This is a genomic window from Streptosporangium sp. NPDC000095, assembly GCF_042899335.1.
GTDB lineage: Bacteria > Actinomycetota > Actinomycetes > Streptosporangiales > Streptosporangiaceae > Streptosporangium.
This window is the reverse complement of sequence record NZ_JBIAZS010000007.1, coordinates 115,344-173,014: the sequence shown is the minus strand read 5'-3', so window position 1 is coordinate 173,014 and position 57,671 is coordinate 115,344. Positions and strand designations below refer to the sequence as shown.

The following is a 57,671-nucleotide window of genomic DNA, read 5'->3' as shown; positions in this document are numbered from 1 at the left end:
CGTCGTAGGTGGCACCCTGCTGCGGTTCAGTGAAGATCCTCAACTTCATGAGAGCCATTATCCGGGCACTCCGGACGGCATCCGTTGAAAGCCCGCGCCGTGGCGGGAACGCTTGCTAACGTTCTGGCCTCTGACGCAACGGGTAGCGGGCCGACGACTCACAGCGATCGTCCCCCTGGCCGTCGAGGAGGGGATCACATGTCTGTGGCGACCGAACGCCCCGGCACCCGCAGGACCCGCGAGCCCGGCACTCCACCCCGGCCCCTCGTGGTGCTCGCCTCGATCGCGCTCGCCGCGGGCACCGGGGCCGCGGTCTGGCTGCTGCCCTCCAGAGCGCACGGCGAGTGGGCCGTCGTCGGGCAGGCCGGGCCGAGTGCGACGTCCTCGGGGCCGGTCTCGCGGCCGACGGCCACGCCGTCGCCCGCACCTGCCGTCGTCCGCCCGTCGGGCTTCGTGACCTTCGTGGACGCGGCCCGCGGGCCGCGTTTCAACCTGTCGAGGGAGGTGCGGAGGGGCCACGTGCGCTGGTTCACGCTGGGCCACCTCACCGCCGGGCAGAAAGGCTGCGTGCCCAGGTGGGGAGGGCTCGGGGCGCGGGTCGGCGACCCGCTCGCCGATCGGCTCGCCCCGCTGCGCGCCGCGGGCGGGAACGCGGGAATCGCCTTCGGCGGCCCCGAGGGGCGCGAGCTCGCCGCGGCCTGCTCCGATCCGGCCAGGCTCACCGCCGCCTACCGCCGGGCGATCGGCGTCTTCGGTGCCACCTACATCGACTTCGAGGTCTCCGGCCCCGGGGATGACGCCGTCGTGCTGCGGCGGGCCAGGGCGATCGCGGCCCTGCAGCGCGAGGCCGCCCGCGAGGGCCGTTCCCTCACAGTGAGCTTCACCCTCCCGATCACGAGAGCGGGCCTGTCCCCTGGCGACCAGGAGATGCTCCGGGCCACCCGGTCGGCGGGCGCCGAGATCGCCGCCGTCAACCTCCTGGCACCCCTCGGCACCGCCCCGGTCACCGAGAGCCGCCTGCGCCCGATCGCCTCGGCCGTCCGTGCCGCGCATCCGCAGATAGCCCGTTCCCTGGGCGAGAGCACCGCCTGGCATCGGATCGCCCTCACGCCCGTGCTCGCCAGGTCCGGCGACCTCACCCGGCTGGAGGCCCGCAGGCTCGCCGCCTTCAGCAGCCGCAACCATCTGGCGTGGCTCTCCGCCAGGGGCGCGGCCCTCTCCCCCGGCATCGCCAGGTTCCTCATCGGCGCGACGCGCTAGACAGGCGCCCCCTTTGGGGTTATGAATGGGTTATAACCCTTCTCTAACCCCAAAGGGGCGACCTGATGCCGAAGATCAATGTCTACCTGCCGGACGAGCTGGCCGAGGCGGTGAAGAAGGCGGGGGTGCCGGTCTCCGCCGTCTGCCAGCGGGCTCTGGAACAGGCGGTACGGCGAGTGACCGCCATCCGCGAGACGGCGCTCGGCGCCTCCGGCCTCGACGACCTGACGGCGCGCCTCACCCACTTCACCCCGCGGGCCCGGGAGGTGGTGAAGCTCTCGGTGGAGCAGGCGAGGGCACTGGGCGCGACGGAGGTCGGCACCGAGCACCTGCTGGGCGGCATGCTCGCCGAAGGAGGCAATCTAGCGCTCCAGGTTCTCGGTGCCCTGGAGATCGACCCCGAGGAGGTGCGGCGGCGCCTGGACCGGCTCGGCCTCGACGCCCCGGCCCCTGTCGCCGAGACCACCTCCTCCGGCTCCTCCGAGACCCTCGCCTTCGGCGGGCCCGCGGCGGCGGCCCTGGAGATGACCGTCACCGAGGCCACCTCGCTCGGCCACAACTACGTCGGCTGCGAGCACCTGCTCCTCGGGCTGGTCGCGGAACCGGACGGTGCGGCCGGGCGCATCCTGCGGGAACTGGGCGCCGAGCACCGGCTGACCCGCCACGCGGTCTCGGCCGCACTCGCCGGATACGTCCACCTGAGAGCACAGACCCGGGCCACCACCGCTCCCCCGGTCACTCCCCCGGTCCTGCCCGCCGACGCGGCGAGCGCCCTGTCGGCGGCCGTACGCGAGGAGCTGCGCCCCGTCCTGCTCAGGCTCGAACGACTGGAGGAGCGCCTCGGCCCGGCGGACGAGGCGTAGTCGTGGACACGCCCACCCACGCGACCGCGTCTCCGTCCGTGTCTCCGTCCGCGGCCACCCCCCGTGCCGTGCACCCGGTCCTCTGCCTGGCCGCGGGCGTGATCGCACGGCTGGTCACGGGGGTGACCGTCGGCGTGCTCGTGGGGATGGGTTCCGGCGTGCTCGCCGGGGTGCCGGCGGGCATGATCGCGGGCATGCTCGTGCGCCTCCCGTACGCGGAGAGGGCACGGCACCGAAGATCCCTTCGATGACCGGCCGACCGACATCGCTCACACCTGCTCACACCTGGCGGGATGCTCGCAACTCCACACCCGTCCTCCCACGAGCCAACGGAGTGACACCGTCGAAGGGCCGTTGCCCGGAGCGGGGCGAAGGATCATCGGTGCCCCGGGATCGCTACCCGCTCTCCTCGGGGTCGCGGATGGGGATCCTGGCCACGAAGCGCGCGCCGCGTTCGGAGTCCTCGATGGTCAGCGTCCCGCCGTGGCGCTCGGCGATCCCTCTGGCGATCGCGAGGCCGAGTCCGGTGCCTCCCTGGTCCTTGGTGCGGGCGGCCTCCAGCCGCGCGAAGCGCTGGAACACGTACTCCCGCTGGTCGGGAGAGATCCCGGGCCCGTCGTCGCCGACCTCCAGCACGGCGTCGTCCCCCTCCCGGCGGACCGAGACCGTGACCGTGGAGGTGGCGTGCCGCTCGGCGTTGTCCAGGAGGTTGGCGATCAGCCGGGCGAGCTGGAGCCGGTCCGCGGTGACCACCACGTCCGGTTGGGGGTCGGTCACGACCCTCGCCCGGCGGACACGGCGAGCGAGTTCGGAATCGGCCAGTTCACTCAGGTCCACCCGTTCCCCCAAGTCGACGCCGCCGGCGTCGACCCGGGCGAGTTCGAGCAGGTTCGTGACGATCGCCTGCAGCCGGTGGAGGCTGTCCAGGAGGGCGTCCGCCGTGGCGGGCCAGTCGGCCTCCTCCGGATGCAGCAGCGCCTCCTCCACCTGGGCGCGCATCGCGGTGATGGGACTGCGCAGATCGTGGGAGGCGTCGTAGGCGAAACGCCGTTCCCGCTGAAGCGCCGCCTCCAGCCGATCCAGGGTCTGGTTCACGATCTCGGCCAGCTGCCGGATCTCGTCGTGGTGCTCGGGCACCGGCACTCGGCGGCCCAGGTCGGTCGAGGTGATCTCGGCCAGCTCGGTGCGCATCGCCTCGATGGGGACGAGGGTCTTGCCGACCGTGCGGTAGGTGCCGACCGCCGTGACTCCGACCAGCAGCGCGGATCCGCCCAGCAGCGCGGCCAGCAGGAAATGGTGAACGTACGGCGGGACGACGGGCTCGGCGCCGTAGATGATCCAGTGGCCTCCGTGCGCGTGGACCCGCAGGCCCACGACGATCACGCACGCGTCGGGGTTCGGCGTGCCACAGACGACCCCGCCCTTCGGCGAGAACTCCTCCGGGGGGACGAAGGAGGCCATCCGCGGCTTGCCGGTCATCCGGGAGTTCGCCGCCACGACCCGGCCGGTCGGTCCCACCACCTGGAGGGCCACGATGCCCAGGTCGGGGAGCACCGGGGGCAGCCGGTCGCGCAGGAGGAGAGGAAGCACGCGCAGCTTCACCCGAAGGATTCGGTCGGCACGGTCCTCCGTCGCGTCCTGGTGGGCGCCCACCAGGATCAACGCGCAGAAGGTCGCGCACATCAGTGCCATCACGACAGCGGCCAGCACCGTCATCCGGGCCCGCACGGACCAGTCGCGCCGCATGTTCACCGTCCTCCATCCCTGACGATCACGCTAAACGCGTGCCGCGTGAGGAAGCGGCGACCACCGGGCAAGGAGGCGCAAACTGTGAATCAAGAGAACGGAGCGGACGGGAAGACACGGTCGCCGTCCCCGAAAAACCCACGACGGCCACGCTCGGACCGAGGTCCGAGCGTGGCCGTCGTGGAGACGGACCGGGCGGTACGCCTAGGGTTTCGGCCCCGGCTGGGGTTCTCGTTCGGCAGGTGAGGGGACGGGCTTCGGGTCGCGGCGGTTGGCGTACATGCTCGTGATCGTGACGATGGCCAGGACCCCGATGATGACCCCCAGCGAGAGCGGGGTGGGAATCTCCGGGACCCACGACCAGACACCGTGCGCCCAGTGCAGGACGAGCTTGATCCCGATGAAGGCCAGGATGATGCTGAGCCCGTGGTTCAGGTGCCGCAGCTTCGCCAGGACGCCCTGGAGCACGAAGTAGAGCGCCCGCAGGCCCATCAGGGCGAAGGCGTTGGTGGCGAAGACGATGAACGGGTCCTCGGTCACGCCGTACACGGCGGGCACCGAGTCGACCGCGAAGACGATGTCGGTGGCGAAGACGGCCACGATGGCCAACGCCAGCGGAGTCAGGGCCCGGCGGCCGTCCTGGCGAACAACCAGGTGGGAGCCGTGGTAGTCGTTGGTGACCGGCATGAAGCGCCGCAGCAGCCGCACCGAGCGCATGGATGAGACGTCGACCTTGTGCTCCTCCCCGCTCAGCGCGTCCTTGAAGATCTTCCATGCGGTGAAGAGCAGGATCCCGCCGAAGAGCAGGAAAGCCCACGTGCCGCTCTGCAGGACGGCCGCCCCCAGCGCGATGAAGATCGCGCGCAGCACCAGCGCCCCGACGATGCCGTACAGCAGGACTCGCTGGGCCAGCGCGGGCGGGACCGCGAAGGCGGACAGCAGCAGCATGAACACGAACAGGTTGTCCACCGACAGCGACTTCTCCACCACGTATCCGGTGAAGAACTCCACCGCCACCCCGGACCCGAAGGCCCCCCACACGTAGAAGCCGAAGATCAGAGGCAACACCAGGTAGAAGACCGACCAGCCCACCGCCTCGCGCATCCGCACCTCGTGCGGGCGCCGGGTGATCATGAAGTCCACGGCCAGCAGCAATATCAGGGCGGCTACGGTGATCGCCCACAGTTGCGGCGAACCGATGGTTTCAAGACTGGCTACCGACAGGACTGTCTCAGCGGACATGACCCTCCTCGAACGCGCGCTCGGCTGTTCGAGGTCTCCTTCGCCTGTTTTCGCAGGCGGCCGCCCGGGGCCGTTATGAAACGTCCGTATTGACCGGGTCGGCTCTTGGGAAGTACTCCCCTCGTCGTCCTAGGTTAGACCGTTTCTCGAGCGGTGCTCTACCCCGGGGTTCGCGCGACCCCTGCGCCACCCGGATTTTCGGGCCGGCAGGAAACCCCACCCGCCGAGGGCGCGACGAGCCGCCTCGGAGGGCCGGGGGCCGTCGTCTCCCCGCTCCGCGCGGTCATCCGCGGCCTCGCCGGGTGACCGCGTCACCGGCCGCGCCCACCGCGAGGCCGAGGACGATCATGATGACGTAGCTGTAGATCTCGTAACCGCCGGGGGCGAGGAACCGGACGAATCCCATGAGATGAATCCAGCCGAACCACTCGTGCAGAAGGCCGCTCGCGCCGCCGACGACGAGGACGAAGCAGATCAGGCCGGACAGTGCCGCCAGGGGGGACTTCGGCGGGGTGGTGGAGGTCATGACCCCGACGGTAGGCGCGCGGTGCCCGGCTCGGGATCGGGCCGAGGATGGCCGGGCGGTGACCAAGGATGGCCGTCGGCGGGCCCTTCGGTGGTACTTAAGTATCCGGTCGCGGCGCGAACGCGAGGGCGCGGGCGAGGGCCGCGTAAATTCCTGGAGTATGCGCCGCATCCACCGCACCCGCCGCGACTGGGTCACCGACGTGGCGCTGTTCCTCTTCGCCGCCTGTTTCGCCGCCGTCAGCTCGCAGTCCATACCGGTCCCCGAGACCCTCGACCCCGTGTGGCGGGACGTCGACCAGGTGGTCGGCGGACTGGGGTGCGCCGCGACGCTGTTGCGGCGGAGATGGCCGGTACCGCTCGCGGTGGTGCTGCTGGTGGCGGGCACCTGGGCGCACTACCTGACCGGTCCGGCGATGGTGGCGGTGTTCACGGTGGCCGCGACCCGTCCGTGGCGGGTCACCGCGTGGGTGGCGGCGCTGGCCTTCGCACCGCTGCCCGTCTTCCTGTGGCAGATGGCGGAGCTGTCCGGGGAACGTACGGGATCGGCGCTGACGTACTTCGCGCTGATCGCCGGGGCGATCGGGTGGGGACTGTTCCGGCGCTCCCGGCAGCAGCTGATCGCCTCGCTGCGAGAGCGCGCGGAGCTGGCCGAGGCGGACGCGGAGTTGCGGGCCGAATGGGCACGGCGGGAGACGCGGGAGGAGATCGCCCGCGAGATGCACGACGTGCTCGGCCACCGGCTGTCACTGCTGAGCGTGCACGCCGGAGCGCTGGAGTTCAACCCGGGCGCGCCCCGGGAGGAGATCGCGCGGGCCGCCGGGGTGATCCGGGAGAGCGCCCACCTCGCCCTGCGCGACCTGCGCGAGGTGATCGGGATACTGCGGGCCGGGCCGGACGAGGGCGAGCGACCGCAGCCGGAACTCGCGGACCTGGCCCGGCTGGTGGCGGAGGCACGGGCGACGGGCGGCCGGATCGAGCTGACCGGGCCGCCGGACGGGCGGATACCGCCGCCCGTGGTGGGGCGCACGGCGTACCGGATCGTGCAGGAGGCGCTGACCAACGCGCGCAAGCACGCGCCCGGCGCGGCGGTGACGGTGGAGGTGAGCGGGTCCCCTGACGGCCGGCTCACGGTGGAGGTCCGCAACGCACCGCCACCGGGACCGGCTTCGGTCCGTGGCCTGGGTGAGGGCGGAGACGGGAGCAACAGGGGCGGGAGCGCGGGCGGGCAGGGGTTGATCGGACTCGCCGAACGGGCCAGGCTGGCGGGCGGCGAGCTGACGGCCGGCCCCGCCGACGGCGGGTTCCTGGTCCACGCCTGGCTGCCCTGGTCCACGACGGGCGTCGCGTCCCCCGCGTACCGGAGTTCCGCGAGCGGGAAGGGGGAATGAGGTGATCCGCGTCCTGCTCGTCGACGACGACGCGATCGTACGGGCCGGGCTGCGCCTGATGCTGGGTGGCGCCCCGGACATCGAGATCGTCGCGGAGGCCGCCGACGGGTCCGAGGTGCCCGCCCTGGTCGCCGCGCACGGTCCCGACCTGGTGCTGATGGACATCCGGATGCCGGGCGTCGACGGGCTGGCCGCCACCGAGAGGCTCCGGGCCGGGCCCGGCGCCCCGGAGGTGCTGGTCCTGACCACCTTCCACACCGACGCGCACGTGCTGCGGGCACTACGCGCCGGCGCGGCCGGGTTCCTCCTCAAGGACACCCCGCCGCAGGACATCGTGACGGCCATCCGGACGGTGTCCGCCGGAGATCCGGTGCTCTCCCCCGCCGTCACCCGCCGGCTCATCGAGCAGGTGGCGGACGGCTCGGGGCAGGGCGACCGGGCCGCCGCCGCCCGTGCCCGGCTGGCGCTGCTGGCCGAACGGGAGCGACAGGTGGCCCTCGCGGTCGGACGCGGCCGCTCCAACGCCGAGATCGCGCGGGAGCTGCGTCTGGCGCTGCCGACGGTGAAGACGCACGTGTCGCGGATCCTGACCCGGCTGGATCTCAACAACCGGGTCCAGATCGCCCTCCTGGTCCACGACGCGGGCGCGTCGGAGCACCTGTGAGACCGCCGCCGGTCAGAGCCTGGATCGACTCGCCGACCAGCAGCGCCACACACTCCACGTGGTGGATCATCGGGACCACATCGAATTCACGTCGCCCCGGCTCACCCGAAGGGCGAAACCCCACCTCGGCCGTGTTCGTTCGCCTGGGCCGATTCTCCGTCCAACGGTTCGCCCTCGCATGAACACAATGCCCGCACCGAAGGCCGGTCGACCTGCACGGCTCCGGCGAGTCACCGAAAAGCCGGCTCCGATGTCCCGCATGCGATGAGAACGGATTGCATAACGGGACGTCGGTTCAACGGTCGCCACACCCAAAGGACGCGCGGCTCGTTCACCGCGTGAAATGAATTCCCACGCCATCTCGGCATTCATTTCATCTGGCGACCGAAACGGTCTGGCCACACTCTTTCAACACACTGGAAACATGATCACCAAGTGCGATCGAACAGCGACTCGGCGCGAGATCACAGCCATTGGCGCTCTTTGTCACTCCCTAAAAAAATAAATTGTTCACCCGGCGTACATCAAATGGCATTTTTGTCACGGTTGTGTGTGGGTTCAAGAGAAATGGAGAGGCTGCGGAAGGAGGTCGTCTCCGCCCGTCCACCGCCGGCGGGGCCGCGGTCGTCGATGCGCCTCGTCCCGCACCCGCGACCAACGTGACCGGAAGCGGAGCCTCACATGCCCTGCGCCGGGCGCGGGCCCTGACCGCCCAGTATCCCGGCAAGCATCTTTGATCGACCCACCCGCTCGGCGAGCCGCCGGCGGATGAACAGGTGGAGGGACCGTGCCCGCATCCCGCGGCAGGATGTTCACCCGACCAAGAGGAAGAGGCAGGGTCCTGACGACCCTGCTGGTCACCCTGTCACTGCTGCTCCAGGTGGGTTTCCAGCCCACCGCGAAGGCCGCGACCACGGTGTCGATGGAATTCGACCTCCCCCAGGGGGCCGAGCGTACCGAGATCGACGAGTGGGTCGACACAATAAACGACCGCGACGGCCTGCTCAGCGACGCCATCAAAGAGGAATGGCTGAACAACAGGGGGTCCTTGCCGGTTACGGTACTGGGCGACTGGGTCGACTTCGACGGAACCATCGCGGTGAGGGGTTCCAAACTCGCGTTCACGCTGGAGAGTGACATCGCGCTCAGCGAGGTGTCCCCGTGGGGGGCCCTCGGCATCGCCATCGCCGGTGTGGCGGTCTACTTCTCCATCCTAATTACCTGCACGTTGTTCTTCCTTCCCGAATCGGGTCCGCTGGCGCCTCTCGCCAGCGCGGCATGCTCAGGGATAGCGACGTTCCTTTCGGTTTTCGCCAGAGGGGCGCTCACGATCGCCTTCGAGGACAACCCCGATCCGGACGCCTGGTGGAACCTCCTCATCACCTCTTTCGTCCTCGGCGCGGCCGCGGCTGTATGGGAGGGCTACTTCGCGCCCGCCCTCAACACCTCCGGAGCGCAGTGGTTCTCGAACATGGCGCGAAATGTGCGGGATGCCGGCAGGAACATAAAGTCCTGGTGGTGGGCGGGCAACCTCGGCCTGGCCATGGAAAACGTGGGCGGAACCATTCAACACAACGTCCCGCGGTACATGGATGCGATCGAGCGCGCCGCCCTGCGGCGCGGCGCGCCCCCCGAGCTCCTGCGGGTGATGCCGCTGGGCGACTCCATCACCCACGGTGTCGGCGGGACTCCTGGCGGCGTCGGTTATCGAGGCCGCCTGTGGGACCTGTTGCAGGACGACGCGAACGCGATCGACTTCGTCGGCTCCGTGGACTCCGGGCACGGCAACATCCCCGACACCGACCACGAAGGCCATCCCAGCTGGCGGATCAGCCGGCTCGACAGCCTCGCGTCCGAGTGCGTGATCGCCCGCTACCGGCCCAACGTCGTCGTGTTGCACATCGGGACCAACGACCTGGCGAACGACGAGGAGCCCGAAACGGCCCACATCCGCCTCAGCAGGCTGGTCGACAGGATCACGGACATCGCGCCGCTCACCACGGTCCTCGTCTCCAGCCTCGTGCCGGCGAAGGACGAGTGGGACAACACGCTGATCGCGAGGTACAACGTCAGGCTGCCGACCATCGTCAACAACCTCCGCGCCGAGGGCAAGCGAGTCCGTCTGGTCAACAACGGCGCTCTCGGGGTCACCACGGCCGACCTGGCCGACTCGCTGCACCCCAACAACGACGGCTACCGCAAGATGGCCAACGCCTACCACAACGCGATCAAGGCCGCGATGAACGAGGGTCTGATCATGCCCGCGCTTCCCGGCGACAACCGGCCGTGCACCCCGGCACCGGCCAACCCGCCGCCACCGCCCCCCACGGGCCCCGCTCCCGCAGGCTGGAACTACGTCGGCAAGATCGCCTCGGTTCCCGACGCGAGCCGTGCGCAGGTCCGTTTCGCCGACCTGAACGGCGACGGCCGCGACGACTACCTCCTGGTCGGCGAGCAGGGCCAGGTCAAGGCCTGGCTCAACAACCGCGCCGGTCAGGGCGGCGGCTGGAACTACATCGGCGAGATCGCCACCGGAGCGGCCCCCCGCCAGCAGGTGCGATTCGCGGACGTGAACGGCGACGGCCGCGACGACTACCTCTCGGTCGGCGACCGGGGCCAGGTCTCGATGTGGCGCAACGCCGGCACCGGAAACGCCGTCAGCTGGGTGGCTCAGGGCGTGGTCGCCACGGATGTCGGCGCGACGCGTGACCAGGTGCGGTTCGCCGACGTCGACGTCGACGGCCGCGACGACTACCTGGTGGTCGACGACCAGGGCCGGGTGCGCGCCTGGCTGAACCAGTTCACCGGCGGCGGCGTGGCGTGGTCGTACCAGGGCGAGATCGCCTCGGGCGTCGGCGCCACCCGTGACCAGGTACGATTCCACGACTTCGACGGTGACGGCCGCGACGACTACCTGGTGTTCGACGACACGGGCTATACCAAGGCCTGGCTGAACAACGTCGGCGGTAACCGGCCGTGGATCTACCAAGGCGCCGTTGTCGGTGGCGTGGGCGCCTCCCGCGACGATGTGGTCATAGCGGACATCGACGGGAACGGCCGCGACGACTACCTGACCGTCAACGCCGCAGGCGAGGTCGCGGCCTGGCTGAACGAACGCTGGGGCCGTGCCGACCCCTGGGACTACCAGGGTCAGATCGCCTCCACCGACGCGCCCCGCCAGGAGGTCAGGTTCGCCGACCTGAACGGCGACGGCCGCGACGACTACCTTCTGGTGAAGGACAACGGCAGGGTGGAGGCCTGGCTGAACGTCCGGGAGGCCGATCGCGTCGGCTGGAACTTCCGCGGCGTGGTCGCGTCCGGATCGGGTCCGCGCGACCACATCCGCTTCGCCGACCTGAACGGCGACAACCGCGACGACTACCTCGTGGTCGGCGACCAGGGCCAGGTCGACGCCTGGTTCAACAGCGGCACCGGTGATGCCGTCGCCTGGACGAGCAAGGGCCGGCTCGCCTCGGGCTCCGCCTCCCGCGACCAGATCAGGTTCGCCGACCTCGACGGCGACAACCGCGACGACTACCTCGTGGTCGACGACCAGGGCAGGGTCCGGCTCTGGCGCAACACCGGCACCCGCGATGCCGTCTCCTGGGTCAGTCAGGGCGAGGCCGCCTCCGGCGTCGGCGCGACCGGTCCCACGGTGACCTTCGCCGACGTCAACGGCGACCGCCGTGACGACTACCTGGTCCTCGGCGACCACGGCCAGATCCGCGCGTGGATCAACAACCGGGGCGGCTCCGGGTCGGCCTGGCTGTCGGCCGGCGAGGTCGCCTCCGGCGTCGGCGTGGCCCGCACGAACATCGGCCTGGCCGAGATCAACGGTGACCGCCGGGCCGACTACCTCGTCCACGACAGCCGGGGCGGTGTGAAGGCCTGGTTCAACAACGGCGCCGGCACGACCGGCACGACCGGCCCCATGCCGAACGACCCCCAACCGCCGCCGCCGGGGGGCCTGCCGCTCTGCGTGGCCAACCGATGCTGGTGATCTGAGACGCCCTGATCGATCCAGAGCGGAACCGGAACTCGCATCACGGGCTTCGCCGGAGACCGTTCCGGCGAAGCCCTGCGGCTGCCGGCCGTAACGCACGGCCGGCAGCCGCGACGGCCGGGGCGGAAGGGCCCCGACCGTTGGAAGGGAGCGGATGCCTTCGGCCCGGTCGCGCGGCGAGGGCGACTCTCCTACGCGACCGTACTGGGTCCCTATGTGATCAGAGGGTTACGGTCTACCTCTCGGTACGCATCGGTCCAGTCGAGGCGAGGGTTTGCAGCGACCGTGATCGTGCGCATCTCATGCGCGAAGATCTCGGAAAACGCCGGCTCACGCTGACACATGACATGTTGCATCACCGCGGGGCAGAGCCTAGATCGACTCGCTGACCAGCAGCGCCACGCACTCCACGTGGTGCGTCATCGGGAAGGCGTCGAAGGCCCGCAGGTCGGCGAGGCGGTAGCCTCGCTCGGCGAACCAGGCCAGGTCGCGGGCGAGGGTGGCCGGGTCGCAGGAGACGTACACGATCCGGGTCGCCTGGAGGGTGGTCACGTTCTCGACGACGTCGCGGCCCAGGCCCGCCCTGGGCGGGTCGACGACGACCAGGTCCGCGCGCTCGATGCCGAAGCGGTCGAGGGCGTTCTCCACGCGTCCCCTGGCGAAACGGGCCTGGGGCAGGTCGCGGAGGTTGCGTTCCGCGTCGCGGACCGCCACGGACTCGGACTCGACGCCGAACACGGCTCCCTCGGGACCGACCGCCTCGGCCAGCCCCGCGGCGAACAGGCCGACGCCGCAGTAGAGGTCGAGGGCCCACTCGCCGGGGCGCGGGGCGGCGAACTCCATGACGGCGTCGAGGAGGGTGGCCGCGGCACCGGGGTGCACCTGCCAGAAACCGCTGCCGGTGACCTGGAAGTCTCGGCCGGCGACCCGCTCGACGAGATGGTTGCGGCCGTGGACGACGCGGCTGCGGCCCTTGCCCTCGTCGACGAAGACGGCCACGCTCGTGTCGAGGTCGGGGATCGCCACCGTGCGCCTGGGCTTGGGGGCGACCACGACCGCCTGGTCACCGGCGCTGGAGGCGATGACCTCCACCGATGAGGCGTTGCGCCAGTTCATCACCTCGGCGCCGACGTTCTCCACCTCGGGGTGGGCGATCAGGCAGGCGTCCACCGGCTCGATGTCGTGGGAGCGGTGGCGGCGCAGGCCCAGGCTCCCGTCCCGCTCGACGGCGAACTGGACGCGGGTGCGCCAGCCGAGCCCGTCGGGGGCTCCGGGGACCTCCTCGACGATGCCCTTCCAGTCGATCGAGGCCAGCCGCTTGAGCTGCTCGGCCACCACATCGGCCTTCAGCCGGCGCTGGGCGTCGAGGGAGGCGTGCTGCCAGTCGCAGCCGCCACAGCGGCCGGGGCCCGCGAACGGGCACGGCGGGGTCACCCGGTCGGTGGAGGGCTCCAGGATCTCGACCGCGTCGGCCCGCAGGAACCGGGAGGTCTCCTCGGTGATCTCGGCGACGACGCGCTCGCCGGGCAGCGCGTGCCGCACGAAGACGACCCGTCCGTCATGGCGGGCGACGCACCAGCCACCGTGCGCAACCGGTCCAACCGTCAGTTCGATCGCCATGGCCGTCGCCCCCAAGAGTAAATCGTCGTCGGTCGAGCCTCCTCGCGTCAGGAGCACCTACGAAAGGTTATGCCTTGACGTCCTCGTCTCGCGCCGCCTCCTGGGGCGGACGGCGTACGGCGCCCGGCGCGAGGGGCTCGGGGCGGCCCTTGAGCCGGTCGGAGGAGTGCAGCTGCCAGGGCACGCTGATCACCATCACGCCTGGCTGGAACAGCAGGCGGCCCTTCAGACGCAGCGCGCTCTGGTTGTGCAGGAGGTGCTCCCACCAGTGGCCGACGACGTATTCGGGAATGTAGACGCTCACCACGTCCCGGGGGGAACGGCGGCGCAGCGACTTGACGTACTCCAGGATCGGCCGGGTGATCTCGCGGTAGGGCGAGTCGAGCATCTTCAGCGGCACCGGGATGCCGCGCCGCTCCCACTCCTCCTGCAGCGCCCTGGCCTCCGGCCCCTCCACGCCCACGGTGATCGCCTCCAGCGTGGAGGGACGGGTGGCGCGGGCGTAGGCGAGAGCACGCAGGGTCGGCTTGTGGATCTTGGAGACCAGGACGATGACGTGGTTGCGCGCGGGCAGCATCGTCTCGTCCACCTGGGAGTCCTCGGCGACGGCGAGTTCGGCCGCCACGTTCTCGTAGTGGCGGTGGATGCCCTTCATCATCAGGAAGAGCACCGGCATGGCCACGCAGACGATCCAGGCCCCGTGGGTGAACTTGGTGACCAGCACCACCACCAGCACCAGGCCGGTCATGACGCCGCCGAAGAAGTTGATCGTCCGCGAGCGGTGCATCTGGTGGCGGCCCCTGGGGTCGGTCTCGGTTCTCAGATGCCTGCTCCAGTGCCTGACCATGCCGATCTGGCTCAGCGTGAACGACACGAAGACGCCCACGATGTAGAGGTTGAGCAGGCGGCTGACATCGGCGTCGAAGCCCCACAGCAGCAGGCAGGCCCCGGCGGCGAGGATCACGATGCCGTTGGAGAAGGCGAGCCGGTCGCCCCTGGTGTGCAGCTGACGGGGCAGGTAGCGGTCCTGGGCCAGGATCGAGCCGAGCACCGGAAAACCGTTGAAGGCGGTGTTGGCGGCGAGGAACAGGATCAGCGCGGTGACGGCGGCGATGAAGAAGAAGGGGAGCGAGCCGTTCCCGAAGACCGCGTCCGCCACCTGGGCGATGATCGGCTGCTGGTAGTAGTCGGGCCCGGCGGGCCGGCCGTCGATGAGGATGTCGCGGTAGGCGACGGCGGGGTCGGCGACCTTGACGCCCGAGGCGAGCGCGAGGGTGATGATGCCGACGAACATCGTCACCGAGATCAGGCCCATCATCAGCAGGGTGTTCGCGGCGTTCTTGCTCTTGGGCTTGCGGAAGGCGGGCACGCCGTTACTGATCGCCTCGACGCCGGTGAGCGCGGCACAGCCGGAGGAGAACGCGCGCAGGATCAGGAAGGCCGCCGCGAAGGAGGTGAGGTTCGTCTGCTCGGCGATGATCTCGTACCCGGAGGTGGGCGCGTGCAGCTCGTCACCGAGGATCAGCACCCGGAATCCGCCCCACGCGATCAGGCCGAGGACCGCGAACATGAAGGTGTAGGTGGGGATCGCGAAGGCCGCGCCCGACTCGCGGATACCGCGCAGGTTGACCACGGTCAGCAGCACGACGATGACGATCGCGACCAGCGTCTTGTGCTCGGCGACGTACGGGATGGTGGCGCCCACGTAGTCGACGCCGTTGGCGACCGAGACCGCGACGGTGAGCACGTAGTCGACCATCAGGGCGCTGGCGACGGTGAGACCGGCGTTCGGGCCGAGGTTGACGGTGGCGACCTCGTAGTCGCCGCCCCCGCTGGGGTAGGCGTGCACGTTCTGCCGGTACGACGCCACGACGGTGAGCATCACCACGACGACGGCGACGGCCACCCAGGGGCTGAAGTGGTAGAAGGAGAGTCCCGCGAGGGAGAGGATGACCAGGATCTCCTGCGGGGCGTACGCGACGGAGGAGAGGGCGTCACTCGCGAAAACGGGTAGCGCGATGCGCTTGGGGAGCAGTTGCTCGTGTAGCTGCGTGCTGCGCAGCGCCCGCCCGATGAAAAGGCGTTTGACAAGGTCCGTCACCTTCGACACGTCTGCAGATGCTAGCCGTTATTCCTCGGCCCCACTCACGCGGCACTCCCGGGGCGGTCCATACTGGCTGAATACATCGGGAACAAGATCCGCCTCACAGCGACCGGCGGGGGAGCATGCATATCGTGATCATGGGGTGTGGGCGGGTCGGTTCGACCCTGGCGCACATTCTTGAGGACAGCGGCCACTCGGTCGCGATCATCGACCATGACCCGCAGGCGTTCCGCCGCCTGCGGGCGGGGTTCAGGGGTCGCCGGGTGACCGGGGTCGGCTTCGACAGGGACGTCCTGGAGGAGGCGGGCATCGAGGCCGCGGCAGCCTACGTGGCGGTGAGCAGCGGAGACAACTCCAACATCATCTCCGCCAGGGTCGCCCGCGAGACGTTCGGCGTGGACAACGTCGTGGCCAGGATCTACGACTCCCGGCGCGCCGAGGTCTACCAGCGGCTGGGCATCCCCACCGTGGCCACGGTCCGCTGGACCGCCGACCAGATCCTGCGCCGCGTCCTGCCCGAGGGCGCCGAGCCGCTCTGGCGCGACCCCAGCGGGCGCGTGGTGCTGGCGGAGGTGGCCTACCACCCCGGCTGGATCGGCACCCTGACGAGGGATCTGGAGGCGGCGGCGGGCACCCGCCTGGCGTTCGTCAACCGGATCGGCGACACCCTGCTGCCCAGGAACGACTCGGTGGTGCAGGAGGGCGACATACTGCACGTCATGGCGGTCGAGGCCGACATGGACCGCATCAACAAGGTGTTGTCCGGAGCGCCGGAGAAGGAGCACTGATGCGCGTCACCATCGCCGGCGCGGGGGCGGTCGGCCGGTCGATCGCCGCCGAGCTCCTGGAGAACGGCCACGAGGTCCTGCTCGTCGACATCGACCCCAAGGCCATCAAGATCGATACCGTGCCGCGGGCGGAGTGGCTGCTCGCCGACGCCTGCGAGATCTCCTCGCTGGACGAGGCGGGCCTCGCCGACTGCCACGTGGTCATCGCCGCCAGCGGTGACGACAAGGTCAACCTGGTGGTGTCACTGCTCGCCAAGACCGAGTACGGCGTGCCTCGCGTGGTCGCCAGGATCAACCACCCCAAGAACGAGTGGCTGTTCAACGAGTCGTGGGGCGTCGACGTGGCCGTCTCGACCCCGCGCCTGCTGAGCGCGCTGGTCGAGGAGGCGGTGAGCGTCGGCGACCTGGTGCGGCTGATGACCTTCCGCCAGGGCCAGGCCAACCTGGTCGAGCTCACCCTGCCCGAGGACGCGCCGGTCGTCGGCCAGCGCGCCGGCTCGGTTCCGTGGCCCAACGACACCGCCCTGGTCGCGATCCTGCGCGAGGGCCGGGTGCTGGTGCCCACCGCCGACGACCCGCTGGAGGCCGGCGACGAGCTGATGTTCGTGGCCAGCCAGGAGGTCGAGGAGGAGCTGGCCGAGCTCCTGTCCCCGCACCGCACGCCCCGCTGAACCCACGCTCCCGCGCACCGGGCGAGCCGGTCCTCCCGCACCGCGTGCCGGGGGATCGGCGCCGGGAAGCCGTGTGTGACCTCCTGAGGGCCGGACGGGTCGCCGCCCGGCGGACCGAGAAACTCTTCGCGAAGGCGAGGGCCGGCACGGCGGTCAGGAGGCCGCGGGCCGCACCGGGGTCCTGCCGCGGGCGAGGAGCCACACCATGGCCGCGAGCGCCGCGACCTGAAGCGGCCAGCCCATCGCGATCTTGAGGATGCCCAGCTGGGCGACCGCGTCGTCCCTGCCGATCAGATAGACGGGGAGCTGCACCGCCACCCGGATCACGCACGGGATCATCAGCAGCCAGGTGAGCCTGATGCACAACTTCACCACCGCCGGATCCGCGCGCCACGCGGTCGGGTCGCCGGTGACGGATCCGATGAGAAAGCCCACGACCGGCCACCGGGTGATGATCGACAGCAGCATGACCACGGAGTATCCGGCGTTGTAGAGGATGCCCGGCAGGAAGACGTCCTCCGCCTGGCCGGTACGGGAGGCGAAGAAGGCGCCGATGCCGATGCCGATCAAGCTGTTGATCACGAACTGCGGCGTCGAGCGTTGCACCAGCCGCACCACGAGCAGCAGCACCGCGGCCGAGATGCTCACGGTCAGGGACGGCCTCAGCTCCGAGGTGGTGATCCACATGACGGTGAAGGCGATGGTGGGCACGGCGGCCTCGATCACGCCTCGCACTCCGCCGAAGGCCTTGGCAAGCTGGCTGCGGATCGCGGCCTCGACCGTGTCGTGCGCGGCGGTCTCACCGGTGGTGGTCATCTTCTCGCTCACCGTCTTGGGATCGTCAATCACTCACGCACCGCCCGCTGGGCGCAGCTCGTATCTCGGATTGAACATGACTTTGCGGCCATCCTGCACGCTGACGAGCCCTTCCGCCAGCACCAGGCGCCCCGGCTCGATACCGGCGATCTTCCTGCGGCCCAGCCATATCAGGTCAATCACATCGGAACCATCGTAAAGCTCGGCCTCCAGTGCCGGAGCGCCTCCGCGAGGACGCAGCGTCACCGTCCGCAGCGTGCCGGTGACGCAGGAGCGGCGGCGCATACCGCAGGAGACGATGGGCGTGGCACCGTGACGATCGAGGTCCTGCTGGAGCTCGTCGGCCTCCAGTTCGTCCTGACCGGCGGTCAACCGACGGAAGAATCCCCGCAGACCGCCCTGTTTGTGCGGCTCCTGAGAACCCACGGACCTCTCCTTCACACCCGAGTCGAACCAGCGTACGCGATCCGGCCCGTCAGCGAATCTCGGCGATCTCCGGCCCCCGCTCGAACGGCTTGAGATCGGGCACCTCTCCCCCGGCGGCCTGCTGCTCCGCGGCCTGCTTGGCCTCGGGCGGCAGCCGGAGCTCGATCGCCTCCTTGGGAGCCATGGGCTCGTCGCCGCGTACCACGACCATGTCCCTGACGACACCCTCCAGCGTCTCGGCGGCCCCGGCCTCGTCGGCGGCCTTACCGCTGATCACCGCGCGCAGGAACCAGCGCGGCCCGTCCACCCCGATGTAGCGGACCGGCTGCTCGCCACCCTCCGCGGGGATCCTCGCGGCCAGCTCGACACCGAACGGCCCCTCCCGCTCCTCGGCGGTGCCTCCCGCGCCCTTGACCCCCTCGGCCAGTTCGGCCCTGACCTCGTCCCAGATCCCGCTGCGCTTGGGCGCCGCGAAGGCGTGCACCTGCAGGGCACTCCCCTCGAACAGCACCACGGCACCGACGATCTGGTCGCCGGCCAGGTTGAGCTGCACCTCGAAACCGGCGTCCACCGGCAGGCGCATGCCTCCGAGGTCGACCCGTTCGCGCTCGGGGTGGGGCTCGTCCGCGTCCCACGGCCCCGACTCCCGCGTCGGTACCCTCTCGACCTCTTCCACCGCGGCCTTGGCGGCCGGGGACTTCTCACGACGGCTGCGTCCGAACACTTCTCTCACGCTCCTTGAAGATTCACTCGTCACTCGTCACCCGCCGGGGACGGCGGCGGTCGCTCTCCGGGGCCGGGAGGATGCCCCGCCCTCGGATCGCCGGCCGTTCCGTCCACCTCGCCGGGGTCACTTCCTGTCAGTGGCCGGTGGACCCGAACCCGCCGGCGCCTCGCACCGAACCCGGCAGCCGGTCCACCTCGTGGAACGCCGCCTTCTCCACCTTCTGGATCACCAGCTGCGCGACCCGGTCTCCCCTGCGCAGCCGTACGACGCTCTTGGTGTCGGTGTTGATCAGTGTCACCTTGATCTCCCCCCGGTATCCCGCGTCGACGGTGCCGGGCGCGTTGACGAGCGTCACCCCATACCTGGAGGCCAGGCCCGAACGCGGGTGGACGAACGCGGCGTACCCGTCGGGCAGGGCGATCGCCAGCCCGGTGCCGACCACGGCTCGCTCTCCGGGGAGGAGCTCGACGTCCTCTGCGGCGTGCAGGTCGGCGCCCGCGTCGCCCGGATGGGCGTACGAAGGCGGCGGCAGGTCGGGATCGAGCCGGTGGATCAACACCTCGACGGTGTGGGTCACGGGTTCACCTCGTACTCGTGGTGCTCGTCGGCGATCTTCTGAATGTCGCCGTGCTTGGCGAAATGCTCCATGCCCACCTCGACGAAGAGGGCCGCGGCCCGCACGGCGACCGGACCGTCCGGGGAACCGATCCGGCCCTCAGCCTCAAGGTACGCCTTCCTGCCGGACATACCGTTGCACCAGGCGCGCAAATGCAGGGCGGTGCCCACCGGAACCGGCGCGAGATAGTCGGTCTCCAGCCGGGCGGTGACGTAGGGGCGCTGGAAGAGCCACACGGACATACCGATGACCTCGTCCATCGCCGCGGCGAGCACACCGCCGTGCGCCAGGCCCGGCGCGCCCTGGTGGGTCTCCTCCACGGTGAACTCGGCGACCACCGTGATCCCGTCTGGGGTGAGAGCGGTCAGGCGCAGGCCGTTCGGGTGGTCGGCACCGCAGCCGAAGCAGCGGCTGTAGTGGGAACCGAGCGGGGTGCCGGGAGCGGGGGCGCCGGGATGCGGCGCCGGGCGGGTCGCGTCCGGCGGAGGGGTGGTCAGGGCGGAACGGGTCACGGGGCAGAACGTTACCGCCTGGGCTGCGGTGATTCCTCATTCGCCGGCTTTCCCTCCGCACCGGCCCCCGGCCCGCCGGAACCGCTGCTCGGCTCCCCGGGACCACCGGGACCCTCGGAGCCCTCGGGACCACCGGAGCCCTCGGGACCGCCGGGACCGTGAGGTTCCCCGGGATCGGGGTGTGGCGGGGCAGGTGGCAGGGCGGGCCGGGAACCACCCCCGAGGAGCTCCGGCAGCGCGCGGTAGATCACCGCGGCCACCGGCACCGCCACGGCGGCCCCGGCGATGCCCGCCAGGATGCCGCCCACCGCGAGCACCAGAATGATCGCCAGCGGGTGGAAGTGCAGCACCCTGCCGACGATCAGCGGCTGGAGCACGTGGTTCTCCAGCTGCTGCTCCACGACCAGGATGCCGAGGAAGATCAGAGCGTAGATCGGGCCCTTGGCACCGAGGGTGACCAGGGTGGCCACCGCACCGGCGAAGAAGATTCCGACGATGGGGATGAAGCTGGCCAGGAAGATCAGCACCGCGAGCGGCGCCCAGAGCGGCACGCCCATCCCCGCGAGCACGATGCCCATGACCACACCGTGCACGGCGGCCACCGCGACCGTACCCTGCACGTAGTGCGAGAGCGTCACCCAGGCGGCCCGGCCGGCCCTGTCGACGCGGGGCGCGACGTCACCGAAGCCCTTCAGGAACCACGACCAGATCTGGTCGCCGTCCTTGAGCAGGAAGAACGTCACGAACAGCAGCAGCACGATGGAGGCGAGCACCTCCAGTGCCACCGTGGCGCCGGTGAGGACCGTCTGGGTGATCTGGTTGCGCTGGGTGGTGATCTGCCGCCCGATCTCGTCGACCCAGCTGGAGATCTGGGTCGGCTGCAGGTGCAGGGGGCCGGTGTAGAGCCAGTTCTCGACGCTCTTGACCGTCACGCGCAACTGGTCGAGGAGACCGGGGAACTCGTCGTTGGCACGCACCCCGATGATCCATCCGGTGCCGCCGAGCACGGCGAGCGCGATGATCATCGTGAGCCAGGTGGCGTAGATGGGCCGCATGCCCATCGCGCCGAACCTCCGGGTGAGCGGGAACAGCAGCGCGGTCAGCAGGAGCGCGACGGCCACCGGCAGCGCCACGATGCGCAGCGTCGCGATGAACTGCGCGAAGTAGAGGACCGCCCAGCCGATGATGATCAGGCAGAGGCTCCACATCGCGATGCGCAGCAGCGTGCGAGGCACCAGGTTGGTGAGGCGTTCCCGGTCGGATATCACATGTTCAAGACTGTCACGCCGGGAGGGTGAATGCGCGGGGGTTATCGCAGGAACACGAGACGCGATGGTTCGTCCGTGCGCCGAGTGCCGGCGCCCGTCCCGCGCCGACCCGGCGGGCGTGCGGGTGCCCATCCCGCCGGGGTGGGCACCCGCCTTGCCTGGTCGGCGACACACCCCGGCGAGATCGGCCTCCGCCCGTGACCGGGAGCCGACGCCCTGGTCACGGGCCGACGCCCACCGATCCCGAGCCGACGCCCCCCGGTCACCACTCACCGGATGAGCGCTCACCGGCAGGGGTCAGCGCTCATCCGGCGGGCGCGAGATCACCCTGTCTTCGAGGTAGCAGCTGCAGTTGCCACATCCTGGCGGCATGCCTGTCCTCCTCTCACCTGTCCTGCCTCGACCGTACGGCAGGACGCCCCGACGGGAAGGACAGATTCGCGTGCGCGCCCGGAGCACGGATCCCGCCCGGGACCCCTCGGCCGGGCGAGGAGCCGGACCTCACCGGGAGGCGTACCTCCGCACCTCGGGCCCACTGTCAGGTGAGAGCGACCTCCACGAGCAGATCCCCCTCGCCCTCGTGGAGCACGAACTCGTCGATGACGCCCGCGCCGCACAGGTCGTCCTGCGCCTGGCGCACGAGGGCGGCCCGCGCACCGGTGACGGTCAGCCGGGAGACCTCCGCGCGCATGGAGAGGCGCGCGTCGGACTTGGCCTTGCGGACCCGGCCGAGGACCGCGGCCACCACGGGCAGCAACTCGGGGTCGCCTCCGCGCTCACCCGCCTCGGGCCAGGCGGCCCGGTGCACCGAACCCTCACGCCACCAGGACCAGACCTCCTCGGTGACGAAGGGCAGGAAGGGGGCGAACAACCGGAGCATGACGTCGAGCGCCTCGCGCAGCGCCGCGTGCGCCGAACGCGCCGCTGTGTTCTCGCCGTTCTCGCCGTTCCCGCCGTTCCCGCCGTTTCCGGTCCCGGTGTTCGCGTCGTCGTAGGCCCTCGCCTTGACCAGCTCCAGGTAGTCGTCGCAGAACTCCCAGAAGAACCGCTCGGTCCGCTCCAGCGCGCGGGTGTAGTCGTAGCCCTCGAACGCCTCGGTGGCCTCGTGGACCACCTCCGACAGCCGGGCCAGCATCGACAGGTCGATCGGCTCGGTGACCTCCCCGCCCTCCTCGCCCAGGCCGAGGACGAACCTGGAGGCGTTCAGGATCTTGATGGCCAGGCGGCGACCGACCTTGATCTGACCGGTGTCGAACGCCGTGTCGGTGCCGGGGCGGCCGTTCGCCGCCCAGTAGCGGACCGCGTCGGAGCCGTACTGCTCCAGCAGGCCCAGCGGGGTGACCACGTTGCCCCGGGACTTGGACATCTTCTTGCGGTCGGGATCGAGGATCCACCCGGAGATCGCGACATCGCTCCAGGGCAGGGTGCCCTGCTCCAGGTGCGCGCGGACCACGGTGGAGAACAGCCAGGTCCGGATGATCTCGTGGGCCTGCGGGCGCAGGTTCATCGGGAAGACCCGCTCGAACAGGTCCTGGTCGCGCTCCCAGCCCCCGGCGATCTGCGGCGTCAGCGAGGAGGTGGCCCAGGTGTCCATCACGTCCTGGTCTCCGATGAAACCACCCGCCTTGCCGCGCTGGTCCTCGGTGTAGCCGGGCGGAACGTCGCTGGACGGGTCGATCGGCAGCGCGGACTCCGGCGGCATGATCGGCGCGGAGCGGTCGGGCTCGCCCTCGTCGTCCAGCGGGTACCAGACCGGGATGGGCACGCCGAAGAACCTCTGCCGGGAGATCAGCCAGTCGCCCGCCAGGCCCTGCACCCAGCTGTCGTAGCGGACCCGCATGTGCGGCGGGTGCCAGGAGAGCTCCGCGCCGCGTGCCAGGAGCGCGTCGCGCAGGGCGAGGTCGCGCCCTCCGTTGCGGATGTACCACTGGCGGGTGGTGACGATCTCCAGCGGCCGGTCGCCCTTCTCGTAGAACTTCACCGCGCGCCTGGTGGGCCGCGGCTCGCCCTCCATGTCACCCGAGGCGCGCAGCAGCTCCACGATCCGCTCACGGGCGCCGTGCACGGTCCTGCCCGCCAGCTCCGCGTAGGGCTCCTCCGGCACGCCCTCGGGCGCGTCCGGCAGCAGCCTGCCGTCCCAGCCGATGACGGCGCGGGTGGGCAGGTCGAGCTCGCGCCACCAGACGACGTCGGTGACGTCGCCGAAGGTGCAGATCATCGCGATGCCCGAGCCCTTGTCCGGCTCGGCCAGGTGGTGGGCGAGCACCGGCACCTCGACGCCGAACAGCGGTGTCCTGACCGTGGTGCCGAACAGGGGCCGGTAACGCTCGTCGTCCGGGTGGGCGACGAGTGCGACGCACGCGGGAAGCAGTTCGGGGCGGGTCGTCTCGATCCAGACCCGATCGCCGAACCCCCTGGCCCGCTGCTCCTCCGACAGGCCGAAGCCCAGCCGGTGGAAGGCACCGGGCCACTCCCGGTCCTCCAGCTCGGCCTGGGCGACGGCGGTGCGGAAGGTGACGTCCCACAGCGTGGGCGCCTGCGCCACGTACGCCTCACCCCTGGCGAGGTTGCGCAGGAAGGCGCGCTGGGAGGCGGCCCGCGCGGCCTCGCCGATGGTGGCGTACGTCAGCGACCAGTCCACCGAGAGGCCCAGGCGGCGCCAGAGCTCCTCGAAGACCTTCTCGTCCTCGACGGTGAGCCGCTCGCACAGCTCGATGAAGTTTCCGCGGGAGATCGGGATCTGCCGTTTGGGATCGGGTCTGGCCGGGGGCTCGAACGAGGGGTCGTAGGCGATGGAGGGGTCGCAGCGCACGCCGAAGTGGTTCTGCACCCGGCGCTCGGTGGGCAGGCCGTTGTCGTCCCAGCCCATGGGGTAGAAGACCTCGCGCCCGCGCATGCGCTGGAAGCGGGCGACGGTGTCGGTGTGGGTGTAGGAGAAGACGTGGCCGACGTGGAGGGAACCGGAGACGGTCGGCGGCGGGGTGTCGATCGAGTAGATCTCCTCGCGCGTGCGCGACCTGTCGAAACGGTAGGTTCCCCCGGTCTCCCAACGGCCCGACCATACGACTTCCAGGCCGTCGAGAGTCGGTTTCTCGGGCATGGTCGCAGGGCGCGGGCGCTGATGTGTCATGCCTCCCTATGGTATGGCTTCACGCGATACGACGCTCGGGGAGACTAGTGTTCTTGGGGCGAGCCACGAAACGGGAGGACCCTATGGCCGACAAGAGCGAGAAGCAGGACATGGCGTGGAGGGCGATCGGCGGCCTCCTGGGCCTCGCCACCGCGTGGGGGGCGAAGAAGGTCATCGGGTTCGCCTGGGAGAAGACCACCGGTAAGAAGCCTCCCGTCGACAACGAGTCCCTGGAGATCAGCCTCGGCGAGGCGATCGGCTACGCCGTGGTGATGGGGGTCGGCATGCAGGTGACGCAGATCGTGGTCGCCCGCACCGCCAAGAAGCGCTACAACGCCTGGAAGGCCATGAAGGACGCGGCCAAGGACGTCACCACCTGACGGCGAGACCGTGCCCCGCCGGTGACCCCGGCCGGGGTCACCGGCGTTGCCCCGGTGTTTCAGGACCCGTCGCCCCCGGCCGCCGTCAAGGACCCGCCGCGCCGCTCGCCCTGCCCGAGGGCGGCGAGGTCGCCGTCAGGAGGACTCCGAGACTTCGGAGGGTTCCGGTGAGTCCTGGGAGCCGGATGACTCCAGTGAGGTGAGAAACTCCTTGGCCCAGCGGTCCACGTCGTAGGTGGCCACCCTGCGGCGCAGCGACCGCATCCTGCGCGACAGATCGTGCGGGGTGGCCCGCATCGCGGTCAGCATCGTCCGCTTGAGACCGTCGACGTCGTAGGGGTTGACCATGAACGCCTGGCGCAGCTCGTCGGCCGCCCCGGCGAACTCGCTGAGCACCAGCGCGCCGCGCAGGTCGTTGCGGCAGGCGATGTACTCCTTGGCGACCAGGTTCATCCCGTCGCGCAGCGGCGTCACCATCATCACGTCCGCCGCGAGATAGAGCGCGGCGAGCTCGTCCCTGCCGTACGACTGGTGCATGTACTGCACGGGTTGCTGGCCGAGTTCTCCCTGCTCACCGTTGATCCGGCCGACCTGGAGTTCGATCGAGTCGCGCAGCCGTACGTACTCCTCGACCCGTTCCCTGCTCGGCGTGGCGATCTGTACGAACGCCGCCTCGCCCGGCTTGATCGCCCCCTCGGAGAGCAGCTCGCCGAACGCCTTCAGGCGCTGGCCGATGCCCTTGGTGTAGTCGAGCCTGTCCACGCCGAGCAGCAGGCACTCGGGATCACCCAGCTCCGCGCGGATCTCCCTCGCCCTGGAGATGATGTGCGGCTCCCTGACCAGGGAGTCGAGCTCGCCGAAGTCGACGGAGATGGGGAACGCCCCGGCGCGCACCACCCGGTCTCCCACGTAGATCTCGTGCTTGTGGTGCTGGAGGCCGAGCAGGCGGCGGCAGAGCCGGATGAAGTTGGACGCGCCGCCGGGGCGCTGGAACCCCACCATGTCCGCGCCGAGCAGCCCTTCGACGATCTCGCGCCGCCACGGCATCTGGGAGAACAGCTCGACCGGCGGGAAGGGGATGTGCAGGAAGAAGCCGATGCGCAGGTCCGGGCGGAGCTTGCGCAGCATGGCCGGGACCAGCTGGAGCTGGTAGTCCTGGATCCACACGACGGCGTTCTCCGCGGCCTCCTGCGCGGCGGCCTCGGCGAAGCGCTCGTTGACGGCGCGGTAGGCGTCCCAGGTGACCCGGGAGTAGACGGGCGTGGCGACCACGTCGTGGTAGAGCGGCCAGAGGGTGGCGTTGGAGAAGCCCTCGTAGTAGAGCTCGACCTCGGACCTGGACAGCGGGACGGGGACGAGCTGCATCCCGTCGTGCTCGAAGGGTTCGAGGGTCTCGTCGGGAGCGCCGTGCCAGCCGACCCAGGCCCCCTCCCTGCGCTGCAGGACGGGGGCGATCGCGGTGACGAGGCCGCCGGGGCTACGCCTCCACATGTCCTCCCCGACGCGGTCGACGGGCAGGCGGTTGGCGACGATCACAAATGCGCTGCGGCCCAGCACAAATTCCTCCAGGTAGTCGGGGGCTTACTGAACTAACTACCCGTTTGCGAGGTTTCTATGGCTTACCTGGTGGAAGGGGTCGGTGAACCCTCAGATCGGCCCGTACGACCTCGCCGAGCTTCTTCGTGGCGGCGCGGTTGAGGAATCCTCCGGCCACGGCGCCCGTGAGGAACGGGCCGAAGGTGGTGAGGTGGCGTCCGAGGGTGCGCATCAGCCTGTTGCGCAGGGCCGTCTTGGCCGCGGTGCCCAGGGCGACGGTCATCGTCCCCGGCGCCATGGGGTCGACGCCGCGCTGCTTGGACCAGGCCATCGCGAAGGCCATGGCGCGCTGGGAGCCGGTGCCCGGCACCTGGATCCCGTACACCTCGTGGAGTTCGGCGATGAGCTTGACCTCGATCGCGGCCACGACAAGGGTCTCGGCGACGAGCTGGGCGGGGGCGGAGAGCAGGAGAGGGGGAGCTGCGAACTCGGCGGCGGCGACGGCCCCGCCGATCGCCCCGACCGTCATGGTTCCCTTGGTCGCGGTGCGTACCAGGTCGTCGGCGAGCGCCTCGGAGGTGAGGCCGCGGTGATGCTCGGAAAGGGTCTGCAGGTCGCGGATGGGGATGCGGGGCGCCACGGCCATGAACACGTCGGTCAGCCAGCGACCCCGGTTCTCTCCCGACGCCTTGGCCCTCTTCGCCCCTCGCGCCAGTGATCTCGTGAGGCGGCCGAGCAACTTTCGCCGCTCGGCCGCGTCCATGTCGCCCGGCTCGGCGAGCCTGCCGACGAGCTCGGCCACCTCTTGGTCGGATCGGCCGGTGCCGTCGGCCGCGGCCGCTCCGTGATCGGGACGGCTTTCCGGGGTCGTCCTGCGATCGGGACCGCCTTCCGGGGTCGCCTCCCGCCCGGCCTCGTCGCGGGGGGCCGCTCTGTGATCAGGCGCGCCGTCCGACTCCTCGGCCGTGGAGTCGTCCGGCGCGGCACCGCTCTGCCTGTTCTCTGACGTCATGTCTCGGAACCTCCTCAAGGCTGTCCTGGGGCCCTACCCGTACTTGGAAGAGCACACCTCGGACAGGCCATCGGAATCATCTCAAGCCGCGCATTCCCGGCATATCTGCTGGCCGTTCTTCTCAACGGCGAGTTGACTGCGGTGGTGCACCAGGAAGCAGCGCGCGCAGGTGAACTCGTCGGCCTGACGAGGAATCACCCGGAGCGAGAGTTCCTCGTTCGACAGGTCCGCGCCCGGCAGTTCGAGCGACTCGGCCAGATCGGTCTCGTCGATGTCGATACTGCCCGAGGACTTGTCGGTACGGCGGGCCTGCAGTTCCTGAAGACTGTCCTCACTGAGGTCGTCGTCGGTCTTGCGTGGGCTGTCGTAATCGGTAGCCATCGGTCTGATCCATCCCCCTCATCTATCTGTCTGCGCTGACTCGCGCGTGTGTAACGCTTGGGAGGCACGACTTGTGCCCGATCCGCCAGAGAGATTCCTGCTTCGGTACCCCGCCGGAATGGTCACTGAACCTCCCTACACGTGAGGGACGTACTGCCAATGGCCACGGTTAGCCAAATATGGCGTAAACCACAGCATCGGCGGCATGCACCACCGTGTTCGACGGCACATCCAACCACATGTACGGCGTGAACGAGACGCCCCCCGCCGGATCAACGTGACTGAAGTCGCACGGTGACCACGAGACCCCCTCCGTCCCTGGGTACGGCGGTCACGTTGCCCCCGTGGGCGCGCACGACCGCGCGCACGATGGAGAGCCCGAGCCCCGCCCCCTTGTCGGAGTCGACCCGGTCGGCATTGAGCCGCCTGAACGGCTCGAAAAGGCTGTTCACCTCGTACGCGGGCACATGCGACCCCGTGTTGGCCACCTGAACAACCAACGCCCCCTCCACCATTCCCGTCCTCACCCACAGGCGTCCGGAATCAGGGAGATTGTGCTTTATCGCGTTCTCCACCAGGTTGGCCACGCACCGCTCGAGCAGCACCGGATCCCCGACGGTCTCGGCGCCCCGAAGGTCGGGGATCACCGTGACCCCGGCCTTGTCGGCCCGCGCGGCGAGCTGGTCGACGACGGTCTCGGCCACGTCCTTCATGTCCACCGGCTTGCGCACGCTCAGCTCGCGCTCGCTGCGGGCGAGCAGCAACAGGCCCTCGATCAGGCGCTCGTTGCGGGCGTTCACCTCCAGGAGCGTGCGGCCCAGCGCCTTCAGGTCACCCGACGCCTCCGGATCGCCCAGGGCGATCTCCAGGACCGTCCGGTTGATCGTCAGGGGGGTGCGCAGCTCGTGCGAGGCGTTGGCCACGAATCTTCGTTGTGTGTCGAAGGCCACATTCAGCCTGGTGAGCATCGCGTCGAAGGTGTCGGCCAGCTCCTTCAGCTCGTCGTCGGGACCCTTGAGGTCGATCCGCTCGTGGGCGAGCGTGGAGCCCGACAGCTTGCGTGCCGTGGCGGTCATCTGCTGGATGGGCTTGAGCGCCCGGTCGGCGACGATGTAGCCGATGATGACGGCGAGGATGCCGACCCCCAGCAGGGCGAGCAGCGAGCGGGCCAGCAGCTCCCGCTGCGCCCCGGTGATCGCGACGTGCTGCTGCCAGTACCACTGCCGCTTGATCTCTGTCGCCAACTGCGGCCCCACAAGCCCGTCCAGGTCGGACGGGAAGGGCGGCCACGCCCCGTAGAGCGCCCAGCCCACCAGGAGGTAGATCACGGCCAGCAGCAGGGCGCCGGCCGTGAAGAACAGCACGGCGTAGGTGATGGTGAGCCGCCACCGGATGCTGATCCGGTCGATGATCGACCTCAGCCGCTCCAGCGGGGTCCTCTCCATCGGGGCGGCGCCCGCCGGGGGCGGCCCGTCCCAGGCCGGCGGGCCGGTCGGCGGCGGGGGCTGCTCGTCCTGCCTCCGCTCTCCGGCGGGCCCGGACTCCAGCCGCTCGTTCTTCCAGGCGCCCCGCTCGGAGTGAGGGCTGATCATCGGATGGGTCGGCACCGTGTCGCGGTTCTCTCCCACCGGGACGAACGTCGGGCGTTCCTCTCCCCCACCTGCCGGAGCGTTCACAGCTTGTACCCGACCCCTGGCACCGTCTCGATCACCTGGGGCTCGCCCAGTTTCTTCCTCAGCGTCATCATGGTGACGCGCACGACGTTGGTGAACGGGTCGATGTTCTCGTCCCACGCCTTGTCCAGCAGGTCCTCCTGGCTGACGACCGCGCCCTCGGCGCGCATCAGCTCCTCCAGGACCGCGAACTCCTTCTTGGTGAGCGCGACCTCCGCGCCGTCCCTGGTCACCAGCCGCTTGCCCGGATCCAGACGCACCCCGGAGCGCTCGAGCACCGGCGGCAGCGCCGGGGCGGAACGACGGCCGAGCGCCCGCACCCGCGCCACCAGCTCGACGAACACGAAGGGCTTGGCCAGATAGTCGTCGGCCCCCAGCCCCAGCCCCTCCACCTTGTCGTCGACGTCGCCGGAGGCGGTCAGCATGAGGATCCTGGAGGCGGTGCGCGAGGCCACCAGGCGACGGCAGACCTCGTCGCCGTGGACCTTGGGCAGATCCCTGTCCAGGACGATCACGTCGTAGTCGATGTAACCCGTCCGCTCCAGCGCCCCCGCACCGTCGTAGGCCACGTCCACGGCCATCGCCTCGCGCCGGAGCCCGGTCGCGATCGCGTCGGCGAGCACCCGCTCATCCTCGACCACAAGCACTCGCATGGCCTATGGCACCTCCCGTCACATTCCCAGAGCAGCCGCTGGGACGGCCTCCCCATTCTCCCCTCACCACCCGTAAGCACACGGTAAGCCCTTCACAGGAGGGGGCACTCCATGTGATGTCGGAAACACGCAGGTTTAGCGCCTGGTTCACCCTGGGTACAGCCGGTTCCAGTCTCCATAACGGTATCCTCCGTTCCCCATGAGCCCGTGAGAAAGAAGGTGAAGATGGGCGAGTTCACCGCCACAATCGAACACCGCCTCGACCAGGCATACAAGAACTTGCAGGAGGCCAGGTCCTCCGGCGACGACTACCTCGCCGACACCTTCACCGCCGAGATCGAGGATCTCCGCCGTCTGGCCACAGATAACGGCGTCCCCGTCCAGCGCTGATGGGAAGGAGCCCTCCGGCCTACCGCCGGAGGGCTCTTTCACGTCCTCACCCGGCCCACCTCATCCGAGGGGACCGGCCCTCGTGAAGGTCAGGCGTCGCGTTCCGGGTCGAGCGGGAGCAGCAGGTCGTGCAGCTCCTCGAACAGGCCGGGGGCCGCGCACAGCAGAAGACCGGGATTGGCCGGCCTGCCCTCAAGCCCGCCGACCCTCGCCCCGGCCTCCGCGGCGATGAGGCCGCCGGCCCCGTAGTCCCAGTACTGAGGACCGCGCTCGTAGTAGCCGTCCACCCGCCCCGCCGCCACCGAACACAGGTCGGAGGCCGCCGAGCCGCCCCTGCGGATGTCGCGCACGCGCGGCAGCACGTGGCGGAGCACCTCGGCCTGCACCTCGCGCCGCCCGCTCTCGTAGCCGAACCCGGTGGCGATCAGCGCCCGATCCAGCGGCACCCCGGTGTTGCAGCTCAGCCGCTCTCCGGCCAGCCAGGCTCCCCCGCCCTTGACGGCGGTGAACACCTCGCCGCGGGGCACGACGTTCACCGCTCCCGCGATCACCTCGCCGTCCGCCTCGACCGCGATGCTGACCGCCCACTCGGGCACCCCGTACAGGAAGTTGACCGTCCCGTCGATCGGGTCGACGATCCAGCGGATCCTGCCCTCGCCGGTCGCGCCGCCCTCCTCGCCGAGGATCGCGTCGTCGGGCCTGACGGCCTTGATCCTGTCGCGGATGAGCTCCTCCGAGGCCCGGTCGAGGGCGGTCACCACGTCGGTGGGGCTGGACTTGGTGACCAGCACCTCGGGCCGGGCCGGCCGCTTGGCCAGCAGCATCTCACCGGCCTCTCTGGCGATCTCCTCCGTCAGCCGCCCGAAGGTCACGGCGCTGTCCACGATCCCCTCACCACTCTCGCTCATTCGGGCGGGTCCTCCTTGACGGGACCCGCCCTCCCACATGCCCGGCCGGACGTACGGCAGTCCTCGCCGCCCCGCCGAAATCTGGGTCCATCCTCGTCGTTTTCGGCACGGTGGGCGGTGATCGCCCGCCGTGCCGGGGTCACGACGGGTTCGCGACGAGCTCAGACGGGCTCACGACAGCGACTCCGGGCGCTTCCACTCGCGCCCGAGGACATGCTGATCGAGAAAGGCCAGAACCGTTTCATACCAGACGACCGCATTGCCCGGTTTGAGCACCCAGTGGTTCTCGTCGGGGAAGTACAGGAACTTCGACTCCACCTCCGAGCGCTGCAGGTCCCACCACAGGCGAAGCGCCTCCCCGATGGGGACCCGGTAGTCCTTGTCGCCGTGGATGACCAGCATCGGGGTGGAGATGTTCTCCAGTGACCGGTGCGGGGAGAGCTTCGCGTACAGGCCGGTGCCCGGGGAGCCGAACTCCCGCTGCCAGTACATGGACGCGTCGGTGGTCCCCGCGAACTGGTCGAGGTTCCACAGCGAGGCGTGGGTGACGATCGCCCTGAACCTGCCGGTGTGCCCGGCGACCCAGTTGGCCATGTAGCCGCCGAACGAGCCGCCCATCGCCGCGGTCCTGGTGGGATCGAGCTCGGGGAGTTCCAGGGCGGCGTCGGTGATCGCCATCAGGTCGGCGTGGGTGCGCGGCCCCCAGTCGGCCCAGCCGCGCCGGATCATGTCCGGCCCGTAGCCGGTGGACAGGCACGGATCGGGCAGCAGCACGGCGTACCCGTGCTGGGCCATGATCCACGGGTTCCAGCGCCAGGACCAGTCGTTCCAGCTGCCCAGCGGGCCACCGTGGATCCACAGCAGGAGCGGTGCGGGGTTCTTCGCGGAGGCCTCCTCGGGCACCACCAGCCAGGCCCTGATCTCCGCGCCGTCGTCGGCGGTCGCGGTGACCTCGGTGAGCGTGCCCGGCAGCTCCAGGTCGGGGACGGGAGAGGTCAGCTTCTCCACGGTCCCGTCCCGCGCCACCCTGACCGGGGCCGCGGGCGCGTCCACGGCCCCGCGCAGCGCGTAGACGGCGCCGTCGGGCGCGACGTTGAGCGAGCTGTAGGCGGCGTTGTCGAGGGTGAGCCGCTCCGGCGCGCTCCCGTCGGCCGGGACGCGGAAGATCGGACGGCGGCCGTGGTCGTCGGCGACCACGAACAGCGAGCGGGAGTCGGGCGCCCAGACCATGTCGGACGGCCAGAGCCCGCCGCCCGCAGAGTGGCCCTCCCCGGTGGCCAGGTCGACGATCCACAGGGTGCTCTCGGGGATCCGCTCGGTGTCGGCGTGGTTGTTCCGTACGCACGCGACCAGACGCCCGTCCGGAGAGATCCTCACCGGCCCGTCGAAGTCGTGGTCGTCGGCGGCGGCCAGGACCCGCCGGGCGCCGCCGTCGGCGGTGTCGATGGCGACCAGTTCGAAGCGGAGCTCGCCCTGCGGCATCGACACGCCCCAGGTCGTCACGACCGTGGAGCCGTCCGGCGCCACGTCGCAGGCGCTGTGGCTCGACAGTGCCTTGCCCGGCTGCGGGGTGAGGTCCCTCACCTCGGTCAGCCGCTCGCCGTCGCCCAGGGTGCCGGCGAACAGCCGAGGCTCTCCGGGGCCGAGGTCGTGATCCCAGTAGCGCACCGGGTAGCTCTCGTGCAGGATCGCGCTGATTCCCGCGTCCTTACGTGTCTTGCGCCGCTCGGCCTCGCCCGCCTCGTCACCGGGGAGCACGTCGGAGCAGAAGACCACGGTCCCGCCGCCGATCGCGAACCCGGCGACGCCTCCTGGCCTGGAGGCGATCTGGCGGGCCTCTCCTCCCGTCGCGGGCAGCAGCCAGAGGGCGGGAACCTCCTCGTCCGCCTCCTTCACGGTCGGGTCGGGACGGCGCGAGGCGAAGAGCAGGTCGCCCTCCGGCGTGAACTCGGCCCCGGTCTCGCCCTTGACGGATCTGGTCAGCCGGTACGGCCGGCGGCCGTCGAGAGGGATCTCCCACAGGGAGGTCCCGTAGGATCTTCCGTCGGGATTAAGCGCCTGCACCACGCTGACCAGGCGTACTCCATCGGGGGATAGCCGCAGGGATGTCACCCGCGGCACGCCGACATAATCGCGGATGTCGTTAAATGGGGTCACGGTTTCGAACTTACCTCGGCGATCGTCTCCGAACACGCCTCCGAACACGCATCCACAAACCTTGTTGATAACGAAGTCCTCAAGGTGACCATGCAAGAGGACACCCCGGCATGCGGTTTGATAAATGCCATGGGGAATTACGACGCGCTTCTCGTCGTCTCGTTCGGGGGGCCGGAGAAACCAGATGACGTCATGCCGTTCCTGGAGAACGTGGTCAGGGGCCGGGGGATCCCGCGCGAGCGGCTGCTGGAGGTCGAGGCGCACTACCAGCGCTTCGGCGGCGCCAGCCCGATCAACCAGCAGTGCCGTGACCTGATCGCGGCCGTGGAGCCGACGATCGACCTCCCGGTCTACTGGGGCAACCGCAACTGGCATCCCTACCTGGAGGACACGCTTCGCCAGATGGCCTCGGACGGGGTGCGCAGGGCCGCGGCCTTCGTCACCGCCGCCTACAGCTCGTACTCGGCCTGCCGTCAGTACATCGACGACATCGCGCTCGCCAGGGCCGCGGTCGAGGGTGCCCCGGAGGTCGTCAAACTCCGGCACTACTTCGACCATCCCGGGTTCGTCGCGGCGATGGCCGACCACACCCGTGAGGCCCTGGACCGGCTGCCCGCCGAGCTCAGGGATCGCGCGCGGCTGGTCTTCACCGCCCACAGCATCCCGACCTCGATGGCCGCGACGGCCGGTCCCGGCGGCGGCGCGTACGAGGCGCAGCTGCGCCGGGCCGCGGAGCTGGTCACCGCCGAGGTGGGCGGCGGCAGGCAGTGGGACCTGGTCTGGCAGAGCCGGAGCGGCGCCCCGCACATCCCGTGGCTGGAACCCGACGTCTGCGACCATCTGCTCGCGGTCGACGCCCCCGCGGTCGTGCTGGTGCCGATCGGCTTCGTCTCCGACCACATGGAGGTCGTCTACGACCTCGACGTCGAGGCCGCCGAGACCGCGAAAAAGATCGGCCTGCCGCTGGTCAGGGCCACCACGGCCGGGACCCACCCGCGCTTCGTCTCGATGGTCGGAGAGCTGCTCGCCGAGCCGGAGCCCGTGGCGTGCGCGGCCACCTGCTGCCCGGCCCCGCCACGCCGCCGCGGGTAGCCACGAGGGCGCGGGCCGATCACGGAACGGCCGCCAAACCCCGAAGATCACCGGTGCGGGCGTCCACGGGACGGCCGGTGATCACGGGCGTGGACGTCCCCGGGGCCGCGGCCGGTCCCGGGTGCCTCGCCGGGGCCTCAGGGGTAGGCAGCGGCGTAGCCGCGGGAGATGCCCATGACCTTGGCGACGTACGACCAGGAGTGGTTGTAGAACCAGATGGCCTTCTCCAGCTTCTTGCCGCCCTTGCCCGCCCCGTTGGCGCACAGGTAGTTGGCCGCGCCGGGGACCGCGTCGTACGGGTTCCAGATGTCGGCGACGCCGTCGCCGTCTCCGTCCACGCCGTAGGCCTTCCAGGTGGCGGGCATGAACTGCATCGGTCCCAGCGCGCCCGCGGAGGAGGGGCCGTTGTTTCGCCCGTGTGAGCTCTCCACCTGGCCGATCGCGGCCAGGACCGTCCAGGAGAGCCCCGGGCAGACCTCGGCCGCCTTGCGGTAGAGCTCCAGGTAGCTACCTGGCCTGCCGACCGTGACCTGCCGCACCTTGCCGGTTCCCGCCGTCTTGGCGCCGGCGGTCTTCGCGGCGGGCTCGCGGACGCTCTTCCTGGCACCGCCGACGGCGACCACCTGGGAACCCGGGCTCAGCAGCCTGCCCACCCGTGTCCTGAGGACGGTGGAGGCCTTCTCGGGGCCGTGCACGAGCAGCGCCACGCCGGGCAGCAGCCCCAGCCTGCGGCCGGTCTCCTCCCCGACGATGCCGTCCACGCCGGGCAGGCCGAACGAGGCGGAGGCCGCGGCCCGCAGCCGGGGACCGCCGTCCACCTGGTACTCCGAGCCGAGGACCAGGCCGAGGCGGCGCGCCGCCGAGTTGTCGGCGACGAGCTCCCCCTTGGCGAGGGCGTCCCAGATCCTCTGCTGGTCGGCGATGTTTTTGGGTGCCCAGGTGCGGAAGCGGGCGGGGTCGACGGCGATGAGGTTGAGCCCGACCCCGGACACCTTGACCGCCCCGCCGTCGAAGGAGTCGATCTTCTGGACGTGCTTGAGCCGGGAGATGTCCTCCTTGGTCTGCTCGGTCAGCGTCGAGGGGGAGATGACCAGCAGCCGGGGCGGGGTGAGGGTGAGATCGGAGGCGCCCGTCGCGCCCGGCTCGGGGGCGGAGCCCTGTCCGCCTCCTGTCCCCTGGGAGACGGGGTCGCGCGGGGCCTGGCCGTCCCCCACGGGAACGGCCGGGGTCGTCGGGTCGGGTTCCGCCGGGACCACCTGGGCCGTCGGGTCGGGGTCCGCCGGGCTCACCGGGACCGCGGGAGGGCTCGCCACCGGCGCGATCGCCGCCAGGTCGCGAACGCGGGACTCCACCACGGCGCCTCCCGCGGAGGTGGCGGGAGCGGCGGGGCGACCGGCGTTGATCATCGCGAGGGCGACGCCGCCGAGGGCGAGGAGGGCGGTGATCGCGACCACTACTGGGACAAACAGCCGCAACCCGGGAAGACGTGACACCGCGCTCACGTTAGCTCCAACGGACCGCTCCGTGAGCCGTTGACGGAAAAAATCACTTGCCGACCGGCGGTTCCGTGCGAAATCGTCGGCATGTTCCACGCGTGAAGATCAGCAAGGGGATTATCGGTGGTCGGGCCGTACAGAGGGTTGTTCAGCATGCCCGGCGCCAAGGGGTTCGTCGTCGCCGGGTTCTTCGGGCGGATGCCCATGTCGATGCTCGGCATCGGCATCGTGCTGCTCATCAAAGAACTCACCGGCTCCTACGCGACGGCGGGCGCGGTCGCGGCCACCGTCAGCGTCTCCTTCGCCGTCGCGGCCCCGCTGTCGGGACGCCTGGTGGACAGGTTCGGCCAGGCCAGAATAGTCATCCCGTTCACGCTCGCGCACGGCGCCACGCTGACCGCGATGATGCTCTGCGCCGAGTACGGTGCTCCCCTCTGGACGCTCTTCGCCACCGGCGTCATGGTCGGCGCGACCGCGCTGTCACTCGGCTCGCTCGTGCGCGCCCGCTGGTCGCACCTGCTGGCCGGGTCGGGGAGGCTGCACACGGCGTTCTCCTTCGAGTCGGTCGCCGACGAGATCATCTTCGTCGCGGGCCCGGCGCTGGTCACCGCCCTGGCCACCATGATCAACCCGTATGCGGGCCTGGTCGTGGCTCTGACCTGCACGGTCGTGGGCACCATCGCCTTCGCCCTGCAGCGCGGCACGGAGCCGCCCGTTCGCCGCAGGGAGGCGCGCTCCGGCACCCCGATCACCATTCCCGGCGTGGCCCTGATGTCGTGCGCCTTCCTGGCGATGGGTGCGGTGTTCGGCTCGGTCGACCTGATCACGGTCGCGTTCGCCGAGGAGCGGGGTTCCCGGGCCGCGGCCGGACTGCTGCTCGCCTCGTTCGCCGGCGGGAGCCTCGTCTCCGGCCTCTGGTACGGCGCGCGGCAGTGGAGCATCCCGCTGAGCAGCAGGTTCGTTCGCTCGCTCGCGGCGTTCGCGGCCGGTATCACCCCGGTCATGCTCATCGGCGACATCAGGGTCATGGCGGGCGCGCTGTTCCTGGCCGGTCTGGCCATCTCCCCGACCGTCATCACCGGCTACAGCCTGACCGAGCAACTGGTCCCGGCCGCCCTGCTCACCGAGGGCATGGCGTGGATCTCGACGTCGGTCGGGTTCGGCGTGGCGATCGGCGCCTGGGCGGGGGGCAGGCTCACCGACACGTTCGGAGCCTCCAACGCCTACGGGTTCTCCTTCGCCTGCGCCCTGCTCGCCGTCGCGGTCGGCGTCGGCGGCTCCGCCTGGCTGCGAACCCCTGTCGCACAGCAGCAATCGTGAGTATCGTTCATATTCGCTGGAGAAGCACGCGAACACGAACCGGCGGCCCACCTGAGCGTGGGCGGGACTCCCCCGCGAACGGGGCGTCGGCGCCCCCGGCAGGCGGGATGCCGCCCGCCGGGCAGGAGTGAACATGGGCGAGACCTTCCGCAACTGGGCCCGCAACCAGGCCGCCACCCCCGCGGAGGTCCGGGCGCCCTCCTCCGCCGAGGAGGTCTCGCGGGCCGTGCGGGAGGCGGCCGCGGCGGGCCGCCGGGTGCGCATGACCGGCAGCGGCCACTCGTTCACCGCGGTGGCGCTCACCGACGGCCTCCTGCTGCGGCCCGGCGCGCTGACCGGGATCCGCGAGACCGGGGACGGCTGGGTGACGGCCGAGGCCGGGACGACGATCGGCGCACTCAACCGGGAGTTGCACCGGATGGGCCTCGCCCTGGCCAACATGGGCGACATCGACGCCCAGACCGTGGCCGGGGCGATCCAGACCGGCACCCACGGCACCGGCAGGGACGTCGGCGGACTCGCCGACCAGGTGCTGGCGCTGGAGATGGTGCTCGCCGACGGCGAGATCGTCACGGTTCGCGGCGACGGCGAGGGGAGGATCCGGGGGGTGGCCGAGCGGGACCTGTTCGACGCCGCCAGGGTGGGCCTGGGCGCGCTCGGCGTGGTGACCGCGGTGACCTTCCGGGTCGAGCCGGCCTTCCTGCTGCGCAGCGTGCGGGAGCCGATGGCGCTGACCTCGATCCTCGACTCCCTGGACACGCTCGTCACCGGCAACGAGCATCTCGACTTCTTCTGGCTGCCGCACACCGACACCTGCCTGACCAAGCGCAACAACCGCAGCCCCGGACCGGCCAGGCCGCCGAGCGCGCTGAAGTACTGGCTCGACAACCACCTCATGGAGAACACCCTGTTCGGCGCGGTGTGCGGCGTCGGCGGACGCTACCCGCGCGCCATCCCCCGGCTCAACGCGCTCTCGGCCGCGACGCTCTCGGCCTCGTCCTGCGTCGACGCCTCACACAAGATCTTCACGAGCGTGCGGGAGGTGCGCTTTCTGGAGATGGAGTACGCCGTCGCGCGCGAGCACCTCGGCCAGGCCCTCCACGAGGTTCGCGACCTGCTGGAACGGCGAGACTGGAAGATCAGCTTTCCCGTCGAGGTGCGGGTCACCCCGGCCTCGGACGCCTGGCTGTCCACCGCCTACGGCAGGGACTCGGCCTATATCGCCTGCCACGTCTACCGGCCGACGCCGAACCCCGCCTACTTCGAGGGCGTCGAGGAGATCATGATCGGGCTCGGCGGCCGCCCGCACTGGGGCAAGCTGCACACCCGTGACGCGTCCTACCTGGCCGGGGTCTATCCCCGATTCGGTGACTTCCTCGCGGTACGGGACGCCCTCGACCCGGGGCGCGTCTTTTCCAACGACCATCTCGACACCGTGCTGGGGTGACCTTCCCCGGACCTCTGGTGACCGTACGGCCGTCGGCCGGGCACCGTTCCCCCCAATCGGCCGCTTCTCTCCGGCTTTCGGTAAAGGATGTCGCAAAGGCTCGCTCGAAGAGTGACGCGTCCGCGTGTCCCGTCGTTCCCCCGAGGCGTACGAGGGGCAGATTCGCAGACGCCCGCGCCGCTCGACCCCGAGGGAGTCCGCCGGAGATGACCTTCTCCCGCCGTCCATGTCAGCCGCCGCCGCGTCCCGTCGTCACGGAGCGCGACGACCGGCTCCCGCACAACACCGCGATCGCGGCATATCCCACCCGAACCGGCGGACCGGCCTCACCGCCATCTCCCGGTTCTTGGTGGAAGTCCGCAGCGGTTCCCGGAGTTATCCGTGAGAATCCCCTGAGGGCCCGGAAGTCGCTGCTCCAGACCGGTGCCCTGTAATAGATGAATGGAGCAAATGTGACCGGCGTCACATCGCTGCGAGCCCCATCCAGGAAGGCGATGTTCGGACATGCCGGGTACGGTGCTGGCAGGCAACCGGCACACGCGAGAGACTCAAGGGTCCGGGGGAAGATTGAGCACGACGACGAAGGGACTCGCATGCAGGAGCTCCGACTCGTCGCGGTGAGTGAGGACGGGACCTATCTCGTGCTGGCGACAGCCGGCCGGGGTACCCGGTTCACGCTGCCCGTCGACGACCGGCTCCGTGCTGCCGTCCGCGGCAACTTCTCCCGTCTCGGCCAGTACGAGATCGAAGTGGAGAGTCCGTTGCGCCCCAAGGAGATCCAGGCCCGGATCCGTGCCGGCGAGACCGCGGAGGAGATCGCCAACACGGCGGGCATCCCGGTCGAGCGCGTGCGGTGGTTCGAGGGCCCCGTGCTCCAGGAACGTGAGTACATGGCACAGCAGGCGCAGCGCTGCGCCGTACGCCTGCCGGGCGACTCCGCTCCAGGTCCCACCCTCGGCGACCTGGTCGCCGAGCGGCTGACCCGCCGAGGCGTTCCCGCCGACGAGATCGAATGGGATTCGGCCAAGCGGGACGACAACATGTGGCGCATCAAGCTCGGATTCGTGTGGAACGGTCACACGCGCAACGCCGAGTGGCTCTTCGACCCGCGCCGGCGTCACATAACGCCCCACGACGACGAGGCGCTGCGGCTGTCCAGCGGCGAGGACGTCGAGCCGTTCGAGGACACCACGGTCACACCGTTCGTCCCGCGCGTGGCCAAGCTCGCTCCGGTGCCGTCGCTGGCGCCGGAGCCGCTGAACCAGCCTCCGGTGGCCTTCCCCTCGGTTCTGCGGCACGAGACCCCGGCCCAGCCCCGGCCCGCCTACGCGCAGGCCGACCCCGCAGTGTCTTCGGCGTCCCCGGCGTCCCCGACACCTCAGCCGCCTCAGGCATCCCCCTCGCCCGCGGCCCCTGCCCTGCCCTCTGCGCCCTCTGCGTCTCCGGCGTCCCCGGCCGCCTACCAGCAGCCGCCCATGCCCCCGCTCCCCGCCGGATACGAGGCTCCAAGGGTGACGGTGCCGCCGCTACGCGCCCCCGACCCCGCCGGATACCAGCAGGAAAGGGCGCCGGAGCCCGTGGCCCAGGACTCCGGTCCCGTCACGCGGGTCAAGCCTCCCGAGCCCGTGCTGCCCGAACCTCCCGCCGCGTACCCGGCTCCGTACGAGCCGGTCGCGCCGGCTTCGTACGAGCCGCTGTCCGCTCCGGAGCCCTCGGCACCCGCCGTCACCTCGCAGCCCTCCGTGACGGCGTCCGAGCCGTCCACGGCGACCACGCCGGAGCAGGCGACCGCCGCACGCGGATCCGCCGCCGCGCGGGGAGACCTCCTTCCCCAGGGGCCCGAGGAGGCGATCCCGGGGCAGGACGGTACGGCCGAGCCCGCCGCGATGAGGGCCGCCGAGACCGAGCGTGCTCCCGAGACGACGAAGGAGTCGCAGGTCACGCCGCCTCCCGAGGCGGCGAAGGCTCCGGAGGCCACGAAGGCCGAAGAGCCCGAGGAGGTCGCGAAGGCTCCGGAGGCCCCCGAGAGCACCGAGAGCGCGAACCCCTCGCCCTCCGCCGCGCCGGAACCGGCCGTGACCGCTCCGGCCGCCGCCCTGTCCGACCCCGCCGACCAGCGTTCCCCCGCGACCGGCAGGGCCACCGAGCAGGTCCCCTCGGAAGCGGAGAAGGAGACCCCCGCCTCCGAACCCGTTCCCGAGACCGGAACGGCCCAGGAGGGTTCGATAGCCGTACCCGCGGCGCGCGTCAGCGTGGACAAGCGGGCCAAGACCGCGCCTGGCAAGCAGGAGACACAGGGGGACACGGGGGCGATGCAGGAGACCAAGGCCGACAAGCCCGCCGCGGAGAAGCCCGCGGAGCCGCCGAAGCCCGCACCGGCTCCGGCCCGGCCCGCCAAGAAGTCCAGGGGGCGGCGCGCGTCCGTGCCCACCTGGGACGAGATCATGTTCGGCGCCCGCCGCCAGGACTGAACCGCACCGCACCGAGGCGGGGGTGACCGGGGTTCCCGGTCACCCCCGCCTCGTCGTCGCAGGCCCTGGACCCGAGGGGCCGTCCACCTCGGCGACGACCCGGGACGCCGGATGCGTGCGGCCGCCCCCACGACCTCGGCGACGGTCGTGGACACGAGGGGGTGAGAGGTCCCCGAGAGGCGGGCCTTCCGGGTTTCGGCGCCGCGAGACCCCGGCCCGCCGCAAGAACGAGAAGGCCTCGGAAAGGCCCCCTCAGGGCGAGAGCCGCCCGCCGGACGGGGAGGGCTCCGGGCTGCCGGAGGTCCCCGGAGTCGCGGGCGCGTGCGGGACGAGGAACGGGGCGAGCCAGGCGGGGGTGACCTCGGCGGCGAAGGCCGGTCCCTCCGCCTCGCCGACGTCGACGGCCGGGTAGCCACCGGTGCCCGCCCCCACGCCCGCGATCACGGTCAGCAGACCGGCGCGACGCTGGAACCAGGTCTGCCTCAGGGTCCAGCCGACCACGGCCCGCTGCTCCACCACCGCCTGGGAACGCCGCAGCGACCCCGACCGGACCGACAGACGGCTCCCGTCGTACGTGTGCCCGAGGGAGCGGTAGCGATCGAGACCGAGCGGGACGCCCAGCAGCGCGAGAAGCAGGGCCGGCACCGCGAGCGCCCACCAGAACCCGGACCACGTCCAGGCGGCCGTCACCGCACACGCGGCGATCACCAGCCACGGGAAGATCGCCCTGAACAGCCTGCGCCTGCGCGCCGCCGGCGGGTGTGGCCGCAGCCCCGAGGCGATCGGGCCGATCGCCTCGCCCACCACCTCGAGCACGGTGTCCCTCGGGGCGACGGGCATCAGCTGGCCCCTGGTCTCCGAGTCGCCGAGACCGGTCACGATCGCCCACGCGCGGCCCAGCCCCGCCCAGCGCTCGGCAGGCCCCTCGACGAACTCGAATCCCCGCACCCTGCGCCGCTCCAGAGAGACGTTCCTGTGCGTGACCAGACCGCGCCCGGCGATCAGGTATCCCTCGGCGGCGCGGAGGGTGAAGTTCCAGTTGAACACCGCGTACATGATCGCGGCGATCACCGGCATCGCCAGGAACAGCAGGATCAGGGCCGCGACGAGCAGGAGCGGATGCCCCCAGAGCCACTCCCCGAAGTCCAGCACGACCCGTCTGTCGACTCTGAGCTCGCTGCCCCACTGGAACGCCGCGCCCACGGCACCGGCCACCAGCGCGAAGGGGGTGAGCAGGTAGGCGCCGGAGAGAGGGCCGTACACGAGCCACTTCCTCGGCATCACGAAGAACACCCGCTCGGGGGTCGTGTCGCCCACCTCGTGGCGGGTGGAGGATCCGGCCGGCTCCTCCCGCACCCCGGCGGACACACCGGATGGATCGGGCGCACCTGCCGCGAGCTCATCGGAGCCGGCACCGGCCGCCGACGCCGCTCCACGCGCCTGGACGCGTCTCGCCGTCCGGGCACGGGCGTGCCAGAGCAGCACGGCCTTGAGTCGCTCCCCCTCCTCGACGGTGACCCCGTCGAGTTCGCCCTCCTGCTTCTCGTCGCCGCTCGCGCCGGTGTCGATCCTGAGAACGGCGATGCCGAGCAGACGGTGCAGCGGCGGGGCGCTGACGTCGACGCCACGGATCCGCTCCAGAGGGATCGTCCGCACCGACCTGCTGATCAGTGACCGGGTGAGCTCCAGCCGGTCACCGACGATCTGGTAGGTGAAGGTGAGCCAGCGCGCGGCCGCGAACACGACGGAGCCGACGACCGCCGTCCCGGCCCACCCGAAGGATCCCGGGGAGAAGCCGCCGAGGAACAGCAGACCGGCGAGCGGCAGGAGCAGCGAGGGCAGCATCCGGATCGGATCGGTCAGCAGGACCTTCGGGCTGAGCCTCAGAGGTCTCTCCGTCGGCGGGACTCCCGGTCCTGCTCCCGGTCCGGCCATGTCACCGCCCGGCCCACGCGGGAAACCCGGGCCGCCGCCGGCCCGGCCGTGCGGGACACCGGGCCCGGCGCCACCCTGGAGGTGTGGGCCACCCGGCCCGGCGCCACCCTGGAGGTGTGGGCCAACCGGCCCGCCACCGTCTCGGCCAGGTGGGACGCCTGCCGCGCCACCGTCCTTGCCATCGCCCATGTCACCGTCGGGCACATGTGGATGCTCCGGTCCCGCACCGGTTCGGACGGGCGGCGAATGCGGCGCGTCCGGCCCGCCTCCGTCGGGCGCGACCCACGCGCCCGCCTCTGGACCGTCCGGCCCGGTCCGCGGACCGGATCCGGCCGGTGGGCGCTCGCCGGGCGTACGCCCTGCCGGTGGACGATCGGGGGAATCGGGGGAGGAGTCGGTCACGTCGCGTCGTCCCTGAGCTCCTCGGCGCGCCGGGCGAGGCCCTCGGCCAGCTCGGCGGCGACCCCGTACTCAAGACCCTTGATCGTGGACGAGCCCGCGTGCGAGGCGGTGCGGATCTCGACCGTGGCCAGCCCCAGCATGCGCTCGAACCAGCCCTGTGCCTTGTCGACCGTCTGGATCCTGCTGACGGGGACGAACACCCACTCCCTGCTGAGCCACCCGGAACGGGCGTAGACGACGTCCCCGCTGAGCTCCCAGCGGTGCACGGCGTACCGCCAGAACGGCTCGACGAGCGTGCCGGGGATCAGCAGCAACACCATCAGCCACGGCAGCCACCCGATGTTCTCGAGCACCCAGCCGGGTAGCCAGGGCCACCGATCGTCGGCGATCCACCCGGCCAGGGTGAAGGAGCCCACGACCAGAAGCACGGACCAGAACAGCCCGTCCAGCAGCCACAGAACGATGGCCTTGCGGGAGACCGGGTTGGCGGGGGCGCGAAGGGGAACACCCAGGCGGCGCCCACCCGGCGGATCGCCCGCCTCGGCCCTCTCGCTTCCCCCGAGGGTCGCGCTGTGCTCATCGACTCGGTCGCTCACGCTGTCAGCCTAAACGCTCCTGTCCCGAAGGGCGTTCCGGTCGTGTCACGGAAGGGGCTCCCGCGGACACCGGGGCGAAGGCGGGGCGATTCACCGCCTTCGCCCCGGCCGGAGGTCGAAGAAGTGTCGGTGGCACAGGGCATGCTGGAGATCCGTGACTACGGAGAGGCGTGAACGATGACCTACGCGATCCAGGCCGAGGGCCTGGTGAAGCATTACGGGAAGACCCGCGCGCTCGACGGGGTGGATCTCGTCGTACCGCAGGGACGTCTGCTGGGCGTGCTGGGCCCCAACGGGGCCGGCAAGACCACCGCGGTGCGCGTCCTGGCGACGTTGCTGCGTCCCGACGCGGGCACCGCCAGCGTCGGAGGCTACGACGTGACGCGCCAGGCCCACCAGGTGCGCTCGCTGATCGGCCTGACGGGGCAGTACGCCGCCGTCGACGAGATGCTCACCGGCGTCGAGAACCTGATGATGATCGGCCGCCTGCTGGGCCAGACGCGTGCCGAGTCCCGGGCGCGCGCCGGCGAGTTGTTGAAGCGTTTCGACCTGTCGGACGCAGGAGGACGTGCCACCAAGACCTACTCCGGCGGCATGCGCCGCCGCCTTGACCTCGCCGCCAGCCTGGTCGGCCGTCCTCAGGTGCTCTTCCTCGACGAGCCCACCACCGGGCTCGACCCGCGCAGCCGCACCGATCTGTGGAACGTGGTGCGCGGCCTGATGGCCGACGGCGTGACCGTGTTGCTCACCACCCAGTATTTGGAGGAGGCCGACCAGCTCGCCGACGACATCGTCGTCTTCGACCACGGCAAGGTCATCGCCTCCGGCACCTCCGACGAGCTCAAGGCGACCACCGGCGCCCAGGTCCTGGAGGTGCGCCCCATGCTCACCGAGCACCTCCAGCTCGTCGGCACGATCATGGCCGACGTGCTCGGTGAGATGCCCGACCTCGGCGGGGGCAAGGCCACCGCCGCCGTTCACGACCCCGCCGTCGTCCCCGCGATCGTGCGCCTCCTCGACGACCGGGGCGTCACCGCCTCGGAGCTCGCGCTGCGCAAGTCCAGCCTGGACGAGGTGTTCCTGTCCCTCACCGGCCACCTGCCGGACGAGGACGGTGCCCCCGACGGCGAGGACAGCCCGCGCAAGGAAGAGGCCTTCGCATGACCACGCTGACGACGACCATCCCGCAGGTGGCCGCCAAGCGCGTCACGCCCCTGGCCACGCTGCAGCAGACCATGACGCTCGCCTGGCGCAGTCTGGTCCAGATCAAGCACAACCCGTGGGAGCTGCTGGACCTGAGCATCCAGCCCATCATGTTCCTGCTGCTGTTCACCTACGTCTTCGGCGGCGCCATCTCCGGGTCCACCGGCGACTACCTGCAGTTCGCCCTGCCCGGCCTGCTCGTGCAGAACGCCCTGTTCTACACCCTGTCCACCGCCATCGGCCTCAACACCGACATCACCAAGGGGGTCTTCGACCGGCTGCGCAGCCTGCCCATCGCCCGCACCGCGCCGCTGTCGGGGCGCATCATCGCCGACACCGTCAAGCAGATGTGGGCGTTCGCCCTGCTGATCGGTTTCGGCATGGTGCTGGGTTTCCGGGTGACCACCAGTGTCTTCGGCCTGCTGGGTGCCCTCGCCCTGCTGGTCGTGGTCGCCCTGGCCATGTCCTGGATGTCGGTGCTGATCGGCCTGAAGGCCTCCAGTCCCGAGAAGGTGCAGATGATCGCCTTCTCCACGATGATGCCGCTCACCTTCACTAGCAGCGCGCTGGTGCCCTCCGCCACCTTCCCGTCCTGGCTGAAGACCTGGTCGGACATCAATCCCGTCACGCACCTGGCGGACGCCATCCGCGGTCTTCTCATCGGTGGCGACATCGGCCAGGCCACCCTCTTCTCGCTGCTCTGGGCCGCGGGTTTCGCCCTGGTCTTCGCGCCTCTGGCGATCCGCGCGTTCCGCAGCCACGTCTAATCTGTCGGCAGGCCGGACTCGCGGGGGTGTTCGCGTCCGCCACATGGTGACGAACCGGAATCAGCAGAACCAGGGGTGTGGTCAGGTGCTCGTGGTCCATGGCGCGTGGGTGAACGGGCTCGTGGGTGTCTGGGCCGAGGACACCGCCCAGACCTCGACGTCCGTTTCCCGCGCCGCTCTTCGCCCGCATCCCTTCGCGGCGTCCACGGCCGCGTTGGCCGCGGCCCTGAGCGGAATCGGCGGAATTCCAGGTGATCATTACGGAGAGGCGCTAAATGCCACTCTGAGCAAGGTTTCGGACGCCCCCCTTCCCCGAGGTGCCGACGGGGCCCGCGGGGGCGGGACGGCGCCTCAGGGGGCCGTCCCGGGCATCTCGGGCATCCCCGCCGTCGCGGGCGTCCCCGCCGCCGCACACCTCCCAGGCGTCACGGGCACCGGGACCGTCACGGTCCTGACCAACACCACGGCCGTCGAAGGGGAACTCGTCGTCCTGCTTCCCGGTTCGGCCTCGGGCCCTCTGCCCTCTCCCGAGTCCGGCCTCGCGAGCCGGGCGCGGAGACCCAGGATCTCTGCCTGGCGGGTGCCCGCCCTGCTCTTCCATCCGGCCGATGCGCTCCGTCTGCTCGGCTCGCTGCCGGATCCGGGCCCCACCCCTTCCGATCTCGTCTCCGGGAGCGGACGCGGCGCGGAGGACCCCACGTGGGAGCCCGTGTGGGAGCCCGCCCTCTCCCTGCGCTACCTCGCCGTGGTCGCCGAGCACGCTCGCGGCCTGGTCAGGCGCGGCCGGATTCTGCCTCAGCTCGCCTTCGAGGGGGACGTCCACGCGGCCCGCTGGCGCCCGGTGCTGACCGGCGCCGACCTGGCCGCGCTGCCCGGCCTCGCCGACGCGATGCCACCGGTGTGCAGGGCCGTGGCCCACGAGAGACCTCCGAGGGAGGTGCTGGCCGAGGCACTGGACGCCCTGGTCGACGGCGCGGCGCGGCTGTCGCTGCCCGGCCGGCTCATCCTCGGCAACCGTCCCGGCCCCAAGACCGCCCTGGCCGATCGCTGGCTGTACGCACTGACCGCCGAGGACGCCTCACTCCCCGGTGCGAGGCCGGACGAGGTGGCGGCGCTCGGCAAGGCCCTGACCGGCTGGTTCGACGCGGCACACGAGCTGGGCGGGCCGGTCAGGGTCTGTTTCCGGCTGATCGAGCCCGCCGGCGACGGCGACTCCTGGAGGGTCGAGTTCGGCCTCGCACCGGCGGGCGACCCGGACGCCTACCTGCCGGTCGAGCGAATCCGCGCCGGCGAGCGGGCGCCGTGGCTGCCCGAGCGGCCCGAGGAGCTGATCCGCGCCGATCTCGGCCGGGCCGTGCGTCTCCATCCCGACCTCCACATCGCGCTGCGCGCACCCGAGCCGGTCACCCTCACGGTCGAGACGGCGTGGGCGTTCTCGTTCCTCCGCAACGGCGCGCCCATGCTCAGGGCCGCGGGATACGGCGTACGGCTGCCCTCCTGGGCAGGGCGCCAAGGGCTGGGCCTGAAGCTGACCACCCGCGCGCTCACCGGCGGCGAGGGCGAGGGGGCCGGGCTCGGCGGGCGGGTGAGCGTCCGACTGGACGTCGCCGTCGGCGACCATACGATCGGCGCGGAGGAGCTGGCCGAGCTGGCCGGGCTCCGCATCCCCCTGGTGCGGGTCGAGGACCGCTGGGTGGAGCTGGACGACCAGCAGGTCAAGGCGGCTCTGAAGGTGATCGAGGAGCGTGGCGGCGGCGAGAGGACCGTCGGCGAGGTGATCCGCGAGGTCGTGGAGGGCGGCGACGAGAGGCTGCCGCTGATCGCGGTCGACGCCGACGGCCTTCTGGGCGATCTTCTCTCCGGCGAGGCCGACCGCCGCCTCACCCCGGTGCCCACGCCACGGGCGCTGCGCGGGTCTCTCCGCCCCTACCAGGAGCGCGGCCTGTCCTGGCTGAGCTTCCTCTCCGGGCTCGGCCTGGGGGGAATCCTCGCCGACGACATGGGGCTCGGCAAGACCGTCTCCACCCTCTCGCTCCTGCTCTCCGAGCGCGAGAGCGGTACGCCCGCCCCGACGCTGCTGATCTGCCCGATGTCGCTGCTCGGCAACTGGCAGAAGGAGGCGTCCAGATTCGCCCCCTCGCTGCGTGTCCACGTCCACCACGGCGGCGCGCGCAGGCGCGACGAGGAGCTCGCCGCCGCCGTGCGGGAGGCCGACCTGGTCGTCACCACGTACGGCACCGCGCTGCGGGACCTGGGGGCGCTCGCGGGCCTGGGCTGGGAGCGGGTGGTCTGCGACGAGGCGCAGGCGATCAAGAACAGCTCGGCGCGGCAGTCCAGGGCGGTGCGCTCCATCCCGGCCCGCACCCGGCTCGCGCTGACCGGCACGCCGGTGGAGAACCATCTGGCGGAGCTCTGGTCGATCATGGAATTCTGCAACCCGGGCCTGCTCGGCCCGGCCAGGCGCTTCAGGACCCGTTACCAGGAGCCGATCGAGACGCGGCGTGACCCCGACGCCACCGCGGCGCTGAAGCGGGCCACAGGCCCGTTCGTGCTGCGGCGTCTCAAGACCGACCGGTCGATCATCTCCGACCTGCCGGACAAGCAGGAGATGAAGGTCTGGTGCACGCTCACCCCCGAGCAGGCCGAGCTGTACAGGGCGGTGACCGGCGAGATGCTGGACAGGATCGACGCCTCCAGGGGCATCGAGCGGCGGGGCAACGTGCTCGCGACCATGACGAAGCTCAAACAGGTCTGCAACCATCCCGCCCAGTTGCTCAAGGACGGTTCACGGCTGGCGGGCCGGTCGGGCAAGCTCGCCCGGCTGGAGGAGCTCGCCGAGGAGATCGTCCAGGAGGGCGACAAGGCCCTGGTCTTCACCCAGTACGCCGCGTTCGGCGCCATGCTGCAGCCCTATCTCGCCGCCCACCTGGACCGGCCGGTGCTGTGGCTGCACGGCGCACTGCCCAAGAACAGGCGCGAGGCGCTCGTCGAGCGCTTCCAGAACGACGACGAGCCGATGCTGTTCCTGCTATCGCTCAAGGCCGCCGGCACCGGCCTGAACCTCACCGCCGCCACCCACGTCGTCCACGTCGACCGCTGGTGGAACCCCGCCGTCGAAGACCAGGCCACCGACCGGGCCTTCCGGATCGGCCAGACCAGAAACGTCCAGGTCAGAAAGTTCATCTGCCTCGGCACCCTGGAAGAACGGATCGACGAGATGATCGAACGCAAGAAGGCCCTCGCCCAGAGCGTGGTCGGCGCCGGCGAGGACTGGATCACCGACCTGTCCACCGACCAGCTGCGCGAGTTGTTCCTGCTCGGTCCCGGGGCGGTGAGCTGACGTGAACGACTCCGGATCCGGCGACAGGCCGTTCGGCGAGCGGACCTTCGAGGAGCGGATCGGGGACTTCTACTCCCCCGCCGTCTCCCTGCACCGCCTGCGCCCCCGGCCCGACAGCACCGGAGCCCCCGCCGACCTGCTGCTGCGGGCACTTGAACCACCCGCGGTCAAGGTGCGGCACATCCCGTTGGTCGACCTGCTCAGGAAGCCCTACCGAGAGCTGGGCGGCGACTGAGGCCCTCAGGGCTCACCTCGGATCAGCGATGGGCCACCGGTGGGACGCCGACGAGTCACCGTGGCCCTCGAGCGGTCCGATGAAACTCGTTTTGGAAGTCACTCCAACCCCTTCCATCCCTCGATTTACCCTGATTTCCGGCTTTTTTCCCGCCGCCGAACCTCGCGATCCGGTCTGCGCATCTTCCAGACACGCGTAGCATCATCGGGCATGGGGCAGCCGAAAACGTCTACGCGCCGCCCGTGGCACACCCCGAGAGTGGCGGTGGCCACGGCGCTCGTCGTCATGTCCTCGGGCTGCGGCATGGCCTCCGCCGAACGGTTGCAACTGGAGCCGATCAGCGTCTCCAGTCCTCAGGTCAGAGACGGTGGCCCCCTGCCGTCCGACTACTCGTGCAAGGGTTCGGTCGGCAACCCGCCACTGCGCTGGTCGCGTGTGCCGGAGGGCACGAAGTCCGTCGCGATCGTGGTGGACAGCAACTCCCGGACGGGTGGCGAGGTGAACTGGGTCGTTTTCGACATCGATCCGCGCACCAACGAGTTACCAGAGGGTAGCGTTCCGGTGGGCGCCGTCGAAGGGAGCACGACGAACGGCAAGGTGGGCTATAGCCCTCCGTGCGACGCCCAGGAGAACTATCGTTTCACTGTCTACGCGCTCACCAGCAAGGTCGAGCTTCGTAAGGGAGCCCTCCTCGAGGAGACCTTGAAGAGCATCGCGGACAAGACGATCGCCTGGGGACGGCTCACCGCGGCGCACATCGAGTGACCGGCCAAACACCGGAGGTAGTAATGGTTACCAATTCTTCACTTAGGGTGTGACAACGCTCATAGTGGTCCGACACAATCAGATCCAATGTCCAAGCGCAGGTGATGCATGGGGGAAGGTCGCGTCGATGGCCGCGCGACCTCACCGGCGCCGCTGTAAGGCCATGGCCTTGAGGGTGGTGCAATGATCGCGGTCGTAGTAAGCCTGGTCGCCGTCGTGCTCCTCGTGCTCGTCGTCGTGGCACTGGGAATGCGGTCGATGAACCGCAGAGAGAGCGCCCTTCCCCCGGAGCGTCTGCGGGAGATGGCGGAGAAGGAGGCGCTGACCCAGACCATGTCCAGCGACGACTTCGCCACCAGAGAACCGAAGATGAACCACTTCACCCCCGACCTGACCCCGTTCGACGAGCCGAAGCCGCCGCGCCAGCCGCGGCCGCCGAGCTCTCGGGGCAAGCGAGGGATGAACGAGTTCGGCCAGGTGGACGACTACGACGACGACTACTGGACACGGCTCCAGGCCGACGAGGGTGGTTTCGGAGGATCCCTGGCGGCCCGGATGGGCGCGAGCCGTCCCGTCGAGCAGGAAGGCCAGAAGGTCGATGCCGACGCGGTGACCGTGCAGGCTCCGCTGCCGACCAGGCCCCAGCCGTCCCGCAACACCCCGCAGCGGCCCCCGGCCGCACCGGCCAGGCCCACCCCCGAGCCGGCCATCGCCTCCTCCTCCCTGCCCTCGGGTCTCTCCGACCTGGTCGCCCCGGTCCAGCCGAACCCGGCTCCGACGGCCGCCTCGCTCGCCGAGCAGAAGACCGTGACCTTCGCGGCTCCCACCCCCGGCGCCTTCGGCGAGTCCCGCTCCTCCCGGTCCGGTTCCCGTCGCGGCGGCAGCAGGGCGGCCTCCCAGCCGGCGGCCCAGTCCACCCCGGGCGGCGGCTCGCCCCGGCCCACCTCGGGCGGCGGCACATCCCGGTCCACCCCGGCCGGTGGCCCGTCCCGGCCCGACCCGCTGAACGACCCTCTCGGCGGCCCCTACTCCCGCCGTGGCGCGGGTTCCACGGCGAACGCGGCCTCCCGGCCCGGCGGCGCCGGTTCCCCGGCTTCCCCGGCAAACGGCACCCCCGGCGCCCGCTCCGGTCCCGCCGGTGGCCGTCCAGCCGGTGGCGGCGTCCCGACGCCTCCCCCGATGCCCCCGATGGGCCCCACGACCAGCGGCGGCTTCCCCGCCGCGACCGACCCGCTCGCCGCCTCCTACCGCAACCCGCCGCAGCCGCCCAAGCCCGTCGACAACGTGACGGACAACGCGTGGGCGCAGGCCACCAACCCCTCGTCGGGGGGCTGGCCGGCGGCCAACACCGCCGACATCCTCGACGACCCCGCCCCGTCCTACTCCTCGTACCAGACACCGGTGTACGGCGCTCCGCCCGCGGGCTCGTACGAGGTCAGCTCGGGCTGGGCCACCTTCGAGGACGACGCGGTCACCGGCCCGAGCCCGGCGGTCTCCACCTCCACCGGTCCTTCCAAGACCTTCTCCCCCACCCCTGAGCGTCCGGCCGACCCGCGGGGCGGGGCGGCGGGCGGATACGGCTACGAGCCCCGGCCCGCCACCCCGGCCAGCCCGGCCGCGTGGCCCGAGCCCGGCACCCCCAACGGGAGCGACGCGACGAGCTGGCCGAGCTACGGCGAGCTCTACGGCACGGCACCGGCCCCCGAGGCCGCGGCCTCGGGGGCCACCGGCACCGACGCACGAGGCCGGGCGAACTCGCGCGGCAACCACCACCGGGTCCAGGAGCCCGACTTCCCCGACTATTACCGCTGATTCTTTCCGTCCTCCGTAAAGGCCTCGGGTAAACACCCAGGTGTCGCGGGGCAGCACCGTAAGGTCTGCCCCATGGAGACGGACACGAAGAGCGACGGTGTTCTGACAAAGAGTGGCCTTGGCGCCGTACTGAGGCATGATCTGCCCGCCTCCCTGGTGGTCTTCCTGGTGGCCCTGCCCCTCTCACTGGGCATCGCGGTCGCCTCGGGAGCGCCACTGGCGGCGGGCCTCGTCGCCGGCGTGGTGGGCGGCGTGGTGGCGGGTTTCCTGGGCGGTTCCGTCGTGCAGGTGAGCGGGCCCGCGGCAGGGCTCTCCCTGGTGGTCGCCGATCTTGTGGTGACGTACGGCTGGCGGGCCACCTGCATGATCACTTTACTCGCGGGCGTTCTGCAACTACTGCTGGGTCTCTGCCGGGTCGCCCGTTCCGCGCTCGCGGTCTCCCCCGCCGTGGTCCACGGCATGCTGGCGGGGGTGGGGGTGGTGATCGCCCTCGCCCAGTTGCACGTGGTGCTCGGCGGGAGCCCGCAGCGCTCCGCGATCGAGAACCTGATCGAGCTGCCCCAGCAGATCATCCACAACCACACGCACGCCGTCTTCGTCGGCCTGCTCACCATCGCGGTCCTGATCGCCTGGACGCGCCTGCCGCAGCAGTTGCGGACCATCCCCGCGCCGCTGGCGGCCCTGCTCGCCTCCTCGGTGACCGCCTGGGCGCTCGGCTGGGAGGTCACCAGGATCGATCTGTCGGCCGGCCTGGACGCCTGGGCCGGACCCGTCTGGCCCAAGGGCGACTGGCACGGGATCATCGGGGCGGTGCTGCTCGTGGCCCTGCTGGCCGGGGTGGAGTCACTGCTCTGCTCGGTGGCGGTCGACAAACTGCACGACGGCAGGCGCTCCGACCTCGACAGGGAGCTCACCGGCCAGGGCGTGGCCAACATGGTGACCGGCGCGCTGGGCGGACTGCCCGTGGCCGGGGTCATCGTCCGCAGCACCACCAACGTCCGTGCCGGTGCCCGAAGCCGCTGGTCCACGATCATGCACGGGTTCTGGATCCTGTTGTTCGCAGTCGGGCTGGGATGGATGATCGCGCTGATCCCGATGGAGGCGCTGGCCGCGCTGCTGGTCTTCATCGGTGTGCAGATGGTCAACATGGGGCATCTGCGCAACCTGCGCGGCCACAGCGAGGTTCCGGTGTACGTCGTCACGATGGCCGGGGTGGTGTTGCTCGGCCTCGCCGAGGGCGTGCTGGTCGGTTTCGGCCTCGCCGCACTGTTCGCGTTGCGCCGCCTCACCCGGGTGACCGTGCGGGCGACGGCCGAGCCGGACGGCCGCTGGCACGTGGTGATCGGCGGCTCCCTCACCTTCCTGGGGGTGCCCACGCTCACCTCGGAGTTGCGTGCCATCCCCGCGGGGACCGCGGTCGACCTCGATCTGAACATCGACTTCATGGACAACGCGGCCTTCGAGGCCATTCACAACTGGCGGAACGAGCACGAGCGCGGCGGCGGGACCGTGGACATCGACGAGATCCATGACGAGTGGTACGCCATGGCGGCCAGCGGGGCCAGGGTGTTCCCGGCCAAGACCCCGCCGCGCGCCCCCGACCGGTGGTGGTTGCCCTGGTCGCACCGGCGTAACGGGCAGGGGACGGGCCGCGGGCCGCAGGCCGCCGCCCGGCAGGCGCCCCGCGGCGACAGTCCCGCCGTGCCCAATCTGCTCGCCGGGGCGCGGGAGTTCCACCGGCGTACGGCACCGCTGGTCCGCCCTCTTCTGCACGACATGGCCCGCGGGCAGGAGCCCTCGCATCTCTTCATCACCTGCGCCGACTCCCGCATCGTGCCGAACCTGATCACCGCCAGCGGCCCCGGCGACCTGTTCACCGTCCGCAACATCGGCAACCTGGTGCCCCGGCTGGGGTCGGTACCGGCGGACGACTCGGTGGCGGCGACGATCGAGTACGCGACGAACGCGCTCAACGTCCGCACCATCACGGTCTGCGGGCACTCGGGCTGCGGGGCGATGGCCACGATGCTCAGCGGCGGCGAGAAGGCGGCGGATCTGCCCGCGCTCGGCCGCTGGCTGCGCCACGGCAACCACACGCTGGCGCGGTTCATCGCGGGTGAGAGCGCCGGTGAGGACGACGGACCGCTGGACCGTCTCTGCCGGGTCAACGTGATCCAGCAGTTGGAGAACCTGCGGACCTACCCGCAGGTGGACCGGCTGTTCCGCGCCGGGCACCTGGAACTGGTCGGCCTGTACTTCGACATCGGCACCGCCCGGGTGCACCTGCTGGAGCACCCCCCGATCGCGAGCCGTCTGCTCTGAGCGGACGGCTTGCGCCGGGGGTGAACGCCGGTAGCCGCGCACCTGCCGGGCGCCCAGGATGGGGCGCATGAGAATCCTGATCATCGGTGGCTCGGTCTTCCTCGGCCGGGCCATCACTCAAGAGGCGCTGCGGCGCGGGCACGAGGTCACGACGTTCAACCGGGGGCGCAGCGGGGTGGACCTGCCGGGCGTGGAGGCGGTGAGGGGCGACCGCGAGGTGCCGGAAGACCTGGACCGCCTGGTGGAGGGCCGGGAGTGGGACGCCGTCGTCGACGTCATGGGCAGGGTCCCGAGGGTGGTCGGTGAGTCGGTGCGCAGGCTCAACGGCCACGCGGGCGTCTACACGTACATCTCCAGCATCTCGGCGATCGCCGACTTCCCGGTGCGGGAGTGCGACGAGAGCTCGCCCCGATACGAGTGCGCCCCGGACGCCGGCCCGCAGGACGGCGACTACGGCACGCTCAAGGCGGGGTGCGAGCGGGCGGTGGAGGAGGGTTTCGAGGGCGAGGCGCTCATCGTCCAGCCGGGTCTCATCCTCGGCCCGTACGAGGACGTGGGCCGCCTGCCCTGGTGGCTGGACCGGATCTCCCGGGGCGGGCGGGTGCTCGCGCCCGGCGACCCGGACCGCGCGATGCAGCTCATCGACGTCCGTGACCTCGCCGCGTTCGTCCTCGACCGCACCGAGGCCGGCAAGGCCGACCGCTTCCTCGCCTCCGGGGTGCGGGGCAACATCACCTACGGCGGCTGGCTGGCCGAGTGCCGGGCGGCGACCGGCTCGGACGCCGAGTTCGTCTGGGTCGACGACCGGTTCCTGCTCGACCGCGAGGTGGCGCCGTGGAGCGAGTTCCCGGTTTGGGTGCCGGCCGGGGCCGACTTCGCCGCGGTCTGGCTGCCGTCGTCGGCGAAGGCCATCGCGGCCGGGTTGACCTGCCGCCCCGTCGCCGAGACCGTCCGCGACACCTGGGCGTGGCTCCGCGACGTCCCTCCCGCGGAGCGCTCGTTCCGCAACCACGGCATCGATCCCGAGAAGGAGGCCAGGATTCTCGCCGAATGGGCATAGGGATCCCCATGGAGATCCAGATCACTTTCGACGCCAACGACCCGCCGTCGCTCGCCGCCTTCTGGGCCGAGGCCCTCGGTTACCGTCTTCAGCCGCCCCCCGAGGGGTTCGGCAGCTGGGAGGCATGGGAGGAGGCCGAGGGCATCCCCGAGGAGCGGCGCTCCAACTGGTCGGCCATCGTGGACCCGGCCGAGGGACGGCCTCGCTTCTACTTCCAGCGCGTGCCCGAGGGGAAGACCGCCAAGAACCGCGTCCATCTGGACGTCAACGTGGGGGGCTCACCCGGCACGTCGCTGGAGGAGCGCCGCGAGCGCGTGAAGACGGAGGCGGGACGGCTCGTCGCTCTGGGCGCCGTCGAGGTCCGCACGGCGGAGGAGAACGGCGAATACTGGAGCGTCATGACCGATCCGGAGGGCAACGAGTTCTGCCTGCAATAAGCGTGCATTTCTACGCATACATCATGCTGGTGGACGCATAGATTCATGGCTGTCCGGCTCCGTCCCCCGAATGCCGGACGGCGGTCCACGTTTCCAGGGCCACAGGTGGAGGGCGGCCGATTCCGCCCTCCACCACCCCTTCACCCGTGCCGTGTCATGCGCGGCGGGTGTGCCTCATCGTCCAGTTGGTCTCCCAGGTCTTCTCTCCGTCCGCGGAGAACGCCTGCTCCCACAGGGCCGAGGTCGGCGTGATCTCCGACCAGGTGTATCGCATCCGGACGGGTGTGCCCTCGTAGGTTTCGTCGCCGGAGAACACGCCCTTCCCGTCAATGAACCGGCCGAAGACGGGATTGTGGAGGACGCCGGTCTCACTGTTGACCCAGTAAATCGCCCAAAGTTCGCGTTCGACGTCAAAGGTTCGTATCGACGCCCCTTTGAAGCCCTTCGTGGGGAAGGTGATCTCGTCGAAAACGCCCGCGCCGTCGAAAAAGCCGTGGCAGACGGCGACGCTGGGGAACTCCTCCCACTCGTCGTCCCCGCTCAGCGGCTTGAGGAGCCTGCGGTTGTCTATGTCCCAGGTGCCGTGCAGGAAGTCGAAATCACTGTTCATGCTGAGATGTTAAAGCCGTTTCACGACATTCCCAGCCGGTCGGGCAACAGAATTTCCCGCCCGCGTGGACGTTGCGTGGCTCCCCTATGCGAGGTACCGTCACGGCCCTCAGGCTTCGTTTTCTCATACGACATCTAACAAACGGACGCTTTTCACCTGACGGGGCATACGGCTCAGGCCGCCACATACGCATACGGCACGGAGGTCAACGATGACTGGGTGGCACGCGTTACGGGAGGAAATGGTCTCGCGAGTACGCGCCCGCGGGATCAGCCAGGCCGTGGCCGACGCGTTTCTGGCGGTGCCACGACACGTTTTCCTGCCCGAGCTTCCCGCTCAGGCCGTCTACCAGGACGACGCGATCGTGACCAAGCGCGACGCGGACGGCCTTCCGATCAGCTCCTCCTCCCAGCCGGCGATCATGGCTCTGATGCTGGACCAACTCGGGGTGGAGCCGGGACAGCGGGTGCTGGAGATCGGGACCGGGACGGGATACAACGCCGCCCTGCTCGCCCACCTGGTGGGGCCCGAGGGAGAGGTGGTGAGCGTCGACATCGACCCCGACCTGGTGGCGCTCGCCGGGGAGCACCTGTCGGCCGCGGGACACCCCGAGGTGAGACTCGTGTGCGGCGACGGATCCGAGGGGTTCGCACCGGGGGCGCCCTACGACCGGGTGATCGCCACCGTGGGCGTGTGGGACCTCGCCCCGGCCTGGCTGGAGCAGCTCGCGCCCGGCGGACGCCTCGTCGTTCCACTGGACCTGCGCGGGGTGCAGCGCTCGGTGGCGATGGAACGAGACAACGGACACTGGACGAGCCGCTCGGTGCTGCCCTGCGGGTTCATGCGAATGCGCGGCCCCTTCGCGGGCCCCGAGACGACCCTGGTATTGGACCGGGAGT

General features: G+C 70.6%; 49 protein-coding genes (2 of these 49 cut by a window edge). 24 read left to right on the top strand and 25 right to left on the bottom strand.

Going from position 1 to position 57,671, the window contains the following annotated elements; translation table 11 throughout:
* A protein-coding gene (locus ACFY3V_RS17980) for an LLM class F420-dependent oxidoreductase (protein WP_350946665.1) crosses the window boundary here: on the bottom strand, positions 1 to 49 show its 5' end (the start). 875 nt of this gene lie to the left of the window's left edge; only the first 49 of its 924 coding nucleotides appear in the window; its start codon is at positions 47 to 49; its stop codon lies off the left edge, out of view.
* Between the two features lie 149 nt (positions 50 to 198).
* On the opposite strand from ACFY3V_RS17980, the gene ACFY3V_RS17975 reads away from it, so the two are divergent.
* From ACFY3V_RS17975 to ACFY3V_RS17965, 3 genes are all read left to right on the top strand, one after another.
* On the top strand, positions 199 to 1,260 hold the full coding sequence (locus ACFY3V_RS17975) for a hypothetical protein (protein WP_362900272.1): 1,062 nt from the start codon (positions 199 to 201) through the stop codon (positions 1,258 to 1,260).
* 65 nt (positions 1,261 to 1,325) lie between these two features.
* Positions 1,326 to 2,123 carry a Clp protease N-terminal domain-containing protein gene (locus tag ACFY3V_RS17970; protein WP_362900274.1) on the top strand — a complete coding sequence of 266 codons (798 nt, stop codon included), beginning with the start codon at positions 1,326 to 1,328 and terminating at the stop codon, positions 2,121 to 2,123.
* A gap of 2 nt (positions 2,124 to 2,125) precedes the next feature.
* A complete protein-coding gene (locus ACFY3V_RS17965; RefSeq protein ID WP_362900276.1) occupies positions 2,126 to 2,374 on the top strand; it encodes a hypothetical protein in 249 nt (82 codons plus the stop codon).
* 145 nt (positions 2,375 to 2,519) lie between these two features.
* On the opposite strand, the gene ACFY3V_RS17960 is transcribed toward ACFY3V_RS17965, so the two are convergent.
* From ACFY3V_RS17960 to ACFY3V_RS17950, 3 genes are all read right to left on the bottom strand, one after another.
* On the bottom strand, positions 2,520 to 3,869 hold the full coding sequence (locus ACFY3V_RS17960; protein ID WP_362900460.1) for a HAMP domain-containing sensor histidine kinase: 1,350 nt from the start codon (positions 3,867 to 3,869) through the stop codon (positions 2,520 to 2,522).
* Between the two features lie 204 nt (positions 3,870 to 4,073).
* Positions 4,074 to 5,111 carry a TerC family protein gene (locus tag ACFY3V_RS17955; RefSeq protein ID WP_350946661.1) on the bottom strand — a complete coding sequence of 346 codons (1,038 nt, stop codon included), beginning with the start codon at positions 5,109 to 5,111 and terminating at the stop codon, positions 4,074 to 4,076.
* A 283-nt stretch (positions 5,112 to 5,394) separates the two neighbouring features.
* Positions 5,395 to 5,637, bottom strand: coding sequence for a hypothetical protein (locus tag ACFY3V_RS17950; protein ID WP_362900278.1), 243 nt, complete (start codon positions 5,635 to 5,637; stop codon positions 5,395 to 5,397).
* A gap of 160 nt (positions 5,638 to 5,797) precedes the next feature.
* On the opposite strand from ACFY3V_RS17950, the gene ACFY3V_RS17945 reads away from it, so the two are divergent.
* From ACFY3V_RS17945 to ACFY3V_RS17935, 3 genes are all read left to right on the top strand, one after another.
* On the top strand, positions 5,798 to 7,027 hold the full coding sequence (locus ACFY3V_RS17945; RefSeq protein ID WP_389774490.1) for a sensor histidine kinase: 1,230 nt from the start codon (positions 5,798 to 5,800) through the stop codon (positions 7,025 to 7,027).
* A 1-nt stretch (position 7,028) separates the two neighbouring features.
* Positions 7,029 to 7,691, top strand: coding sequence for a response regulator (locus ACFY3V_RS17940; protein WP_389774487.1), 663 nt, complete (start codon positions 7,029 to 7,031; stop codon positions 7,689 to 7,691).
* A 787-nt stretch (positions 7,692 to 8,478) separates the two neighbouring features.
* Positions 8,479 to 11,691, top strand: coding sequence for an FG-GAP-like repeat-containing protein (locus ACFY3V_RS17935; protein ID WP_389774484.1), 3,213 nt, complete (start codon positions 8,479 to 8,481; stop codon positions 11,689 to 11,691).
* Positions 11,692 to 12,066: 375 nt separating this feature from the next.
* On the opposite strand, the gene ACFY3V_RS17930 is transcribed toward ACFY3V_RS17935, so the two are convergent.
* On the bottom strand, positions 12,067 to 13,314 hold the full coding sequence (locus ACFY3V_RS17930) for a class I SAM-dependent RNA methyltransferase (protein WP_350946656.1): 1,248 nt from the start codon (positions 13,312 to 13,314) through the stop codon (positions 12,067 to 12,069).
* A 67-nt stretch (positions 13,315 to 13,381) separates the two neighbouring features.
* A complete protein-coding gene (locus tag ACFY3V_RS17925) occupies positions 13,382 to 15,424 on the bottom strand; it encodes an APC family permease (RefSeq protein WP_389774481.1) in 2,043 nt (680 codons plus the stop codon).
* A 116-nt stretch (positions 15,425 to 15,540) separates the two neighbouring features.
* Here ACFY3V_RS17925 and ACFY3V_RS17920 point away from each other — a divergent pair, with 116 nt between their 5' ends.
* Positions 15,541 to 16,206: a TrkA family potassium uptake protein gene (locus tag ACFY3V_RS17920; RefSeq protein WP_362900287.1), complete on the top strand. Its 666-nt coding sequence runs from the start codon at positions 15,541 to 15,543 to the stop codon at positions 16,204 to 16,206.
* A complete protein-coding gene (locus tag ACFY3V_RS17915; protein WP_350946653.1) occupies positions 16,206 to 16,877 on the top strand; it encodes a TrkA family potassium uptake protein in 672 nt (223 codons plus the stop codon). Before ACFY3V_RS17920 ends, ACFY3V_RS17915 begins: the two co-directional genes overlap by 1 nt.
* 153 nt (positions 16,878 to 17,030) lie before the next feature.
* Here ACFY3V_RS17915 and ACFY3V_RS17910 read toward each other — a convergent pair whose 3' ends face one another.
* From ACFY3V_RS17910 to valS, 7 genes are all read right to left on the bottom strand, one after another.
* On the bottom strand, positions 17,031 to 17,693 hold the full coding sequence (locus ACFY3V_RS17910) for a DUF3159 domain-containing protein (protein WP_350946850.1): 663 nt from the start codon (positions 17,691 to 17,693) through the stop codon (positions 17,031 to 17,033).
* Positions 17,694 to 17,726: 33 nt separating this feature from the next.
* Entirely contained in the window at positions 17,727 to 18,119 is a 393-nt protein-coding gene (locus ACFY3V_RS17905; protein WP_350946652.1) for an OB-fold nucleic acid binding domain-containing protein, read from the bottom strand.
* 49 nt (positions 18,120 to 18,168) lie between these two features.
* Positions 18,169 to 18,852, bottom strand: a complete 684-nt coding sequence (locus ACFY3V_RS17900; RefSeq protein ID WP_362900290.1) for a DUF3710 domain-containing protein — start codon at positions 18,850 to 18,852, stop codon at positions 18,169 to 18,171.
* A gap of 127 nt (positions 18,853 to 18,979) precedes the next feature.
* Entirely contained in the window at positions 18,980 to 19,423 is a 444-nt protein-coding gene (gene dut / locus ACFY3V_RS17895) for a dUTP diphosphatase (RefSeq protein ID WP_350946650.1), read from the bottom strand.
* Positions 19,420 to 19,974, bottom strand: a complete 555-nt coding sequence (locus ACFY3V_RS17890) for a PaaI family thioesterase (protein WP_362900294.1) — start codon at positions 19,972 to 19,974, stop codon at positions 19,420 to 19,422. Before ACFY3V_RS17890 ends, dut begins: the two co-directional genes overlap by 4 nt.
* Positions 19,975 to 19,985: 11 nt before the next feature.
* On the bottom strand, positions 19,986 to 21,242 hold the full coding sequence (locus ACFY3V_RS17885) for an AI-2E family transporter (protein WP_389774475.1): 1,257 nt from the start codon (positions 21,240 to 21,242) through the stop codon (positions 19,986 to 19,988).
* A gap of 538 nt (positions 21,243 to 21,780) precedes the next feature.
* Positions 21,781 to 24,372: a valine--tRNA ligase gene (gene valS / locus ACFY3V_RS17880; RefSeq protein ID WP_389774473.1), complete on the bottom strand. Its 2,592-nt coding sequence runs from the start codon at positions 24,370 to 24,372 to the stop codon at positions 21,781 to 21,783.
* A gap of 83 nt (positions 24,373 to 24,455) precedes the next feature.
* Here valS and ACFY3V_RS17875 point away from each other — a divergent pair, with 83 nt between their 5' ends.
* The gene (locus ACFY3V_RS17875; RefSeq protein WP_362508873.1) at positions 24,456 to 24,752 is read left to right on the top strand and encodes a DUF4235 domain-containing protein; all 297 of its coding nucleotides are present in this window, start codon (positions 24,456 to 24,458) and stop codon (positions 24,750 to 24,752) included.
* 135 nt (positions 24,753 to 24,887) lie between these two features.
* On the opposite strand, the gene ACFY3V_RS17870 is transcribed toward ACFY3V_RS17875, so the two are convergent.
* The 5 genes from ACFY3V_RS17870 to ACFY3V_RS17850 all read right to left on the bottom strand — a co-directional run bounded on the left by ACFY3V_RS17870 (position 24,888) and on the right by ACFY3V_RS17850 (position 30,007).
* The gene (locus tag ACFY3V_RS17870) at positions 24,888 to 26,309 is read right to left on the bottom strand and encodes a trehalose-6-phosphate synthase (RefSeq protein WP_362900300.1); all 1,422 of its coding nucleotides are present in this window, start codon (positions 26,307 to 26,309) and stop codon (positions 24,888 to 24,890) included.
* A 55-nt stretch (positions 26,310 to 26,364) separates the two neighbouring features.
* Positions 26,365 to 27,300, bottom strand: coding sequence for a hypothetical protein (locus ACFY3V_RS17865; protein WP_362900302.1), 936 nt, complete (start codon positions 27,298 to 27,300; stop codon positions 26,365 to 26,367).
* Positions 27,301 to 27,381: 81 nt separating this feature from the next.
* Entirely contained in the window at positions 27,382 to 27,681 is a 300-nt protein-coding gene (locus ACFY3V_RS17860) for a DUF4193 domain-containing protein (RefSeq protein ID WP_030914836.1), read from the bottom strand.
* A 272-nt stretch (positions 27,682 to 27,953) separates the two neighbouring features.
* Positions 27,954 to 29,357 (bottom strand): HAMP domain-containing sensor histidine kinase, encoded by a 1,404-nt coding sequence (locus ACFY3V_RS17855; protein WP_362900304.1) that lies wholly within the window; start codon positions 29,355 to 29,357, stop codon positions 27,954 to 27,956.
* Positions 29,354 to 30,007, bottom strand: a complete 654-nt coding sequence (locus ACFY3V_RS17850; protein ID WP_350946642.1) for a response regulator transcription factor — start codon at positions 30,005 to 30,007, stop codon at positions 29,354 to 29,356. Before ACFY3V_RS17850 ends, ACFY3V_RS17855 begins: the two co-directional genes overlap by 4 nt.
* A 207-nt stretch (positions 30,008 to 30,214) precedes the next feature.
* Between ACFY3V_RS17850 and ACFY3V_RS17845 the strand changes: the two genes are divergently transcribed.
* A complete protein-coding gene (locus ACFY3V_RS17845) occupies positions 30,215 to 30,397 on the top strand; it encodes a hypothetical protein (RefSeq protein ID WP_350946858.1) in 183 nt (60 codons plus the stop codon).
* 89 nt (positions 30,398 to 30,486) lie between these two features.
* Here the strand turns inward: ACFY3V_RS17845 and ACFY3V_RS17840 are convergent, their stop codons facing one another.
* Together ACFY3V_RS17840 and ACFY3V_RS17835 are read right to left on the bottom strand one after the other, a co-directional pair.
* A complete protein-coding gene (locus ACFY3V_RS17840; protein ID WP_362900306.1) occupies positions 30,487 to 31,305 on the bottom strand; it encodes an inositol monophosphatase family protein in 819 nt (272 codons plus the stop codon).
* 171 nt (positions 31,306 to 31,476) lie between these two features.
* Positions 31,477 to 33,462: a S9 family peptidase gene (locus ACFY3V_RS17835; RefSeq protein ID WP_362900308.1), complete on the bottom strand. Its 1,986-nt coding sequence runs from the start codon at positions 33,460 to 33,462 to the stop codon at positions 31,477 to 31,479.
* Between the two features lie 129 nt (positions 33,463 to 33,591).
* Here ACFY3V_RS17835 and ACFY3V_RS17830 point away from each other — a divergent pair, with 129 nt between their 5' ends.
* On the top strand, positions 33,592 to 34,554 hold the full coding sequence (locus ACFY3V_RS17830; RefSeq protein WP_389774466.1) for a ferrochelatase: 963 nt from the start codon (positions 33,592 to 33,594) through the stop codon (positions 34,552 to 34,554).
* Positions 34,555 to 34,691: 137 nt separating this feature from the next.
* Here ACFY3V_RS17830 and ACFY3V_RS17825 read toward each other — a convergent pair whose 3' ends face one another.
* The gene (locus ACFY3V_RS17825; protein WP_389774463.1) at positions 34,692 to 36,047 is read right to left on the bottom strand and encodes a lytic murein transglycosylase; all 1,356 of its coding nucleotides are present in this window, start codon (positions 36,045 to 36,047) and stop codon (positions 34,692 to 34,694) included.
* A gap of 126 nt (positions 36,048 to 36,173) precedes the next feature.
* On the opposite strand from ACFY3V_RS17825, the gene ACFY3V_RS17820 reads away from it, so the two are divergent.
* The 3 genes from ACFY3V_RS17820 (at position 36,174) to sepH (ending at position 41,288) form a co-directional block, all read left to right on the top strand.
* Complete coding sequence (locus ACFY3V_RS17820) at positions 36,174 to 37,370, top strand: MFS transporter (RefSeq protein WP_350946637.1); 1,197 nt, start codon at positions 36,174 to 36,176, stop codon at positions 37,368 to 37,370.
* Between the two features lie 133 nt (positions 37,371 to 37,503).
* The gene (locus ACFY3V_RS17815) at positions 37,504 to 38,817 is read left to right on the top strand and encodes a D-arabinono-1,4-lactone oxidase (protein WP_362900316.1); all 1,314 of its coding nucleotides are present in this window, start codon (positions 37,504 to 37,506) and stop codon (positions 38,815 to 38,817) included.
* 593 nt (positions 38,818 to 39,410) lie between these two features.
* Entirely contained in the window at positions 39,411 to 41,288 is a 1,878-nt protein-coding gene (gene sepH, locus ACFY3V_RS17810; RefSeq protein WP_389774460.1) for a septation protein SepH, read from the top strand.
* A 252-nt stretch (positions 41,289 to 41,540) separates the two neighbouring features.
* On the opposite strand, the gene ACFY3V_RS17805 is transcribed toward sepH, so the two are convergent.
* The 3 genes from ACFY3V_RS17805 to ACFY3V_RS17795 form a co-directional block, all read right to left on the bottom strand.
* On the bottom strand, positions 41,541 to 43,133 hold the full coding sequence (locus ACFY3V_RS17805) for a PH domain-containing protein (RefSeq protein WP_389774452.1): 1,593 nt from the start codon (positions 43,131 to 43,133) through the stop codon (positions 41,541 to 41,543).
* A gap of 38 nt (positions 43,134 to 43,171) precedes the next feature.
* A complete protein-coding gene (locus ACFY3V_RS17800; protein ID WP_389774449.1) occupies positions 43,172 to 43,405 on the bottom strand; it encodes a hypothetical protein in 234 nt (77 codons plus the stop codon).
* A gap of 216 nt (positions 43,406 to 43,621) precedes the next feature.
* A complete protein-coding gene (locus ACFY3V_RS17795) occupies positions 43,622 to 44,221 on the bottom strand; it encodes a PH domain-containing protein (protein ID WP_362900321.1) in 600 nt (199 codons plus the stop codon).
* Between the two features lie 177 nt (positions 44,222 to 44,398).
* Between ACFY3V_RS17795 and ACFY3V_RS17790 the strand changes: the two genes are divergently transcribed.
* The 9 genes from ACFY3V_RS17790 to ACFY3V_RS17750 all read left to right on the top strand — a co-directional run bounded on the left by ACFY3V_RS17790 (position 44,399) and on the right by ACFY3V_RS17750 (position 56,162).
* Positions 44,399 to 45,385: an ATP-binding cassette domain-containing protein gene (locus tag ACFY3V_RS17790; RefSeq protein WP_362900323.1), complete on the top strand. Its 987-nt coding sequence runs from the start codon at positions 44,399 to 44,401 to the stop codon at positions 45,383 to 45,385.
* Complete coding sequence (locus tag ACFY3V_RS17785) at positions 45,382 to 46,191, top strand: ABC transporter permease (RefSeq protein ID WP_350946631.1); 810 nt, start codon at positions 45,382 to 45,384, stop codon at positions 46,189 to 46,191. Before ACFY3V_RS17790 ends, ACFY3V_RS17785 begins: the two co-directional genes overlap by 4 nt.
* A gap of 85 nt (positions 46,192 to 46,276) precedes the next feature.
* Positions 46,277 to 49,531, top strand: coding sequence for a DEAD/DEAH box helicase (locus ACFY3V_RS17780; protein ID WP_389774445.1), 3,255 nt, complete (start codon positions 46,277 to 46,279; stop codon positions 49,529 to 49,531).
* A 1-nt stretch (position 49,532) separates the two neighbouring features.
* On the top strand, positions 49,533 to 49,766 hold the full coding sequence (locus tag ACFY3V_RS17775) for a hypothetical protein (RefSeq protein WP_362900328.1): 234 nt from the start codon (positions 49,533 to 49,535) through the stop codon (positions 49,764 to 49,766).
* A 210-nt stretch (positions 49,767 to 49,976) separates the two neighbouring features.
* A complete protein-coding gene (locus ACFY3V_RS17770; RefSeq protein ID WP_350946628.1) occupies positions 49,977 to 50,531 on the top strand; it encodes a YbhB/YbcL family Raf kinase inhibitor-like protein in 555 nt (184 codons plus the stop codon).
* A 183-nt stretch (positions 50,532 to 50,714) separates the two neighbouring features.
* Entirely contained in the window at positions 50,715 to 52,343 is a 1,629-nt protein-coding gene (locus ACFY3V_RS17765) for a hypothetical protein (protein ID WP_389774441.1), read from the top strand.
* Between the two features lie 72 nt (positions 52,344 to 52,415).
* Complete coding sequence (locus ACFY3V_RS17760; protein ID WP_362900332.1) at positions 52,416 to 54,665, top strand: bifunctional SulP family inorganic anion transporter/carbonic anhydrase; 2,250 nt, start codon at positions 52,416 to 52,418, stop codon at positions 54,663 to 54,665.
* A 67-nt stretch (positions 54,666 to 54,732) separates the two neighbouring features.
* The gene (locus ACFY3V_RS17755; protein ID WP_362900334.1) at positions 54,733 to 55,725 is read left to right on the top strand and encodes an NAD-dependent epimerase/dehydratase family protein; all 993 of its coding nucleotides are present in this window, start codon (positions 54,733 to 54,735) and stop codon (positions 55,723 to 55,725) included.
* Positions 55,716 to 56,162, top strand: coding sequence for a VOC family protein (locus tag ACFY3V_RS17750; RefSeq protein ID WP_350946624.1), 447 nt, complete (start codon positions 55,716 to 55,718; stop codon positions 56,160 to 56,162). The genes ACFY3V_RS17755 and ACFY3V_RS17750 overlap by 10 nt, the downstream gene beginning before the upstream one ends.
* Positions 56,163 to 56,316: 154 nt before the next feature.
* Here ACFY3V_RS17750 and ACFY3V_RS17745 read toward each other — a convergent pair whose 3' ends face one another.
* Positions 56,317 to 56,772, bottom strand: coding sequence for a hypothetical protein (locus tag ACFY3V_RS17745; RefSeq protein ID WP_389774436.1), 456 nt, complete (start codon positions 56,770 to 56,772; stop codon positions 56,317 to 56,319).
* A gap of 211 nt (positions 56,773 to 56,983) precedes the next feature.
* On the opposite strand from ACFY3V_RS17745, the gene fxlM reads away from it, so the two are divergent.
* On the top strand, positions 56,984 to 57,671 hold the 5' portion of the coding sequence (gene fxlM / locus ACFY3V_RS17740) for a methyltransferase, FxLD system (RefSeq protein ID WP_389774433.1). 485 nt of this gene lie beyond the right edge of the window; the window shows 688 of its 1,173 coding nt (coding positions 1-688); the start codon lies at positions 56,984 to 56,986; its stop codon lies off the right edge, out of view.

What these genes read in the sequence shown, in the direction of transcription:
- ACFY3V_RS17805 (WP_389774452.1), bottom strand. Translation starts at nt 43,133, where the DNA reads ATGCTGCCCTCGCTGCTCCTGCCGCTCGCCGGTCTGCTGTTCCTCGGC.
- ACFY3V_RS17790 (WP_362900323.1), top strand. Translation starts at nt 44,399, where the DNA reads ATGACCTACGCGATCCAGGCCGAGGGCCTGGTGAAGCATTACGGGAAG.
- ACFY3V_RS17860 (WP_030914836.1), bottom strand. Translation starts at nt 27,681, where the DNA reads ATGGCTACCGATTACGACAGCCCACGCAAGACCGACGACGACCTCAGT.
- ACFY3V_RS17755 (WP_362900334.1), top strand. Translation starts at nt 54,733, where the DNA reads ATGAGAATCCTGATCATCGGTGGCTCGGTCTTCCTCGGCCGGGCCATC.
- ACFY3V_RS17970 (WP_362900274.1), top strand. Translation starts at nt 1,326, where the DNA reads ATGCCGAAGATCAATGTCTACCTGCCGGACGAGCTGGCCGAGGCGGTG.
- sepH (WP_389774460.1), top strand. Translation starts at nt 39,411, where the DNA reads ATGCAGGAGCTCCGACTCGTCGCGGTGAGTGAGGACGGGACCTATCTC.
- ACFY3V_RS17865 (WP_362900302.1), bottom strand. Translation starts at nt 27,300, where the DNA reads ATGACGTCAGAGAACAGGCAGAGCGGTGCCGCGCCGGACGACTCCACG.
- ACFY3V_RS17800 (WP_389774449.1), bottom strand. Translation starts at nt 43,405, where the DNA reads ATGGCAAGGACGGTGGCGCGGCAGGCGTCCCACCTGGCCGAGACGGTG.
- ACFY3V_RS17975 (WP_362900272.1), top strand. Translation starts at nt 199, where the DNA reads ATGTCTGTGGCGACCGAACGCCCCGGCACCCGCAGGACCCGCGAGCCC.
- ACFY3V_RS17875 (WP_362508873.1), top strand. Translation starts at nt 24,456, where the DNA reads ATGGCCGACAAGAGCGAGAAGCAGGACATGGCGTGGAGGGCGATCGGC.
- ACFY3V_RS17850 (WP_350946642.1), bottom strand. Translation starts at nt 30,007, where the DNA reads ATGCGAGTGCTTGTGGTCGAGGATGAGCGGGTGCTCGCCGACGCGATC.
- ACFY3V_RS17750 (WP_350946624.1), top strand. Translation starts at nt 55,716, where the DNA reads ATGGGCATAGGGATCCCCATGGAGATCCAGATCACTTTCGACGCCAAC.
- ACFY3V_RS17960 (WP_362900460.1), bottom strand. Translation starts at nt 3,869, where the DNA reads ATGCGGCGCGACTGGTCCGTGCGGGCCCGGATGACGGTGCTGGCCGCT.
- ACFY3V_RS17945 (WP_389774490.1), top strand. Translation starts at nt 5,798, where the DNA reads ATGCGCCGCATCCACCGCACCCGCCGCGACTGGGTCACCGACGTGGCG.
- ACFY3V_RS17815 (WP_362900316.1), top strand. Translation starts at nt 37,504, where the DNA reads ATGGGCGAGACCTTCCGCAACTGGGCCCGCAACCAGGCCGCCACCCCC.
- ACFY3V_RS17955 (WP_350946661.1), bottom strand. Translation starts at nt 5,111, where the DNA reads ATGTCCGCTGAGACAGTCCTGTCGGTAGCCAGTCTTGAAACCATCGGT.
- ACFY3V_RS17920 (WP_362900287.1), top strand. Translation starts at nt 15,541, where the DNA reads ATGCATATCGTGATCATGGGGTGTGGGCGGGTCGGTTCGACCCTGGCG.
- ACFY3V_RS17770 (WP_350946628.1), top strand. Translation starts at nt 49,977, where the DNA reads ATGGGGCAGCCGAAAACGTCTACGCGCCGCCCGTGGCACACCCCGAGA.
- ACFY3V_RS17950 (WP_362900278.1), bottom strand. Translation starts at nt 5,637, where the DNA reads ATGACCTCCACCACCCCGCCGAAGTCCCCCCTGGCGGCACTGTCCGGC.
- ACFY3V_RS17930 (WP_350946656.1), bottom strand. Translation starts at nt 13,314, where the DNA reads ATGGCGATCGAACTGACGGTTGGACCGGTTGCGCACGGTGGCTGGTGC.
- ACFY3V_RS17840 (WP_362900306.1), bottom strand. Translation starts at nt 31,305, where the DNA reads ATGAGCGAGAGTGGTGAGGGGATCGTGGACAGCGCCGTGACCTTCGGG.
- ACFY3V_RS17745 (WP_389774436.1), bottom strand. Translation starts at nt 56,772, where the DNA reads ATGAACAGTGATTTCGACTTCCTGCACGGCACCTGGGACATAGACAAC.
- ACFY3V_RS17830 (WP_389774466.1), top strand. Translation starts at nt 33,592, where the DNA reads ATGGGGAATTACGACGCGCTTCTCGTCGTCTCGTTCGGGGGGCCGGAG.
- ACFY3V_RS17915 (WP_350946653.1), top strand. Translation starts at nt 16,206, where the DNA reads ATGCGCGTCACCATCGCCGGCGCGGGGGCGGTCGGCCGGTCGATCGCC.
- valS (WP_389774473.1), bottom strand. Translation starts at nt 24,372, where the DNA reads ATGACACATCAGCGCCCGCGCCCTGCGACCATGCCCGAGAAACCGACT.
- ACFY3V_RS17765 (WP_389774441.1), top strand. Translation starts at nt 50,715, where the DNA reads ATGATCGCGGTCGTAGTAAGCCTGGTCGCCGTCGTGCTCCTCGTGCTC.
- ACFY3V_RS17760 (WP_362900332.1), top strand. Translation starts at nt 52,416, where the DNA reads ATGGAGACGGACACGAAGAGCGACGGTGTTCTGACAAAGAGTGGCCTT.
- ACFY3V_RS17910 (WP_350946850.1), bottom strand. Translation starts at nt 17,693, where the DNA reads ATGACCACCACCGGTGAGACCGCCGCGCACGACACGGTCGAGGCCGCG.
- ACFY3V_RS17785 (WP_350946631.1), top strand. Translation starts at nt 45,382, where the DNA reads ATGACCACGCTGACGACGACCATCCCGCAGGTGGCCGCCAAGCGCGTC.